The following is a 57,671-nucleotide window of genomic DNA, read 5'->3' as shown; positions in this document are numbered from 1 at the left end:
ATGCTGAAGGGCCCACTCCGGTTTCTGCGGTGCTTTCAGGATTGCTTTTAAATGTAGCACTTTATGCATTACTTCGATTTAAAATGATTATTACTACAAATCCAGAAACAATCCCAGTGGAACCATTCATAATCTCATTTGGTCTTGGATCCCTAATGTTTGCTGCTTTTATGCTCTATCGATGCTACGACATCAAGCGCATGTTCGCTTATTCATCCATCGAACATATGGGGATTATTGTTTTTGCCTTTGGGATAGGTGGTCCATTTAGTAATTTTGCTGGTCTTTTACAGATAGTGATGCACAGCTTGACTAAATCTGCTATTTTTTTCTCAATCGGACATATCACACAAGTAAAAGGTACACAAAAAATTACTGACATCCATGGTTTAACTAGTAGTCACCCTCTCCTAGGCTGGACATTTGTAATTGGGGTGATTGCTATTGCTGGATTACCGCCTTTTGGAATTTTCATGAGCGAGTTCTTATTAATCACTTCAACTTTTACACATGCCCCAATACTTGCTGTACTTATAGCTTTTGGATTGCTACTTGCACTTGGTGCATTATTGTTATGCTTAGGATCTGTTGCTTTTGGTGAACCTAACGGATCTCAGATACCGGTACGTATATCCTATTTACCTATATTTATACATCTTAGTTTGGTTCTGATAAGTGGACTTCATATGCCAAGCATAGTAGTTTCCCTATTCCAGAATGTTGCAGATCTACTCAAATGACAGTATCTGATTTATGTTTACCCGATTCGCTTGGTGATCTGTACGGAGAAATTGTTGCTGAGCATAGTCCGTGGCCTCGAATAAAAGTAAAGCACGATGTTTGGATGGCGACCATTGATCGTCTGAACCATGGTACCCTAGTTCTTATGGGACTTTGGGGGGAACCTCAAACTATCCATTTAGCAGTTGCAGATACCAATAATCTTAGTAAAATTTTGGTGCTAACTTTTTCTTGTCCAGAAGGTCACTACCCATCTGTAGGGTGTATGCATCCACCTGCTATTCGATTAGAACGTGCCGTTACAGACTTATTTGGGCTAATTCCAGTAGGGTTACCTGATACTCGTCCTTGGTTAGATCATGGTAAATGGAGTAAGCAAACTCCTATTGCAACTCAGCAGAGTGATGCTAAGCAAAACGAAGAAGAATATGTTTTTCTTTCTGTTGATGGAGATAACGTGCATCAAGTACCCGTTGGTCCAGTTCATGCGGGTATTATTGAACCAGGCCATTTTCGTATCAGTGCTGATGGCGATACAATTGTTCGTCTTGAAGCGCGCCTTGGCTATACTCATAAAGGGATTGAAAGCCTTCTTCAAGGCGCTGATCTGGAACAGGCAGCACGATTGGCAGCACGCTGTTCTGGCGATTCAACGGTTGCATACGGCCTAGCTTTTGCACATGCGGTGGAATCAGCACTCAATTGGGCACCGCCAGTACGTGCTGTCTGGTTACGTGCACTTATGGCAGAATTGGAGCGGCTTGCAAATCATCTGGGTGATATTGGTGCAATCTGTAACGATGGTGGCTTTGCTATTATGCTTGCTCATTGTTCAGTGCTAAGAGAACAAATTCTTCGTGAATCTTTTTCTTCCTTTGGCCATCGATTAATGATGGATCGCATTTTTCCAGGAGGTGTCGTTACTGATATTGATAGTGCTAGCATTACACGCATCACTGCTCTAATGGCAAGTATCCGTCTTCGCTTTCAGCAACTTGTGGAACTTTACGATACCACAGCATCGCTGCAGGATCGCACCATTGGAACAGGAACTTTGCAAGCAGGATTTGCTCAGCAGTTTGGTGCTGGTGGATTTATTGGTCGTGCCTCTGGTCGCTATTGCGATGCCAGACGCTGGCCTAGCTATCCTCCCTATAACGAATTGGAGTTTGAAATTCCAGTACTGCAGAGTGGTGATGTAAATGCTCGCATTTGGGTACGTATTTATGAAGTAGAGCAATCTATTCATTTGATTGAGCAAATTCTTGCTAAGCTGCCAGAAGGTTCGATACGAGCAGAAAGCAAAAATTCTACAAATAGATCAGGAGAAGGGATGGCGATTATTGAAGGATTTCGTGGTGATATTCTAGCTTGGGTTCGGATTGATGCTGCCAACCGAATTGAACGCTGCCATTTGCGTGATCCTTCTTGGTTCCAGTGGCCACTTTTGGAGTCTGCCATTGACGGCAATATTGTTGCTGATTTTCCAATTTGCAATAAATCTTTTAATTGTTCTTACTCTGGATCCGATCTTTAAGGAAAATCCGTGCATAAGATACTCTTGGAAAGCCTGATACGTGGTCCATTTACTGAAAAGCTAACTACTCCAACTAGTCTAGAAATTACTCGCATGGCTGCAGATTTGGATATTAAGGCTCGCCAACGACTTGGCCGTAGTTTATCCCTACGACTTGTTGACGCAGGTTCATGCAATGGCTGTGAACTTGAACTTAACGCTCTAAATAACCCTTATTATGATCTTGAACGATTTGGATTACGCTTTGTCGCTTCACCACGCCATGCTGATGTATTGCTTATCACTGGACCTATAACAAAAAATATGCGTGAAGCATTACTTCGTACCTATGAAGCGATACCTGAACCAAAGTGGGTAATTGCGGTGGGTGATTGTGCTACCTGTGGTGGATTTTATAAAGATAGCTATGCATGCGAGGGTGGTGCTGATAAAGTACTACCAGTTCATCTTAAGATTGCGGGTTGTCCACCATCACCGATTCAATTGCTAGAAGGCCTACTTGCACTTTTTGACTAGGTACTCATTACCTAACTTTAAAGTATAGAATCAGAATTAATCATTAGCTCCAAGCCCTACAAGATTTCCATTAACTTGAGTGCCATAAAGAGAGTAGGGGGTATTATGATATTTTGCTCTGGTCTCTGCCAAGTTTCCCGTATACCGAGGATCTTGAGGACGTTCATGAGCATTAATAAAAAATGCTACATCCCACGCTTGCTGATCACTTAAGCTATTTTCTTGCCCTAAAGGCATATTTCCTTTAATAAAGCCTGCGGCAGTATCTAATCTACCCATTCCTGCCCCCCAATTATAGGAGTTCTTACCCCATAGAGGAGGGTATAGATAGTCTTTACCCATCTTTTGTCCTTGCCCATCTTGACTATGACAGATGGCACATTGAGCATTAAAGACCGTTTGACCTCTCTGATAATTCGGCTGTTCAGGAGGAGTGAATTTAAGAAAAATTGATCCTTCAGGAGGAATATCGATTTTTACTCCCTTAGATAGCCAATGAGAATACGCTTCTAAAGCCGTTAGAATTTCACTATCAATCGGAGGTTTTTTCCCATTCATACTATATAGAAAACAATCCTGTAATCGCTCTATATAGGTAATAATCCGTTTATTTTTTTCTCGATATTGAGGATATAACCCATAACCTCCCCATAGAGGCATAGCATTGGGTTGGCGACCTCTATCTAAATGACAGTTTTTGCAACTTAGCCCATTGCCTACATAAGCCCCTGCTTTTTCCCGAGTATGGATAAAGATTTCATAACCTTCACGTACTAATGATCCAAAAGTATCATTTGGAATTTGTGAATCAGATGGAGGGATAAAAGATGTATACTCCTCACGATCACCACTTATTATCTTAGCGTGTGTAGCTTCAGTGAGTAGATTTTGATAATGATATTTAGCAGTAGTCCAACCTATAAAAAAAAACAGGCAATAAAAATTACGTTCTTTTTATCTATCAAATACCGCCTCTCTTAATTTATCTGCTGCTTTCATTAATTGTTGATTCCATTCTTGAGCAGAATTATCGCCTGCACTATCCGTAATATATTTAATACAAACAAAAGGGATTTGCTCTTTTTTGGCAATGAAAGCCAATGGATAAGCTTCCATATCTAATACATTATAATCTGACGTATTGTGAGCTGTCTCAAATGAATCACCTGTTCCACAAATACCTAATTTTAATCTATTAATTTGAATACCATGTTCTAATAAGAAAGGTTCATCAGTAAATGGGGTTTGATATTTTTCGATACCAAGAGCAGTGACATCCATATCTCTTTGAATAAATTGAGTACAACACACTACATCTCCTGGTTTAAAAACATTACTTCCTGCTGTACCTAAATTGAGGATAATATCTGGCCTATTTTTCAAAATTATTTTAGTTAATTCATAGGCTGCATTAATTTTTCCTACTCCAGTGAACAACAAAGGGAAATCCTGAAATTTCCCTACCTCTTCATCCTTAATTGCAAAAACAAATAGGGGATTATGATATTCAATATTTTCAATAACTAATTTATTTTTATTCACGCTAAATACTATTGTAGAAATATTAAAAAGTAACTAAAGCATAGCCTTGTTGTTGCAATTCAATACTGGTGGTCATGGCAGATAGAGCTACTTTCACTTGAGGATTAAGCCAATTATTTTGATAACCATGAGTTGCCACTGCTTGACCACAAGCAAGTAACTCCACTCCTGCCTCGATTAGCTTTTTAATAAGTGGTGAGTTTGGATTATCTACCCCATATTTTTCTTTGTAATGAGTATCATTCAACACTGCATCGGTAGTAGAACCCGAAACGACTACAGTAAATTTAAGTTGATTTGAGGATACGCCTGCACTGGCATATAAATTAATTGCTCTGGCTACACTATCCAAGGCAAAATTCATTTTTTTAGGATCATCACTTCCTTTGGTTAGCCAAAATACAACTTTGTAGGTTTGGTTTTTACTTGGTTGGTGAGTAGCATGGGGTAGAGGATGTATTTTACCAACTCCTTCAATAGCAGGAGTTTGCCAAACACTATCCTCTGCAATAGCGTTTTGGTAAGTAAATAACAGGCATAATAGAGCAATAGATAATTTATGGTTCATATTGTTTCTTCCTCATTTAAACTTTCAGCATTAGGCACACTACACATAATAATAAAGCCTATAATAAAGAAAATCACAATGGTACTCATACCAATCCGTTGACTACCAGAAAAATAAGTACTCCAACCTACTAATAAAGGACCTAAAAAAGAGGTGACTTTACCGGAGAGAGCAAATAGACCAAACATCTCATTTCTTAATGTACTTGGTGCTGTTTTTGCCAAAAAAGAACGACTAGCTGCTTGTGCTGGTCCTACAAATACCCCGAGCAATAAGCCAAACAACCAAAAAAGTTTTGCAGTTTTCACCAACAAAACTAAAGTACCAAAGACTATTAACCCAATCAGAGCAATTAAAATTGCTTGTTTACTACCTATCCGATCATCAATCCATGCAAAAATACCTGCACCAAAAGCAGCAGTAATATTTAAGCTAATCCCAAACAGTAGTATATTCTGTTCATCCATATTAAAGGTTCCTGCTGCATATACCCCACCAAAAGTAAATAAGGTTGCTAGTCCTTCAATATAAAATATTCGAGCAATGAAAAAACGAACAATATAGCGATATTGGCGTATATTTTTAATAGAGCTATAAAGTTGTCCTATTCCATCTTTTATTGCTCGAGATATGGGTTTTCCTATTCCTCTAGAATCAGGAGTCATTAGAAATAAAGGGAGCGAGAAAAGAAAATACCATAGGGCTACCAAAAGAAAAGTAGCACGCACTGGTTCGGCAGATTCAGTATGAAGCCCAAACCATTGTTCCCCTTTTTGAATAAAAATTAATAGAGCAATAATTAAGCAAAGCACATTACCCATATAACCAATACCCCAACCCCAACCAGACCACCGTCCAATATGTTTGGATCCGGATAAATCAGGGAGCATCGCATTATAAAAAATAGAGGCAAATTCAGTTCCTAGGGTAGCTAATCCTACTAAGCCTAAAGCCAGCCAAGTATAGCTAGAATCTGGTTTAATAAACCATAAAAAAGCCGTGGAAATAATACATAGGGCAGTAAATCCAAAAATCCAAAATTTGCGCTGTCCAGATTGATCCGCAATAGCTCCTAAGATAGGACCTGCAAACGCAATGATCATACCAGCAATGCCAAGGGTATTTCCCCATTGAGCACTGCCAATCGTTTCATTTTCTGCCACCTTTTTGGTGAAATAAGCAGCAAAAACAAAGGTTGTGATAATCGCAGAAAAAGAGCTACTTGCCCAATCATAAAGTGCCCATGAGAATAAGGCAGCCTTAGATACTGGATAGGTGGTTGTATTTTTTTTCATATATATTGATTATTTCCCACATCCTAAATTAGGATGTTTATGGGATTTAAGAAACTGTATAATTTTTATAAACACTTTTTGATAAGCAGGTAAGGATGCAAAGGCTTCTTGAGCTAATAATTCTAATAACTGATCATAACTTATTTGAGCAGATCGGTATAAAAACCATCCTATGAAAATAAACCACAAACCGCCTATTAATCCAGTACCTAAAAAAGGGATAATAGGAAAATTTAAAATTGTAGCTATTCCTATCCCCATAAATAATCCTGCACAAACTTGACCTACTCGATATGCCCAAAAAGTAGCTCGCCTAATGTCGTAAGTAATTCCCCAAAGTACCGCTCTTAATACTCTCCCTCCATCCATAGGAAACCCTGGAATTAAATTAAATAGCCCTAAGAAAATATTAATAGGGCCTAACCAAAATAATAAAGTAGTAGAAGGGCTTAGAGATTCTAAAACATGTACTGAATCTACAGTTTTTATATAGTCTAGATCCATTGTTAAAATACTTATTATTAAAATAATTACCCCCAGAATTATGCTAGCAATAGGCCCCGCAAATGCCATCCATAGTTCAGCTTGCCAAGTATGAGGCTCGTGTTCTAACTGAGCTACACCTCCAAAGACAAAAAGGGTAATGTTTTTTACTTCTATATTTTTTCCTCGGCCGACTAACGCATGGGAGAGTTCATGAACTAAAATTGATAAGATAAAAAAAAGTGCAGCTAGCGCCGATAATATCCAAAGAGTCCATATACTCCATTCTGGATGCCAACTAGGAAATATACTTGTGGCCATTCCCAGCGTAATTAAAAAGAACATAATGGAGAGACTCCAGTCAAGATAAATTTTAATATAAGCAATCTGACCGCAGTATATTTTAGGAAATAATTTAATTTTCATCTTTACATCTATGATTTTTTTATATATAACTGGAAAAAATATATATTATATAAAAATATAATATAGAGCTTTATTGTATTTCTTATAGGAGCAACTTTAATTATGGAAGCGTTTACTTTAGTCAGAGGCCTTATTGCCCCTCTTCCTTATGCTAATGTGGATACTGATGCAATCATTCCTAAACAGTTTCTAAAATCTATCAAACGTACCGGTTTTGGACCTAATTTATTTGATTCATGGCGCTACCTAGATGAGGGATCGCCAGATAAAGATTGCCATAACCGACCGATTAATTCTGATTTTGTGCTTAATCAGCCTCAATATAAGGATGCTAAAATACTACTTGCACAAAAAAACTTTGGTTGCGGATCAAGTAGAGAGCACGCAGTTTGGGCATTAGTAGATTATGGGTTTCGAGCGGTTATTGCACCTAGTTTTGCTGAGATTTTTTATAACAATGCATTTAAAAATGGGTTACTACCTATTATATTGAATGAAGGTGATATTAATAAGCTTTTTCAATTAACAGAAATGCAGCCTCACTGTGATTTAACGATAGATCTCCCCGCTCAAGAAGTAATTTTACCTACGGGAGAGGCACTATTTTTCGAAGTAGATGAGTTTCGCAAACACTGCTTAAGCAAGGGATTAGATGATATTGGTTTAACATTGCAGTACGTTAATGAAATACGTGCCTATGAAGCTCAAAAGAAGCTTGAAACACCTTGGTTATTTCAAAAACTAGGTTAAAAAATAAATGACTCAGCGAATTTTAATCTTAGCAGGAGATGGGATCGGACCAGAGATTACCGCAGAGGCAGTGAAAATATTAAAGCTATTACAAACCCGTTGGAATCTAGACATTGCTCTAGATTTTGGTTTGATTGGTGGATGTGCCTATGATGCAACGGGCGTCCCTTTACCCAAAGAAACTTTAGAGCTTGCCCAGCATGCAGATGCTATTTTGCTAGGTGCAGTAGGGGGACCCCAATGGGAATCTTTAGATATTAAAGTGCGACCAGAAAAAGGGCTTTTAGGTATTCGTTCTGCTCTTGGACTGTTTGCTAATCTACGTCCAGCAATTCTATATCCCCAACTAGCTGCTGCCTCTACGTTAAAGCCAGAAGTAGTATCCAATCTAGATATTATGATTGTTCGGGAACTGACGGGAGGTATTTATTTTAGTCAACCTAGAGGAATACGGCAAACTGATACGGGTGAACGAGAAGGGTTTAATACCCTTGTCTATCGAGAATCCGAAATTAGACGAATTGCTAAAGTTGCTTTTACCACCGCAATGGAGCGAGATAGTCGTTTATGTTCAGTAGATAAAGCCAATGTATTAGAAGCTACAGAATTTTGGCGTGAAATTATTACTGATGTAGCTAAGGATTTTCCAAAGGTAAAGTTAAGCCATATGTATGTAGATAATGCGGCAATGCAGTTAGTGCGCAATCCAAAACAATTTGATGTAATGGTCACCACGAATATGTTTGGAGATATTCTTTCAGACTGTGCTGCTATGCTTACTGGTTCTATAGGTATGCTCCCTTCAGCTTCTTTAAATGAGCAAGGTAAAGGAATGTACGAACCCATCCATGGATCAGCACCTGATATTGCTGGAAAAGGTATTGCCAATCCTTTAGCCACTATTCTTTCAGTGGCTATGATGCTTCGTTATTCATTAGATATGCCTAAATATGCTCAACGCATTGAAGAAGCGGTAGGTATTGTCCTTGCTCAAGGATTACGCACGTCAGATATTTATGCTCCTAATACGACTGAAGTTAGTACAGATACTATGGGAGACGCAGTTGTTGCAGCACTCACTAATGTAGATTACTCGTCTTGATAAAAAGCGATTACATAATATGTGTAAAATTAATATTTTGGGTACCTAGTAAAATACGTTGTAGATTAATTTGTTGAATGATGTTTTCAGCATCGGGAAGGTTACCTTCAATGACTCGTGTATGATCCCCATCCAACTTAATCTGGGCATGCTGAGTACCACAATAGGCATCAATAATATCTCGCTGATCTCCTTGAGGGCGAAGAATGCACTGTGGAGATTTAGGAGGGATAGTAAATAAATTCCCACGTCCTTGATATTGGCAACTACGATCGGTAAGCAGATAATCCAAAGAAGCAGGCATATCAGCCATTTGGGCTGCAGTAGTGATAGGTTCACCTCCCTTAAGTGATCCTCCTAATATGATAAGAGGTAGTAAGGCCGGTGCAACATCCCCAAAGGCTTGGACTTCAGCTGCACGTAAAGGGGTAAGTGCCCGTTGATCACTCGTTAAGATAAGTAATCCATCTTTAAAAAAATCCTGTTGTTCAAGTTCTTTCACAAAATATGCCACTTGGGTATCGGCAAAACGAAAAGCTGCTTGCTCCCCTTGTTGACCAGTTTCTGGATTCATAAAAGGTGGATGGGTGGTCACCGTTTCTAATACAGCCAAATAAGGGTGTTTCTCTGGTACTTCATGATCCAGCCATGTTAAAAAACGCTGATACAGCCATCCATCGTGGGCAGCGTTGAACGCAAATCTTGGCATACCTTGATAAAAGGGATGATCATCTCCTTCTATATAATGGAATCCTAGCTTTTTTAGCCATATTCCCTTATCCATAAAATTTAAATCGCCCGTAGTAAAAAAATAGCTTTGATAGCCATCAGCTGCAAGACGCTGAGGCAAAGTAGCAGATAGCTTGTCAAAACCCGCATAACCTTCAAGGCTATGGTAGCGATTAACCGCAGGTAGAGGTACAATGCCCCCTAACAAAGCAATTAAACCATGATCAGTAGTAAAGCCATTGGAGAAAAACTGAGTCCATACGGTGCCTTTCTGAACAAGCTGATCAAGATGAGGTGTAGCATCCATAACGCCGAGTCGATCTTTGCTGTGGTACCACGACCAAGATTCGATCAACACAATAATGACATTTTGCCTTAATCCAAGTCCTTGAGTGCATACCCATGGAGGTGGTTTATAGTGAGCTTTCAGCTGTGCCTGATAAGTTTGGCTATAGACTTGATCAACCCCACTAGGAAGATTAATTTCTACCACATTGCGATATAGCCAAGGCAAAGGATGATGTGTCATGGTAGGCAGCATATAGAGCAAAACACAAGCAAAGACGCTCATCATTAGCCATCTAATACCTTGCTGACCTAGATAATTGGCTGCCCTTAGATGGCTTATCCAGCTAATCAATAAAATGGTGTCTCCTATCAGTGTGAGAATCCCAGTTATTGTGGCTAACTTGATCTCTATATAGCTCTTAATAGCTTTGAATTCTCCGCCAAATTTAATGACATCATGCCAACTCAAACGCATGCCAAATTCAGCTAGCATAATAAGATCAGCTGTAATTACAAAAACTAACCCCATCTGTATCAATAAGGCAGCCCATCTCAGGTAGCGAGGTAATTTAATCCATAAAATAGAGGCAATCAAAAATGTAGCTATTAAAATAAGATCATGCTGTAGTGTAGGGAGGATAAGACATCCATGACATCCTACTAAGACTAGGTCACCTTGCTCACTAAGCAATGCCCTACCAATAGATAAAAAAATAAACAATAGGGGTAGGCTTAACAAAGCAGTTATCTCTTTTCTCTTATACATAAATGCCAAATATTATTAGAATAGATTTCATTTAAAATAATTAGAAAATTATCTCTGTATATAATTAGCAGATATTATTTCAAGTTATTTAAAATAGCTGCAAATGCCATAATATTCACTAGAAGGAAATAAATAGTCTTAAAAAACAATTTCTTATTAAGCACCAATTTATATTATGGATACATATATCTAATTTCAAATAAGCAATAATTTTTGTATTATTTAGTTTTACATTATTTAGGCCAATATCTTTAATGAGTAAGACATTTGATGTAGCAGTTGTTGGTGCCACCGGAGCAGTGGGACAATCCATGTTAGAAGTACTAAAACAGCGTAATTTCCCCGTTAGTCAAATTTATCCACTCGCAAGCGAGCGTTCTGCTGGAGAAAAAATTGATTTTGGTAACAAAAAACTCACGGTAGAGAATCTGGCAGACTTTGATTTTTCTAAAGTACAAATTGGGTTATTTTCTGCAGGAGCAGGGATCTCCGCAGAATATGCACCAAAGGCTACTGCTGCAAACTGTATTGTTATCGACAATACTTCCCAATTTCGCTATGACAAAGAGATTCCACTCATTATTCCTGAAGTCAATCCTCAATCCCTTAAGGAATATAAAAATCATGGGATTATTGCTAATCCTAACTGCTCTACCATTCAAATGCTGGTTGCCTTAAAACCTATTCATGATGCAGTAGGAATCAAGCGGATTAATGTAGCCACTTACCAAGCTGTTTCAGGTACAGGCAAAGAGGCCATTGAAGAACTTGCTTTGCAAACTTCTAACTTACTCAATGGTCGTCCAGTTTCCCCAAAAGTTTATCCTAAGCAAATTGCGTTTAACGTACTGCCTCACATTGATTCTTTTCAGGAAAATGGCTATACCAAAGAAGAGATGAAAATGATGTGGGAAACGAGAAAAATTTTAGGAGATGATTCTATTTTAGTCAATCCTACTGCTGTTCGGGTTCCAGTTTTCTATGGTCATTCTGAAGCGGTACATATTGAAACCCATAAGAAAATTACTGCAGCTGAAGTAAGAGAACTATTAGAAAAATCACCTGGTGTTTCCGTGATAGATGAGCGTAAAGATGGTGGCTATCCCACGGCAGTCACTGAAGCTTCAGGCAAAGATGGCGTGTTTGTAGGTAGGATTAGAGAGGATATTTCCCATCCTCAAGGTATAAATTTATGGGTGGTTTCAGATAATATCCGCAAAGGGGCTGCCTTAAATAGTGTGCAAATTGCAGAATTATTGATTAAGGAGCATCTATAAAATGCCTACTCTTTTTAGTCCAATAAAATTAGGTAGCTTAGAGTTACCCAATCGTATTGTGCTTGCCCCTATGACTCGAAGCCGTGCTGTGGCTGGAGATGTACCTGCCTCTATGAGCATTTCCTATTATGGACAACGGGCTTCTGCAGGATTGCTTATTACGGAAGGCACAAGCGTTTCTCCTCGTTCCTGTGCCTTTGAAAAAGCACCAGGAATTTATACTGAAGATCAAATACGAGGCTGGCAAAAAATTACCGATGAAGTGCACCGTAAGGGCGGACGAATTTTTATGCAGCTCTGGCATGGGGGTCGGGCAGGTGCTTATACCATTCTAAATGGATATCCTCCCCTTTCTCCTTCTGGATTAAATGATGATTTAGATTCTCTTAATGTTTACGGACAGTTAGCTAGTGGTTATTATACTAAAATTGTAGCCACTCCATCTCAAGCGATGACTATCGCCGATATTGAACAAACCATTGAAGCTTTTCGGATAGGGGCAATCAATGCAATCAAAGCAGGGATGGATGGGGTAGAGTTTCACGGTGCCAATGGCTATTTAATTCAGCAGTTTTTATCCCCAGTTGTCAATCGCCGTGAAGATGACTATGGAGGGAGCCTAGAAAACCGCCTGCGGTTTTTGAAAAAAATTACTCAAGCAGTGATTGGCGAAGTAGGTGCTCATCGGCTAGGGGTTCGCTTTTCTCCTACCGCTACCTATAATAACGCTTTAGATCCTAACCCAAGTGAAACCTATAGTGCAGTGGCGAAAATGCTAAGTGATCTTGGGGTACTTTATATTCATCTTACTGATACTAATGCTTGGGCGAAAGAATCGAAAGAGATGCCACAGCTCATAGAGATGATTAAGCCTAATTACCAAGGGGTATTAATAGGCAATGGTGGCATCACACCAGAGACAGCAACTAATTATATTACCCGAGGCACGTTTGATCTTATTTCTTTTGGCCGATTATTTATCGCTAACCCGGATTTACCTGAACGGATTAAGCAGGGGGGGATTTATAATGAACTTCGCTCAGTAGGTTGGTGGGGTGGAAATGAAGAAGGTTATATAGATTACCCATCACTACCAGAATAAAGATAAAATAGTGATTATGCTTTGTCTTATTAAAATAAAAAAAGTAAAAAATGAAAACCGCTTACCTATTGGCTCTTGGAATATTATCTATTTTTCTATCATGGAATAGTTATGGCATAAGTCTTGGTGAGATTCAGGTTAAATCAAAATTTGGTCAGTTTTTTGAAGCAGAAATACCACTCTACGATATAGGGCAAATTTCTCCAAAAGAGCTCAAAATAGAGCTTGCCTCAGAGGAGGAGTTTGCCCATGCAGACCTAAGTTACTCCTCTATACTAAGACAGTTAAGTTTTAAGTTAGGGCACAGGGACAAAAAAGTTTTTGTGCACGCTAGCTCCCGAGAACATATTCAAGAGCCTTTTATCAGCTTTTTAGTTGCTGTATCTTGGCCTAAAGGTCAGTTACTAAAACAATATACCGTACTTTTTGACTTACCCCACACTAATAAAAAGCAAGCATCTGTATCTAACACAGTACAAAGTTTTGCCAATACTTACGGACCTACCTCCTCTTCTGATACCCTTTGGATTATTGCCCGAAAATTACTTCCTTCCCATTCACCCATTACTATCCAACAAATGATGCTGGCACTGCAAAAAACTAATCCAGAGGCGTTTTTTCGTGGAAATATTAATAGCTTAAAAGTAGGAGAAATGCTTCAAATTCCTAGTGAAGAAGAAATATTAGCCATTACTTCTGCTAATGAAGCGGCTAATCAAGTACAACAGCAAACGAAGGCTTGGAAAGATCGACACAATCAATATGTCGTGCAAGAAAGTGCAGAAATTCTTGATGATGAAGATGAGTTTATAGAAAATTCCGGCACATTTAACTTTACTCAAAGAGAATTAAGGTTAAATTACATCAATCAAATTGAAATCCTTGAAGATCAAATTATTCAAATTAATAATCGACTCAGGGATCAAGATCAAACCATTCAATCTCTTATTGAGAGCATAGATAAACCAGTACAGAAACAAAATATACAGACCAGTTCAACCTCTATTCCCCACGATCAACCATCAAATCTAGTCACAACCGCTACTTCTGAAAAACCTAAAAGTGAAGCACCGAGTACACAACCTCAAATTAGCCAGCAAAAAAATGTAAAAGCTCCTTCTCCACCGCCCACTCTACCTGTAAATCAAACTACATCCTTTGATTTTAATTCCATTAGAACTCCTCTACTAGGAGGTAGTGGGGTATTATTTGTACTTGCCTTATGGTATCGACGAAGAAAGGCACAATTAAAAGAAGAGGCAGAATTGCTATATGAGGATTCATTTGAAGAAACACCAATAGAAGAATATCCAGCATCTGAAGAAATATTAGATACTAGGGTAAATCAAGATGAAACTAGCAAAATTTCTTATCAAGAATACAAAGAGGAAAAAAGTAAAATCTCTGGAATCATTCATACAATAAAGTCTAAGTGGCAGGATTTACACGATAAATCTAGCCAGCCCTCTTTTAATTTAAGCAACATCAAACTCCCCTTTAAATTAGGCAAAAAGAAAGAAGAAGAGAACGAGGATAACAACTTGCTATGGCAAACCTTAATCAAGAAACAAATAAGTACGCCTACTCTTCTTCACCAAGAACATTCTCAAGAAAACTATAGTGATAGCAGTGATGAGGAGGATATAGAAAACGCTCTTCAGATTAATGATCATGAGGATAGTCAAGAATATAGTTTAGATAATAAAGTGCAACTACTTTTTCCTCCAAAACAGAAATTAGCCTCTATAGAGGTCAGAGAAATTTTTCCTCCAGACTTAAAAAAGATTAGTGGCTACGCAAATATAAATGTAACAGGAACAAATAAAACCACACAAAATAATTTAGATAAAGTTGAAACAATAAGCCTTGAGAAAACAGAAACTATTTATCATTTTGATCCTAGTGATAGTCTTACTCACCCCCATCTTTCCTTAGATAAGGAAGAGAGCGTAGATCATGAAGAAATAAATCTAGCGGGAAATACAAACTACTATTTTGAAGATAATTATGAGCAAGCTACCTTTTCTGTTTATCCCTCTTATGATAAAGAGGATATTGGAGATAGTGATGAAATCAGCTTAGAACTAAATTCTCCACTCTTTATGAAAGCAGATCAAAATCCAGAGCAAAAATTCACTCAAACCTCAATGAATGATAATAAAACAGAAGAATTCAACTATCAGGATTTCGATTTAGACAGTATTAAAATCGTTTCCTACGGAAAGAAATAATAAGCAGTTGCCCTAAAAAGAAATAGCACTATCTCTTAACTTTCTCTTCATTCTTTCATATGCTCATGATAGGGTTGCTGGGCATGGCAGGATCGGCACAATACTTTAAGATTACTAGGACGATTATCGTATTTTTCACTACTAATATGATGGGTATGAAGCCTCATTTTCTCTTTTGAATAATCTTTACCACATTGCTCACAACGCCAGTTTGCTCTTTCTTTGACTTGTCTACTAATTCCAGCAAAATTATTAGGATAAACATTTAGTGGTGCATTATCCGAGTTGTGTTTTGGCGTTTGCGTATGAAGAGATTGGGGATATTTTGCAAAGAAATCAGCAATTTTAAAATCAGCCACAAACTGGGATCGCTGTTTACCCGGTTTTAGAGATTCATAACCATTAAAATTAAGCTTACTTAAGCAGTTTTTACATACGTTTAAAGGGCGTATTTCTGGAAATAATGTATTACCAATTATCATATTAATTTTGAACTGCCCATCAGTATGGGTAGAAACTACATATCGATTAAACCGCCCTGTACTTTGCATCTCGTGAAGTGTTTTACAGTTCGCAAGATGAAATCTAGGGATATATTCTCTGCCAGAATAACTTGGCACATCTCGAATATAGAGCAGTACCCGATTTTCTTTATAAGCTAAAGTACCATCATCAAGAATTTCAATAGCATCGGTAGAGATTTCAATCCCTTCAACTGAGTTTAATTGCTTGAGCTCCGCTTCAGTGAGCTGATTGCTTAAGTTTACTGTCATAGAAAAATCTCCATAGTGATTTTTCTTGATTCCCATTTTCTCTTTCAAATCATTGAGTGGAGCAAATTGATAAAAATCAGGTAATTTCATGATCGCACCATATTTAGAATCTCTGCAATCCGATCATCGGCATTGAGCTTAATTTTAAATTCCACTCGTTGGGAGGAGCGCTTATTTTCAGTGCCATCCTGATGATAAATTAATTTTGAAGAAGAAAGTCCATTGGCAGTTAAATGCTTTTTTAGCCATAATCGCTCATTCTGAATTTGAGGTAATAGAAATACATGGCTTAACACACTTCTGGTGCGAGATTGGGACAGTGCCATATTTAAAAAATAGGCTTTATGCTCCGTAGTATTTTGATTCCAAATACTGGAGGTATGTCCCTCAATCCGAATTTCTTCGATATAATTTCGATATTTGTTTGACCCCAAAATCCTAATATAGCGAGGGAAAAAATCATTTAAAATGGCAGTAAATCTTGGCTTAAGTGCAGCTTGACCTGTATCAAATAACACTTTTGGCTCTTTAAACCGTAAAGTTAAATCTTTTTTTAGCTCTGCTCCCCATAGAGGCAAATCTGGAGCAAATTCTTGATACAAATCACGGTATAATTCTAGCTTTACTTCATTATAAATGAGAGCAATTTTCTTCACTTTAATTGCTTCTTGTTCGGCTTTTAATGCCTCTTGTTTCACTTTAATCATAAAGCTAATAGCTATCAGCATAAAAATGATCATCAATCCTGTCATTAAATCAGCCAGAGGAATCCAATGATCTTCTCGAGGTAAATGGTTTTGGTTATTCTGAATCATGATTATTTTTTATCTATGATTGGCAATATTCACTACTTCATGTAACTTTTTAGTCAATGGTTCATAATCTTCAACAAATTTACTCGACAAACTAGTAAGTTGTCGCCCTAAACTTTCTAAAGATTTAGTAAGTTCCTCAGAAAGTGCTTTATCTAAAGTAGCTACTTGTTTATTGGTACTTGCAATAGACTCTTCGATTTTTCTATTAAACTCTTGGTTTAATTGCTTTAAATCTCGTCCTATCTCTTCTATAGAATTACGGATTTGATTGGTATTGTCAGTCACTGACTTGTTCATTTGTTCACTTACTTTGGAAATAACACTTTCTAAATTTCCAGTGGAATTTTGGATCGAATCTGTGATTTTCTTGCCCATCTCAATGACTAGGTTATTTAATTCTTTGCCTAAATCTTTTGTACTCTGATCTAGTTTTTCCCTAACTTCTTTTACTGATTTTTTATGTAATTCGGTGTTCTCTAATAATGAGTTATTAACTACTCTTTGCTGAGTACTGGACGAATCGATAAACTCACTCACTGACTTGTTCATTTGTTCACTTACTTTAGAAATAGCACTTTCTAAATTTCCAGTGGAATTTTGAATCGAAGCTGTGATTTTCTTGCCTATCTCAATAACTAGGCTATTTAACTCTTTGCCTAAATCTTTTGTACTCTGATCTAGTTTTTCTCCAACTTCTTTTACTGATTTTTTATGTAATTCGGTATTCTTTAATAATGAGTTATTAACTACTCTTTGATTCTCCTCAACGGATTGAGTTAACATCTGCGTTGAATTGGTTAAGTTTTTAGCCGTGTCAGTAGTCAATTCTTCTAATTTTTCTTGTAAACTATGGGTCGTTTGATTGAGATTTTCTCCAACCTGCTCTATGGCTGCTTTATGTAGTGCCGTATTTTCTGATAAGGACTGATTGATGGTATCTTGACTATCTTTTACCGCTCTGGTGAGCTGGCCTGTCAATTCCATCACTTTATTTTCTATTTCAGGCAAGCTACCAGAGGCTTTGGTTAATAATATACCCAAAGATTCTAGCGTACTGATTAAGGTCTTTTTTTGATCTTCTAAGGCGGTTAATAATCCTGAAAGATCCTTGGCAACTTGAGTAAAAATGCTAGATTTATCCACCAGCTGTTGATAATTTTTAGTAGCAGCTTCTGTAGATTTATGGATAGCTTGATATTGTTGGGTAATTTGCTCAATGTGGTTTTTATAGTTTTCTTGCCAATCTAACAGATTACCCACAGCTTTATTGAGTTCTTTAAAATTTTCTCCAAACTGCTCTGTAAGTTTATTATTAAAATCTTGAATTACACTTTGAAGTGCTTCCATCAAAGATTTTGTTCCCATTTCAGAGAGTTTTTTTATTGCCTCATTTTGGGCAATTTCCAGATTGTGCAAGTTTTTATTATTTTCTGCTCTAAATTCGCCTAATTCAGCCTTGAATGAATCTTTAACCTCTTTGGATGAATCCTTAAAATCTTGAATTGCACTTTGAAGTGTTTCTAGCAAAGGTTCTGTTCCCATTTCAGAGAGTTTTTTTATTGTCTCATTTTGGGCGATTTCTAGATTGTGTAAGTTTTTATTATTTTCTGCTCTAAATTCGCTTAATTCAGCTTTGAATGAATCTTTAACTTCCTTGGATGAATCCTTAAAATCTTGTCGTAGGAGCTTAAGTTGAGAGGCAAGGGAAGTCTCTTCATTACCTGTTAGGGCTTGTTGGATACCCTGTAATAAAGGGGCAATGTCTTGTTGATGAGAAATCATCGGACGATCCGTATTATCGCTTTCTTTGTGAGAGAATAAAAAGTAATAACGAAGCTTAATGGTTAATGCCCAGAAAATACCTGCAAAAGAAGCCCAAAAAACGGTTCTTAGTCCAGATAATAATTCAGGAAGGCTTTGTTCAATATTATTGACATCAAAATAATATAGTCCTAAAGCGATACCTAAAAAAGTAGCACAAATACCAAGGGTTGTGAGAATAGCAGGGCCATAAGCAATGGCTTTTTCATTAAATTTAACATGAAAAATAAAACCAATAATGGTAATTGCTGTAATCCAAATCCAAGTTTCAATAGATAGAGAAGAGAGGATATTCATAGGATTCCTAAATAACTTAATAAAATGGTAATAATTTTTATATTCTTTAGCTCCATATTCTAGCTGAAAAAATTTTTAATATGAGAATTGTCTTAGGGATAGAATATGAAGGGACTTATTTCTCTGGCTGGCAACAGCAACAAGGGGTACGTACGGTTCAAAGAGTATTAGAACATGCTATTAGTAAAGTGGCTAATCATCCTGTAAAAGCAATTTGTGCGGGTCGTACTGATGCAGGAGTCCATGCTATGATGCAGGTGATTCATTTTGACACGGAGGTATATCGCCCAGAGCATAGTTGGGTATTTGGTTGTAATGCCAATTTACCTCGGGATGTGGTGGTGCTATGGGCAAAGCCTATAGAGGATACCTTTCATGCTCGGTTTGATGCCCAAGCCCGATATTATCAATATCGAATTTTAACCCGAAGGGTACGATCGGCACTTCATAACAAGCAAATTACTTGGTGCTGTCATTGTCTTGATCTTGCTCAGATGAAAGCAGCGAGCACCTATTTAATTGGAGAACATGATTTTTCCTCTTTTCGTGCTACTGCTTGCCAAGCCAAAAGCCCAATACGAACTATTTATCATTTAGAGCTTATCCAAAGAGCAGATCTTATTTTTATGAATATCTCTGCCAATGGCTTTTTACAACATATGGTGCGCAATATTGCAGGGGTATTAATGACCATTGGTCAAGGAGAGCAACCATCCCAGTGGGCAGAACAAGTACTTCAAGCCCGTTGTCGAGCGTTGGGGGGTGTTACTGCACCGCCTGATGGCTTATACTTGATAGGTGTGGATTATCCAGCACAGTTTGATTTACCGAAGCCCAACTATCCTGCCGTCATCTAATGCACAATGATTTTTAAATGATGAGAACCCGGGTAAAATTTTGTGGTATTACTCGCCGTGAAGATGCTCTTGCTGCCATTGATTATGGGGTAGATGCCCTTGGCTTAGTGTTCTATCCTAAAAGCCCTCGAGCAGTGACTATCTCTCAAGCCATAGAAATTACTCAAAATCTTCCACCTTTTATCACCATCGTAGGGCTATTTGTAAATGCACAGGAGCATGAAATTAAAGATGTGTTAAACGCACTGCCTATTGATACAATCCAATTTCACGGTGATGAATCTCCAGCCCAATGTAACTGTTATAATAAACCCTATATTAAAGCTATTTCCATGAAAGAAGGAATCTCCTTACCACAAGTGGCAGAGATCTATAAACAATCCGCTGCGCTTTTGCTAGATACTTATCAACAAGGCATACCGGGTGGGACAGGACAGACTTTTAATTGGGATAAAATATCAACAGATATAACTAAAGAAATTATCCTTGCTGGCGGACTAACTCCAGTGAATGTAGCCCAAGGTGTTAGGCAAGTTAAGCCTTATGGAGTAGATGTCAGTGGCGGAATTGAACAGAGTAAAGGAATAAAAGATACCATAAAAATGGCAGCGTTTATGAAGGGAGTAGCTAGTGCCGATTCAAGATAATTATCAAATGATGCCTGATGATCAGGGGCATTTTGGCCCTTACGGAGGTTGCTTCATTGCAGAAACCTTAATGGAGCCAGTAGAAGCTCTTCGTCAGGCCTACGAATACTATCGTAAAGATCCAGAATTTCAAGCCGAATTAAAAGCAGATCTTATCCAATATGTGGGTAGGGCTACTCCTTTATATTTTGCTAAGCGATGGAGCAAATCCTTAGGTGGGGCTAACATCTTCCTAAAGCGAGAAGATCTTAATCATACGGGCGCTCATAAAATTAATAATACGGTAGGCCAAGCCTTACTGGCGCAACGAATGGGAAAAACTCGCTTAATTGCAGAAACCGGAGCAGGACAGCATGGAGTAGCCACCGCTACGGTAGCCGCCCGTTTGGGTATGGAATGTACAGTGTATATGGGGGCTCAAGATGTAGAACGGCAAGCCCCTAATGTGTATCGAATGAAACTACTTGGAGCGGAGGTAATTTCTGTTACTTCCGGATCTCGTACTTTAAAAGATGCCTTGAATGAGGCCATGCGGGATTGGGTAACTCGAGTAGATAATACTTTTTACGTAATTGGTACTGTGGCAGGTCCTCATCCTTATCCCACTATGGTACGAGATTTTCAAGCCATTATTGGGCAAGAAGCCCGATCTCAAATTTTAGAACAAACCGGTAAACTTCCTGATGCACTGGTTGCTTGTATTGGTGGTGGTTCTAATGCCATGGGTTTGTTTTATCCCTTTATTCAAGATAAAGAAGTTGCTCTCTATGGGGTAGAGGCTGCAGGGGATGGAATCGAAACAGGTCGTCATGCAGCTTCCTTATGTGCAGGTAGACCTGGGGTACTCCATGGTAATCGCACTTATTTAATTGAAGATAATCATGGTCAGATCATTGATACCCACTCTATTTCCGCAGGGCTAGACTATCCGGGGGTTGGACCAGAGCACGCTTGGCTTAAAGATACAGGGCGAGCCAACTATGTAGCCGTTACGGATACAGAAGCCCTTGCTGGGCTTTATGCCCTGATAAAACACGAAGGTATTATTCCCGCTTTAGAAAGTAGCCATGCACTAGCTTATGCCATAAAATTAGCACCTACCATGTTTCCCGATCAAAGCATTATTGTGAATTTATCTGGTCGGGGGGATAAAGATATGGCTACGGTAGCTAAGGCTCAAGGAGTTTGCCTATGAGTCGGATTGATTGTCGTTTTGATACTTTGAAGCAGCAAGGGAAAAAAGCCCTGATTCCTTACATTACTGCAGGGGATCCTAATCCAGAACTCACGGTTGCTTTAATGTATCGGCTCGTGGCAGCTGGGGCAGATATTTTAGAGCTTGGGGTGCCTTTTTCTGACCCCATGGCAGATGGTCCAGTGATTCAAAAAGCTTGTGAGCGCGCTTTAAAGGCAGGAACTACCTTGCCTAGAGTGCTTGCCATGGTAAAAGAGTTTCGCCAAAAAGATTTAGATACCCCCGTGGTGCTTATGGGTTATCTGAATCCTATTGAAAGTATGGGTTATCAATGCTTTGCTAAAGAAGCAGCTGCTTGTGGGGTAGATGGGGTGCTTACGGTAGATGCCCCTCCAGAAGAAGCAAAATTACTTCTTGAAGCTTATAGTATGCATCAATTAGAACCTATTTTCCTACTTGCGCCCACCAGTACCTCAAAACGGATTGAGCAAGTTTGCAGGTTAGCAAAAGGGTTTATTTATTACGTTTCCCTAAAAGGTGTCACTGGATCTAACACTTTAGATATAAAAGAAGTAGGAGAGAGAGTAGCCTCTATTCGTCACTATACCTCTATTCCTATAGGGGTAGGGTTTGGCATTCATGATCCCCATTCAGCAGCTCAAATTGCCGAAGTAGCCGATGCAGCAGTCGTAGGTACTACATTGATTAAATATATTGAACAATATCAAAATGAGCCTGAAAAAATTTTAGAACAAGTGAGCGCTGTCCTCCACGCAATGAGAGTGGAAATAGATAAAGCAACCCTATGAATTGGTTTAGAAAACTTATTCCATCTAAAGTAACAACTCGAGGTCCTAAACGCAAGTCAGTACCTGAAGGGCTATGGCGAAAATGTAGTACCTGTGATTCGGTGCTATATCACATGGAGTTAGAACGCAATTTAGATGTATGCCCTCGCTGTGACGATCACAAGCGTATTGGTGCTAGACGACGACTTTCATTATTTCTTGATCAAGGGGAGCAAGAGGAAATCGGGATCGATTTACAACCTGTAGATACGCTAAAATTTAAAGACACCAAAAAATATAAAGATCGCATTATTCAGGCACAAAAAACAGCAGGAGAGCATGATGCACTTGTCGTAATAAAAGGTCAGGTACAAGGATTAGCTGTAGTAGCGGCTGCCTTTGAATTTAATTTTATGGGCGGCTCTATGGGATCGGTGGTAGGGGAGCGCTTTGTCCGTGGGGTAGAGGTAGCTATTTCCTACAAAATTCCTATGGTTTGTTTTTCTGCCAGTGGTGGAGCGAGAATGCAAGAAGGGCTACTTTCCCTATTACAAATGAGTAAGACCAGTGCAGCTTTAGCTCGGCTTAATCAACACGGGCTACCTTTTATTTCTGTATTAACTGATCCCACAATGGGAGGTGTCAGTGCTAGTCTTGCCATGCTAGGCAATATTAACATCGCTGAACCCGATGCTTTAATTGGCTTTGCTGGTCCAAGAGTCATTGAGCAAACCGTACGAGAGAAATTACCTAAAGGGTTTCAGCGTAGTGAGTTCTTATTGGAACACGGTGCTATTGATATGATTGTAGATCGCCGTGAGCTACCCAAACGGATTGCCAGCTTGCTGGCAATTCTGACACATCAGCCTGCAACACCTGCTTGAGGATATAGATTTTAATGGCTAGATTCTCCCAACTTCAAGATTGGCTCGACTGGCAAGAAAATGCCCACTGGCCTAGAATTGATCCGGGATTGGTTCGGGCAGGATCTGTGTTACAAAAAATGGAGTTAACCCAACCTCCTTTCCTTGTCATTACGGTGAGCGGTACTAACGGTAAAGGATCTACCGTAGCCATGCTTGAAAACATTTTAGTGATTGCCGGTTATAAAGTAGGAAGTTACACCTCACCCCATCTATTTCGCTATAACGAACGGATTAAACTTCAAGGTATACCTGTCACTGACGAAGTCATTTGTGATTCATTTGATCGGATTGATAAGGCTCGCCAAAATACCTCTCTAAGTTATTTTGAATTTGGTACTGTTGCCGCAATAGATATTTTCCATAGAGAAAAAATAGACATTGCTCTATTAGAAGTAGGACTAGGTGGACGATTAGATGCGGTAAACGCCATAGATCCAGATATTGGGATAGTCACTACCGTGGATTTAGATCATATCCATATTTTAGGTAATACCCGAGAGGAAATTGGTTTAGAAAAAGCAGGGATTTTTCGTCCTAATCAATTTGCAATCTGCGGAGATTTTGATCCTCCTCAATCGTTAATTAAGCGAGCTAAAGAGCTTAATACTTCTTTTTATCAAGCTGGAGAAGATTACCACTATTACATCACCCAGCAGGATTGGTCTTGGGAAAGTAAACATATGCAATATGCACATCTGCCACACCCTAACCTTAAAGGAATATATCAATATCAAAATGCTGCTAGTGTATTAATGGCACTTGAGATCATCAACGATCGGCTACCTACTTCAGAAGAATCTATATCTAAAGGGTTAGAATCCATTGCTCTTTTAGGAAGATTTCAACAGGTTACGGGGGCAGTAGATCAAATCTTTGATGTATCTCACAACCCTCAAGGAGCACAACTACTTGCCCAATCTCTAGATCAATATCCAATACAAGGTAGAACCTATGCGGTATTTAGTATGCTGGCAGATAAAGATATAGAAGGTACGGTGGCGCTTCTTAAAAATCATATTCATACATGGTTTTTAGGTGGATTAATGGAGGAGCGAGGGCTTGCAGAAGAAGCTCTTTTTTGGCGAATTAATTCTATTATTGACCCTCAAAAAATCCGCTTATGCTCAACTATCCCAATGGCTTATTTACAAGCCATAAGACATGCCAGACCCGGTGATCGAATACTTGCTTTTGGGTCTTTTCATACAGTAGAAGAAGCGATGCGAGAAGCAGGACTTGCTACAGATCGTAATTACATAGACAAGATACAGGATTTTTAATTTTAAAAATACAATAACAAAACCTCAAATAAATCACTTATTTGGAGTTTTGTTATATTTGGCTAGGGTAATTTCTAACAATTACCTATCACTCATAGTAATCATATTTTTTTTCGCTCATCCACCCAGAGCTATCCGTATTTCTACCAATGCATCTATAATCAAAGGCAAACTGGAAAATTACTCGCCCTTTTTTTGTACCACTTCGAATATCACTAATACGACCGCCAAGATAGGAAGGATCATCTTCGTTTCTGTGTAAAAGAATATAGCCACCTATGAGATGTTCTATCTGATCTTGCGAGATCTCCCACTCACCACTTTCCCATATATCATTATCCCTATCAACACAGCGATACTCATCAACCTTTTCTATAAAGTGAACACTCTTAATTTTTTTCATTTTTTGTACACCTCGTATTCGGTAAGAATTTTTATATACTGATTAATTTTACATGATAAAAAATAGTTTTATTAATAAGTACAGATTGATGCCATTAATTATTTGATTCAATTTAAAATATAGAGAATAATATTTTGATTATAAAATCAAAATATTAATTTTTTATTAATAAAAGCACTAAATTCGCTTAAACCACAGATCCCAAATTTTATGACCTAACTTTTTCCCCCGATGTTCAAACTTAGTCAGTGGTCGCTGGGGTGCATGTCCCATCTCAGCACAAGAGATAAATCCTGCATATTCTTTAAACACCCTATCTATCTGCAAAGCATAGTCTTCCCAATCGGTAGCTAGATGTACCCAACCTTGAGGCTGTATTTTATCCCAGAGTAATTTTATAAAAGCAGGCTGAATTAATCGCCGTTTATGATGGCGCTTTTTAGGCCAAGGATCAGGAAAAAAAACCTGTACCCCTGTTAACGATTGAGCAGCAAGGTTGGTCAGCACTTTAACCCCATCTTCATTGGTTAATCGTGTATTAGTTAAAGCTAAAGATTCTATTTGGGTAAGTAAATGGCCAATCCCTGGGCGATAGACTTCCACTCCTAGAAAGTTTATCGTAGGATTCTCTAAGGCTTGCTGAGCTAAAGAATCTCCATTACCAAAGCCAATTTCTAGCACTATGGGTGCTTGGGTAGAAAAAATACTGGCTAATTCTAAGTTATCATCTTGTAATGCCAATCCATATTTAGGCCATAGTTGTTCTAAGGCCTTTTTTTGAGCAACCGTGATTCGTCCTTCCCGACGGACAAAGCTACGAATTACAGAATTAGGATGTTGAGGGTGAGACATGAATGAAATCTATTTTAAAAAAAACTGGAATTCTAATGGTTTCTTCTTACAGATACTAGCTAGCTAATATCTCCCCTAGCTATCACCAAAATAACACATTGATCCCTTTTAACGCTTAAAGAGAATTTTTCTCCTCCTTCTGCAAAACCCTTCACAAGCAAACGAAAAGAGGTTGCTTTATCTTATTATCCTAATGATTATAGGAATGTTAATTTTTATTAACAAATTCAATTTGTTATTTATTCTCAGGGAGAATAAAATACTAGTTTTCTATTTCGCCTAATTCAATTAACTAATTGATACATACCAATAATTAACCATTTTACTCAATCTAGAGAGAAACATAACAATTACTACTAGGCATTTTTAAACTCTACTTCAGGAGACTCTAAAACAAGACAAAGGCTAGTCACGGAACATGATTTTAACTATCGCATTGATAGTGGCAGCATTGAAAAAATGCTCCTCAATCTGGAAACCAACATGGAAGCCTACCGAGGAGAATTAATGCTCAAGCTATATTACCACCAGAAAATGGCTGGTATATGGCCGATCAACCCACAGATCAATTACGTATCGCCTACTTGTATGCAATATCAATATTTTAATTGTGATTATAGTGGAGCTGGTAATGACCAGTATGCTGGTAGATCACCTGCTCAATCTTACGAACAGTTGCTACAAGAAGAAAGAGTAAGATAACAAATTCAATTACAGCAATTAGACAGAAAGCAATTAGGAAACGAGTTAAACAGAAATAGAGCTATGATGTGGTACTTGTATAACAACCTTAATCGTTAATTATTTTAGGAGATAAATCATGGATGTTAAATCATTTATAGAATCAATACTTCCTCAAAATATCCTAGAAAGCACTTTAATCAAATATTCGCATGGTTCACATAAAGGTTGCGTAGACGTAGGCGATTTTATGGAAATCATCACTTGTAATGGAGAGGGTATTGAAATACTGTGGCTTTCTCATTTTTGCACAGAGTTTGAAAAGGAGAATATAGCTGAACCTATTATTAGTGCATTGAAATCCAAATTCCCTGAATGCAAGCTGATGGAAGTAAGTGAAACTGTAGAAATTGATTAATCAAAGGGGGTAGCATTTCGCTACCCCCATTTATAGGAGATAACTAATGTCATTTTTCAATTGTGTAAAACTTTGTATGGAATGGATTTGTGCTTATTTAATTTTTTACTTCTCTGCCCTAGGTGTGACTCATCGTTTGATGAGTTCTATTTAGATGTAAAGTCTCTGGCATTGCTAGCCAGAGTAATAGTAAGGCTATGATGCCAATGCCAGAGAGGAATAAAAATGCTGTACTGTAACCCAAATGATCTGCAATATAACCTGCAACTAAATTACTCAGTGCTGCTCCTAACCCCCAACAGGCAGAGGCAGCACCTAGGGTTAAATTATAACGTCCCGTTCCTCGAGTAAGATCAGCAATCATAATGTAGAATAAAGCCCCAAAAATTCCTGCTCCAATCCCATCCAGCAGTTGAACAGAGACCAGATAATAGGAATTATCAGACAGGGTATAAAGAAATCCTCGAATGGGTAATACTAAAAAACCCACTAAAAAAATAGGCTTTCTCCCTATAATGTCTGCTTTGCGACCCACATAGATCGCCATGGGGATCATAATGACTTGGGCAACAATAATACAAGCCCCCATCACTAAGCTTGCTTCATTAGGATGATCTTGTGCTAGTTTTTGCCCTATTAAAGGTAGCATGGCAGCATTAGCAAAATGAAAGAAGGTGATTGCGGTGGTAAAAATCAACAATGGTGGATATTTAAATAGTTCTGTAAAGCTCACAGGGATTTGCTGATTTTCAGTAGCCCCTCTGGCTGCTTTGTAATCAATGGCTTTACTATCAATGCTTAATACGGTACCCATACTAAAAACAGCCATGAAAGCAACAAACCATAATACGGCACCGGGATTGATCCACCATCCAGTCACCCCTGCTAAGAGAGCAGAAATAATATTACCTCCATGATTAAAGGCTTCATTGCGGCTCACTTGTTGGGTAAATCTACTGGTTCCTACCATGCCAAGGGAAATGGCTGCAATGGCAGGAGGAAATACCGCATCAAAAATGCCAATCACTGTTTGAGTAATGGCAATAGACCAAAACCCGGAAAGGTATGTGGTGATTACTGAACAGATGGCAACTATTCCTGCAGAAATAGCAATTAACTCTCGCTTCCAAATAATTTGATCTACAAGCCCCCCCATCGGCGTGCGTGCAAGGACAGTTGCTATCCCTAAAATTGCCATAACAATGCCAATGTTACTGGTACTCCAGTGTTGGCTAGCAAGGTAAATGGCTAAAAAAGGTCCCAGTCCATCTTTTACATCGGCAATGAAGAAATTGAGCCAATCAAGGGCAGGATATGGCTTTATCATTATTTTCTTCTTTAACTTTTGTCTGATGATTAGCGTGGAGGAGGAGGGGGTCTTTTCCCTGGTCTTGGAGGTGTATCTATTGAGATTAACTGATCTTTAGATATACCCATGCTATTTACTTCAATTACCCGGCCCAGAATATTACTAGTTTCATTTCCTTCAATGAACAAATGTTGCCCTTGGTGAGTGAGTTCAGAAAATCGGTGGGATTCTAGGGGTGGAAAATGCAATATAGTACCATCTTGAAGTAATATTCCATTGATTTCTCCTTGAGGTCCATGCAAAGCAGTACGCACTTCTCCTTCTGTTTCTACAAAGTTAAATCTGCCTTTTTTAGGACCAAAATCTGTAATTGTTTTTCCGGTGGCTTGATTAGTGATGGAAAATGCTTCTATCAAAGGAAGATTCATTGCTTTTAATCCGTGAATCGTAACCTTATCACCGGGATGCACAAAATAAGCAAGTACCGCTGAATGATGGGGAGGAGTTTTTATTTCCGTGCCATCGTCCATAAATAGACCGTCAATATCCCCCTTGGAACTGAGAAGGTACTGCTGGATTGTTCCTGAATAAGCAGGTAATTGTTCAGGGTTATACATAGGAGCTACCCTAGGTGGAGCAGGAAGTGTAGTACCAGCAGGTGATTGAGGTGGTGGATTCTGAGAAAAAACATTGCTAGCAAAAGCAATGATTCCCATGACAAAAAGATTCTTGATGATTGTATGACGCATAATTTTCTCCTTAAACTTTTAAGCTTAGTTCGAGAATTTGACTTATCCACTTAGTGTATTTTTTAATTCTTCCACACTAGGGAAAAGAGCAGCTTATCTCTAGTGTGATTGTAAGGAGGCAGTTTAAATCAAAATATGCTATATAAAGAAATTCAATCATTGAGAGAGCATCTTAAATGAAACCCATTATTACCACTGTTGGTTTACTTTGTTTGAGTAATTTATTTATGACCTTTGCCTGGTATGGGCATTTGAAAGGATTAAGTAGCCAGCCTTGGTTTATTGCCGCTTTCATTAGTTGGGGTATTGCTTTATTTGAATATCTGCTTCAAGTCCCTGCTAATCGTATTGGATATACGGTATTAACTGTAGGTCAGCTTAAAATACTACAAGAGGCTATTAGCCTGACTGTATTTGTTCCCTTTGCAGTGATTTATTTTCATGCCCCCTTAAAAATGAATTATCTATGGGCAGGGTTATGTATTTTAGGGGCAGTATATTTTATTTTTAAAGATTAAATTAATTCTATTAGGTCTTTAATAAATAATCTTTCACATCAATCCCACTAAAGTGTAAGTATTTGTCTTTATTTATTTTTTAAAATCTTTTAAAATTTCATTCGGAAATTTTATAGGTTTTATAATTATTTCTTTTTATTTGGTAGTGCCTACTCCGCATGGTATAACCATAAGCAAGCTCATGGGCAGTATAGACATAGACGTTAGATAGTGCCACTTTTGCTTCTCTTTTGCCTCTTGTTGCCCTGTTTTGTTAAAAGCGAGATATAAAATCTTGCTCTCTTTAGGTCAAGATTTTGCGTACTCAATAATAGTGGTTGTTTTCCCAGAACCAGCCACTGCGTTAATTTTAAGATTCCCTTTAGCTTGAATAATTTTTCTTTGTTCCTCAGTAAGACTCATTTATTTTAGTTTTATCTACTTTTTATTCGGTTGGATAATTATTTTTAATCATTGAATAATATAATTAATTTATATAAAAATTAAAAACTGATGAAAATTATTCATACCTCCGATTGGCACCTTGGGCAGCACTTTATGGGCAAAAGTAGGGAGCCTGAGCATCAGGCATTTTTAGCTTGGTTATTGGAGCAAATCAAAATCCATGAAGTAAATGCCTTGATTATAGCTGGTGATGTTTTCGATACTGGCACACCTCCTAGTTATGCACGTAAGTTATATAACGATTTTATCGTAGCTCTACAGCCTTTAAGCTGCCAGCTGGTAGTGATTGGCGGCAACCATGATTCGGTGGCAACCCTCCATGAATCCCGTGAGTTACTTTCCTACCTGAATTGTTTAGTAGTTGGTGGTACAGAAAGGAATCTAAAGGAGCAGGTCCAACTATTACATGACAGAGAGGGCAATCCCGGTGCTATTTTATGTGCGGTACCTTACCTTCGCCCTCAAGAACTGGTGACTAGCCAAGCAGGAGAAAGTAGCGATGATAAAGCACGGACTTTAAGCCAAGCCATTGCACAGCATTACGCTACTCTTTATGATTTTGCTTGCAGAAAACGACAGGAGTTAGGCAAAGCATTGCCCATTATCGGAACAGGTCATTTGATGGTTTTGGGAGGAGAGTCCTCTGAATCGGTGCGAGATATTTACATTGGTACTTTAGCGGGATTTCCTGCTCAATTCTTTCCTCCCATGGATTATTTAGCCTTAGGTCATCTTCATCGAGGACAAACCGCAGGAGGGCAAGATCATTTTCGTTATTCTGGATCGCCTATCCCGTTAAGTTTTGATGAAGTTAAGCAAACCAAGCAAGTATTATTGTTAGATGTAGATCTTGATCAGCCGATTCAAATTCATTCCCTAAGTATTCCTGTATTTCGAAAACTAGCTACTTTAAAAGGTAAAGTTTCTGAAATTGCAAGCCAGTTCAATGCTCTGATTCAATCAGAGGTTTCAGATTTTTCTGTACAGCCTTGTTGGTTAGAGGTAGAAATTCAGGATAATGATTATTTGAATAATATCCAAAGCCAGTTACAAACACTATGTGAAGATCATTCCATTGAGGTATTACGAATAAAACGACAGCAGCAAAATATACCAGAGCTAAGTAGTGGAGTAGTTAAAGAATCTTTAACGGAACTTACCGTGGAAGAAGTATTTCAACGCCGAATTCAGTTAGAAAATTTTGAAGATGAAACAGAGAAAGAACAGCTAACTCAGTTATTTAAAGAAATCATTACCACCTTATCAGCAGAAACATGAAAATTCTTAGTCTTCGGCTAAAAAATCTTAACTCCCTTAAGGGAGAATGGAGAATTGATTTTAGGGATCCTAAATTTAATGGCCTGTTTGCGATTACAGGTGCTACGGGTGCTGGGAAATCCACTTTGCTGGATGGGATTTGTTTAGCACTTTATCATCAAACGCCACGATTATCCGATACTTATAAGATCATGACTCGCTATACCAGCGAATCTTTAGCAGAGGTAGAATTTCAAGTCAGTAATAAGGTTTATCGGGCTTTTTGGTCTCAAAAACTTGCCCGTAATAAAGCTAGTGGTAAGCCACAATCGCCTAAGGTGGAATTAGCAGAGAGTAATGGGAAAGTTATTGCAAACCAACTTAGAGATAAGCTTAATCAAGTAGAACAAATTACCGGGCTAGATTTTGCCCGGTTTACTAAAGCGATGTTGCTTGCCCAAGGGGGATTTGCTGCTTTTCTAAATGCTAATGCCAATGAAAAGGCAGCACTGTTAGAGGAGCTGACTGGTACTGAAATTTATGGAGCAATTTCTCGAAGAGTATTTGAGTCCTATCGTCAACATGAGGCAGATTTAAATCTTCGGAAAGTCAGTACAGAAAATATACAGTTGTTGACGCAAGAAGAGATAAATTCATTAACTCAAAAACAAAAGTGCTTAAAAGAGCAACAAGCTCAATATGATGCCAAGCTAAAAGCTTTAACTCAGCAACAACAAATTTACAAGGAAATTCAAGATTATGAAAAGCAATATCAGGTTAAAGCTCAAGAAATTTTGGAGAGTCAGAATAATCAAAAGCAGCTTGAAGCTATCTTAAGCGGTATTGAAGGTGATTTAAAACTTTATAAAGATAAGGAAAATTTAGGGGAATATCTACCTAAATGGGAAGTGCAGTTTATGCAACGAGCACAGCTCCATGATCAGCAACAAAAAATAGTAAAAGAAATTAATCAGCTTCAACAAAAAATAGCTCTAAGTGTTGTGCAAATTGCAGAACAAGATAAAGCCATTGCGGGTTTAGGGCAAACCTCAAGATCCTATCAAGAACAACAAATTAAACTTTCTCAAGAAAAAGAAAGTTTACTGGCTGGGGTATCAGAGTCTGAGTGGAGATTAAATCGAGATCAACATTTCAAGCAGATTGGAGATTATGAGCGATTAGCTGACTGGCAGCACGCATTTCAAGCAAATCAAACCCAGCAACAAGACAATAAACGAGATCTTAAAGTATGCCAAGCTGATTTAAAGCAAACACAACAAGATATAAAAGATATTAAACAGCAATTTGACCAAGCTCAAGAACACTTAAAAACCCTGTCTCAATTACAGGAGCGGGAGCGGGAAATTTCCGATCTTGCGCAGTATCGAGCAAAACTCCAACAGAATATGCCTTGCCCTTTATGTGGTGCTACGGAGCATCCTAAAATTACTGAATATAAAGAAATAAACATTTCAGAAACGGAGCAACGTTTTCAGGATCAAACAGAAAAGCTAAGACATCTACAAGAAGAATATAAAAAGCAACAAATTGCTTTAGCTAAATTGGAAGGTCAATATGATCAGAATCAAAAACACCTATTAGAAAATATTAAAGCTCAGCAGGAGCTAAATGATAAGTGGAATCAAATAACTAAAGAACTAGGGCTCTCTTTAAAAATTGAGCAAGCACAAGCATTTAATGATTTATTGAAAGCAAGCCAGCAAAAAAACCTTGATCTTGAGCAATTTAGCCAGCAGCTAGATCAACTTAATCATACACTAGAACTGCAAAAGAAACGGGAAGAAAAAATAGCAGAACAAATGAGAGAGATAAAGCACCAGCAGGATCTCGCCATACAGAATAATAACTATGACTACCAGTCTTCCATCCATCTGCAAAACCAGCAGTCAGAAATGAAGCACGAATATGAAAACCTAGAGCAGCAACTGATTGAGCTTTTAAAAGGGTTTTCTTTAGATCTTCCTTTGATAGATCAACAAAATGATTGGCTGGCAACACAACAATCTCTATGGCAAGCTTATCAAGCTAAAAAAAATGAATATGAATTAAAGAAAAATGAATTGAAGCAAACACAAGAAAAACAAAACTGGCTCGTAGAGGGGAAACAAAAAATTGTCCAAGAAAAAAAGAAGCTAGAAGAGAACAATCCTCAACTTAAAGAAATAGAGACGATTAATGCAATCAACAATCAAGTGATAGATTATCAAGTAGAGCGAGATAAAGTGCTTCAGCAACAAGGAAAAATTCAGCAAGAACTAGCAAGTAATGAGGTTAAACAGAAAAAGCAACAGGATAGTTTGCTTATTATTCAAACACAAGAAAAAAATTATAAACTTTGGGCACAGTTAAATGGTCTAATCGGTTCCAAAGAGGGGGATAGATTTCGTCGCTTTGCCCAAGGTCTCACTTTAGATTATCTAATTGAGTTAGCAAATCAACAATTAAAAAAGCTCCATAACCGCTATCAACTCTACCGATCATCAGGAGATCAGGAATTAGGATTAGGGATCATAGATACTTGGCAAGGAGATAGCTTTCGGGATACTCGAACTTTATCTGGAGGAGAGGCTTTTATTGTGAGTCTTGCTCTAGCCCTAGCATTATCAGATTTGGTTAGTCATAAAATAAGTATTGATTCCCTATTTTTAGATGAGGGCTTTGGTACGTTAGATGAGGAAAGTTTGGAAGTGGTATTAAGTGCTTTAGATAGTTTACATACTAGAGGAAAAACCATTGGGGTGATTTCCCATATTGAAGCCCTAAAGGGACGAATTCCTACTCAAATCCATATTAAAAAGAGAGAGGGATTAGGATATAGTCGGATGGATCAACGTTTTGTTTTCAGTGCTTAGTGTGACAAACACCTACAAAGTAGGTGGCGTCCCCAAGGGGATTCGAACCCCTGTTACCGCCGTGAAAGGGCGATGTCCTAGGCCGACTAGACGATGGGGACAGGACGTTTTTATTTGGTGGAGCCAGGCGGGATCGAACCGCCGACCCCTTGCATGCCATGCAAGTGCTCTCCCAGCTGAGCTATGGCCCCGCAAAAAATAAGCATTTTACGTAATTCCTATCAATATATCAAGAATTTATTTTTTTGTCATTGAATGAATGTTAAGAACATATAAATTCTATTCATTTTTTGGTGCTGTTTATTTCAAAACTGGGTGAAACTGAAAAAAAATACTGCCTTTCTTGCTTGGGTTTTTTTGTGGTTAGGAGTAAACAATTTAGCTTTAGGTGCTCAAGGGCAACTATATCAGTGGGAAAAATGTGGTCCTATGATTGAACCTGCCTCACAAGATGTGCTTGCCCCACCAAGTGGTCCTGCTGATATTACCGCTGAGAGTGCCCAGTTAGAAAGGGAAGGGGTTTCTACTTTTCTTGGAGATGTTCGATTAAGGCGAATGGGGCAGTGGTTAGATGCAGATGAGGTATTCTATGACAAGCCGGGAAGGACAATAAAAGCTTTTGGAGATGTACGTTATCAAGATTCAGGGATAGATATTATCGGAGATGATACTACTATGGATCTAGAAATTGATCATAAAGAAATGCATAACGCCCGCTATTTTTTAAGAGATACCCATGGTCGGGGCACTGCTTATAGAATTAGACGTGAGGGCACAGCTAAAACCTTTTTGAGAAATGCTACTTTTACCACCTGCGATGTAGGGAGTAATGCATGGGAACTTAAGGCAAAAAAGATAGATTTAGATCATGAACAAGGGGTAGGTTGGGCAACGGGGGTAAATCTTCGAGTTAAGGACTTTCCTATTTTATATCTTCCTAGGGTACGTTTTCCAATAGATGATCGGCGTAAATCTGGGTTTTTAAGACCTTCTGGGGGAAGCTCTACTAATACAGGTGCTAATTTTTATATTCCTTATTATTGGAATATTGCACCTAATCGGGATGCCACTCTTATTCCCCATTACTATGCCCAACGTGGATTAATGCTTGAAGGAGAATTTCGTTATTTAAATCCTACCAATCAAGGTAAGGTACGGGCTGCTTTTTTACCCGATGATCCAAAACATGGGGGTAGCTCTCGGGGAGCATTTTTTTATCAGCATTTTGGTACCTTAGCTCCCCGGTTAGTTACAAATATTGATGTGAATTATGTTTCTGATAAAACCTACTTTGAAAATTTTAGTAATACATTAAGCGTTGCTAGTACTTCCATACTGAATAATGAGTTTGATCTTATTTATGTTGGTAATGGTTGGAATGCAACTGGGCGAGTACAAGCCTTTAAAAATATTGATCCTGCTATCCCAAATGACGCCTTACCCGCCCGAAGATTACCTCAATTATTAGTGGATGGATTTTTACCTAATCGTTTTATGGGATTAGATTTTAAGTTCCATGGAGAGGCAGTAAATTTTCAACGTACTTTTTCATCTAGTGCGGTACGATTAGATTTTTGGCCTACGGTAAGTTTACCTTTTGAACGCCATAAGGTTCATTTTACTCCGAGTGTTGGGGTGCGAGATACTCAATATTGGGTAAGAAATGCTCAATCTATTCCTGGAGTAGGAGGTGTACCTAATGCTAATGTAATACAGAATCCAGACTTGCTTGGATTAGGATCCCCAGGGTTAGCTCAGTTTGGAGGTAGTCCCAATAGTCCTTTTCTAAGCCGAATACTTCCAGTAATTAGTTTTGATATGAGCACTACCTTTGATCGGGAAATCAGTTTATTTAAGCACGGATTTCGACAAACTTTAGAGCCTCGTGCTTATTATCTCTATGTTCCTTACCAAGATCAAAGTGACTTTCCCATCTTTGATAGTGCCCCTTTAGATTTTTATTTTGCTCGACTGTTTCAACCTAATCAATTTACGGGTGCCGATCGAATGAGTAATGCCAATCAAATCACTTTTGCTTTAACCAGTCGCTTACTGAGTTCTACTACAGGTAATGAAGTGATGCGAGCCTCTATCGGGCAAATTGAGTTTTTTCAAGATCCAAGAGTCACTATGCCTGGTATTGCCGCACAGACAGGGTATGGATCTCAGATTGTTTCAGAATTCGCTGCTCAACTCTCTGAAAATTGGTCCACTCAAGAAGAGTTTCGCTATGATCCAGTCCATGATCAAATTGATCTTGGATCTGTTGGTGTTCGATATCATAGTAAAAAAAGCGGCATTATATTTAATGCTGATTATCGTTTTCGTCGCCAAGTATTAGAACAAATGGATTTTTCTGGCGTACTTCCTATAGGGAAAAGATGGAATCTTATTGGACGTTGGTATCATGATATTCAAAATGCTAGAACGCTTGAAGTGCTAGGTGGATTTGAGTATGACAGTTGTTGTTGGACGATTAGGGTATTGGGGCGTAATTATGTCACTAACTTCCAAGGGGATATGAATAAATCTATTATGGTCCAAATGGAATTAAAAGGATTAGGTAGTGTAGGACAAAAAATAGATACTTTGCTTGAGCGAAGTATTGCTGGCTATAGTTCTCAGTTTTGACTTGATGGTAGCTAATTTTATGAGAACAGTTCTTATTTTTTTTACCCTATTTTGGACTATCCATAGCTATGGTGCAGATCCTCTGTTTTTAGATCGGATTGTGGCTGTAGTCAATGATGAGGCGATTTTAGAAAGTGAGTTAGAGCAAACCAGTCAAAATATTGAATCACAATTAGAGGCTAAAGGTGCTCCTATGCCTCCGGCAGATATTTTAGAAAAGCAAGTATTAGAGCGACTTGTGATGCAACATTTGCAGTTACAGCTTGCTGAACGGGTAGGTATTAGAGTCAGTGATGATATGCTCAACGAAGCCTTGAAAAATATTGCCCAAAACAACAACTTAACCTTAAGCGAGTTTCGAGATAAATTAAAAGAAAGTAATATTCCTTTTTCAGCATTTCGAGAGAACGTTCGAGAAGAAATTATTATCTCCCAGCTTCACAAGAGGGAAATAGAAGATAGAATCACTATTAGTGATGCTGAGCTAGACAATTTTATTGCTACTCAAAAAAAACAAGGTAACCAAGATGCTCAATATCACATTGCTCATATTTTAGTTGCAATACCAGAGGCTTCCTCTCCTGAAGAAATTCAAAAAGCAAAAAAACAGGCACAACAAATCATAAAAAAATTGCGTAGCGGCATAGATTTTCAAAAAGTAGCGATGAGTTATTCCGATGGTCATCAAGCTTTAGAAGGAGGAGATTTAGGCTGGCGTAAATTATCCCAATTGCCTACTTTATTTGTAGATGAGGTGCCTAAACTCACAGTAGGAGAGCTAAGCAATCCTATTCGTAGCCCAAATGGCTTTCATATTGTGAAGCTATTAGAAGTTAAAGGCGATGATGTAGGAGAAAAACTAGTACCTCAAGTCCATGCCCGTCATATTCTCATTCGAACTGATGAATTAAAGGGAGATGAAGAAATAGAATTACGCCTCAATGAGCTTAGGCAACGGGTTTTATTAGGAGAGAAATTCACAGAGCTAGCCCGTGCTCACTCAGAAGATAAGGGCAGTGCAATTAAAGGAGGGGATTTAGGCTGGGTTAGCCCCGGTGAGATGGTGCCTCAATTTGAGCGGGTGATTTATTCCCTAAATCCAGATGAAATTAGCACCCCTTTTAAAACCCAATTCGGTTGGCATATTGCTCAGGTGGTGGCTAAAAGAGAAAAAAATATGACCGATTCCTATAGTCGCAATAAAGCAAGGCAAGAACTCCATGCTAGAAAAGCGGAGGAGAGCTTAGAAGATTGGATGCGTCAACTTCGAGACGAAGCCTATGTGGAATACCGCTTAGATACCTTTAGTGGGGAAATTTAGTGTCCACATCAATACGTATTGCATTAACTCCCGGAGAACCTGCTGGTATTGGCCCAGATATAGTAGTTGAATTTGCTCAACAATATAGAGAATATGATCTAGTAGTAATTGCTGATCCTAAGGTTCTTCTAAGTCGATCTAAACAACGAAAATTAGCTTTACAAATTATCCCTTATGATTCTGCACACTCTATGGAGTCTGGTGAAATAGGTACCTTAAAAGTGTTGCCTTTATCAGTGGCTACTTCAGTAATACCTGGGCAATTAAACCCAAATAATACTACTTATGTACTGAATTGCTTGCGACAAGGAATTACTGGATGCTTAAATAAAGAATTTTCAGCTCTAGTGACTGGGCCTGTTCATAAAGAAGTGATTAACCAAGCAGGGACTGCTTTTACTGGACATACAGAGTTTTTAGCTCAAGTCTGTGATACCCCACAAGTAGTCATGATGCTAGCTACCTCTGAACTTAGAGTAGCACTGGCAACTACCCATTTACCTTTGAGTCAGGTTAGTCAAGCTATTACTTATCAGGGATTAATAAATACCATAGAAATTTTATATGATAGCTTGCAGCAAGATTTTGGTATCAGCCATCCTAAAATTTTAGTATGTGGTCTTAATCCCCATGCGGGAGAAGGGGGGTACTTAGGAGATGAAGAAATAAAAACTATTATTCCTGTTTTAGAGCAATTGCGGGCTAGGGGAATGGATTTAATTGGCCCTCTACCTGCTGATACCTTATTTGTACCTAAATATTTAGCTCAAGCCGATGCGGTACTTGCTATGTACCACGATCAAGGGTTACCTGTACTCAAACACTTAGGTTTTGGGCAGGCAGTGAATATTACGCTAGGATTACCCATAATTCGCACTTCAGTAGATCATGGTACGGCCTTAGAGTTAGCAGGTACAGGAAAAGTGGATATAGGGAGTTTAGATACAGCAATCAAAACTGCTCTTGATATGGCTAAGAATCGCCAGCAGTATAAAAATATTAATTAAAATGCAGCCTAAAAAGCGTTTTGGTCAACACTTTCTCCATGATCCTTATATTATTAGCCAAATTATAGAGGCTATTCAGCCACAACCTAATGATACTATTGTGGAGATTGGTCCTGGACAAGGGGCACTTACGTTCCCGTTGTTAAGGAAGATACCCCAACTTCATGCTATTGAATTAGATCGAGATCTTGCTAGTCATCTTACTCAGGCATGTTCCTCTGATTCTACTAAAGGCAAGCTTATTTTATATAATCAAGATGCATTACGCTTTGATTTTAGCAATTTAGGAAATCAGCAACCTTTAAGGATTGTAGGTAATCTACCTTATAATATCTCTACTGCCTTACTATTTCACCTATTTACTCAAGCAGATAGCATTAAAGATTACCACTTTATGCTCCAACGGGAAATTGTACTTAGAATGGGCGCAACACCTAATAGTAAGGATTATGGTCGGTTAAGTGTAATGACCCAATTTTATTGCACGGTAATCCGATTATTTACTGTAAAACCTGGTGCTTTTCTGCCGCCACCTAAAGTAGACTCTATGGTAGTTCGTCTTATCCCTAGAAAAATTCCTTTAGCTTCTAATTTTTTCCATAAAGTACTCAACCAAATAGTTACCCAAGCTTTTTCGCAACGTCGTAAAACTCTAGCTAATAGTTTAAAAGGATGGATAAGTGCTGAGGAGCTTAAAGAATTAAATATCGATTCTAGGCTGCGGCCTGAGGCACTTTCTTTAACAGAATACCTTACTTTAGCTCACTATTGGCAGAAAAAAACAACTGATCTATAAAATTGAATAACCTATTTTATTTAGCAATGTAACCAATTGAATTAGAGGCAATCCGATTAAAGCATTAGGATCAGATCCCTCAAGTTGCTCAAATAAAACAATCCCTAATCCCTCTGCTTTAAAACTTCCTGCACAATCATAGGGTTGTTCCTGTTGAAGATAGTTTTCTATTTGCTCTTGAGTAAGCGAGCGAAAATATACATAAAATGGCTCTACGATAAGTTCCATCTGATCGGTTTTCCCATCAAGTACGCATAATCCCGTATAGAAAATCATTTTTTTTCCAGAAGCTACTTTTAGTTGAGTAACTGCCCGCTCGTGGGTTTCTGGTTTATCTAATATTTTTTCATCTATACTAGCTACTTGATCAGATCCAATAATCAGTCCTTGTGGAAATTGCTCTCTAACTGCTTGAGCTTTTTGCTGAGCAAGTCTGCTTGCCAGATGTTGTGGCGTTTCCTCAAATAAGGGTGCTTCATCGATATGTGGTGAGCAACATTTAAAGGGAATATTTAGACGTTTTAGTAATGCTGCTCGATAGGGAGAACTAGAAGCTAATATTAACGGAGGATAAGCATTAAAAATTGCCATAAAATAATTTTTACGATCATTATACCTAGCAACAAGCTAAAGAATTATTTATATTTACATCATCTATGTAAGCTAAGCTATATGATACCTATGAAACAATTTATGTTAATCCTTAGATTTTATTTTTTTATCGTTATTTTTTTAGGATCTATTCAATTAGGATGGGCAAAAACTGAAAGCGTTTTCCCTCCTACTCCTGAAGAGCGGTTAGCACAAATGACCCAAGCTGCCCAAGGGGGTAATAAAGATGCTCAGTATATGTTAGGACTCACCTATGCCCAAGGTGTTTTAGTACCTCGAGATTTTACTAAAGCAGCCCTATGGTATGAAAAAGCAGCCAAGCAGGGAGATTCCTATGCTCAATATAATTTAGGCTTACTTTATGCTAATGGACAAGGGGTAGCTCAAGATTTTAGAGAGGCAATTAAATGGCTTTATCGGGCAGCAGATCAAGGAGATCCAGATGCTCAGTATGGCCTTGGGATGATGTATCAAAAAGGAAAGGGGGTTAATCAAAACTATGTTATTGCTTATGCTTTTTGGAATACGGCAGCAACTACCCTTCCAGGGGCAAGATATCTAAGAACAGAGATCACTAAACTCATGACTAATGAAGAAATCACAACGGCTCAGACTCTAAGCCAGCAAATGAGTCAGCCCGGAAATTTACTTAAAGCTTTAGATATTTATTTTCAAAGTGAAACTGAAAGTAAAAAAGGATAATGCTATCAAAATAAATATAATATTATTAATATTTATTAAATTCATGCTTGCTTTTTTCATTATTTGTTCTATCTTTATCCTTGTAAAATGGTTATTCGCAGAGGAAAGTTTGAGATGGGTTCCTCTGCGTTTTTTTTGGCAATAAATAATCACCATTTTGTTACCCCTTAACACACACTATCTGTTTTAAGATATGTAGTGTTTCAATTAAATCTGATTGAGCTGCCATTACTGCATCAATATTTTTATAAGCATCAGGAGTCTCATCAATCACTTCTACGTCTTTTCGGTACTCCACTCCTTGAGCGGCTATTTCATGCTCAGTAACAGTAAAGCACTTTTTAGCAGCTGGCTAGCCTCTGAACGACTCATGGCACGCCTAGCCCCATGAGGACAAGAGCAAAAAGAGTCTTTATTCCCTTATGAATTACTCAAACATTTGCTCCAAAGTGATTTTCTTGAGCCACATAGTTATGGTAGCATCTGTAACAATTGTTTTACTTTGCCTTCAACGAAGGCCTCTTTTGTCCATTGATAGGGTACTTCTTCCCCATGATCACTCCATAGGGTATAACCTTATAATTCCATCTATTAATTAATAATTATATGAAAAAATATATATAAAATACTGTTTTTAATATATTAAATATTAATTTATAATTATACCCACATTAACTAAATACCTTTAAGTATAATAAGATATTTTAACTATCTAGACTAAGTTCGTTTACTGCCAATATGATGTTGGTAGCTGGTGTCCTTTTTTGTCGTTCGCTTTGTTTCATCTTTTATTGTCAGCCGAATAAGTTTGTTTGAGATGGTGTCGTGTTTTTAATCGGTGGTTGTTTAGACATTATCATCTCTACTTTCTCAGTAATATTGTTCTGCTTTATAATTGTAATATTCCTTTGTTCTTTGATTAGATCTCTATTCAAGTCAAACATTGGATTGTTCTCGTCAATATGTTGGTCATACATTACTGCTCGTGGAATATCGTATTCTCTTGCGTAATCCATCGCTAAACGTGCTCCGCTGTCAAGTTTTTGTCCAAACATTTTCCAACGTTCAGCAGAATTTTTAGCATAACTTGCGGCTAAAACAATAGTGTCACAAAATAATGCCTGTAAGCGGTCTCGTGCTTTATAACGACTACTTAATTCCATTTGGCTTTTAAAAGTAGTTCCATATTCAGTAACAAGTAGTCCACCTTCTTCTACAATTTGAAATGCTAACTCTTTGTTTTTTATTGGCAGAATATTGTTTAATGGGCTTGGTAAAATTGCAACTGTATTGCCGTTAGAATCTAATGCCTGTTGATGAGAAATACTATCACAACCAAACGCTAAACCACTTACTATTGTCGCACCGTTTTTTACAAATTGAGCAACAATATTTCGTTCTCTTTCTTCTATGGTTCCTACTGGGTTTAAAAGTCCAATTATTGAAATGTTTTTATTTTCAATGCTCAACAAGTCGATATTGCCTTTGTAAAAAAGAAAAACAGGTCGCTCACTTTCTTTTACATTTCCACGATGCTGTGGAAAATTGTTATCTCCCAAAGCAACAAAACCATCGCAACATTCTTCAAATTTTTGAGTAAGTTTTGTTTCATAATGATTTTTTAAGTGTTCAAATTCATCTATGCTTGTAGATTCTCCTTTGATTATTTTGTTTAGCAATGAAACAATAGTTTCAACACTTTCGTTGCCTTTCAAGTTTTTCACTATCCACGCATTACCAATTCCTTTGTAAGATTTGGTAGTTAAAATATTTAGTGAATTATCTGTATATTTCATTTCTACAAAGTTATTTAATTTCTTAATACAGTTTTCCCAATAGAGTAAAAAGTAACTGAATTAGCACCATTGTCAAGCAATGCTTGGATAGCATCTTCATCAATATTTACGCTTTTTGTGTATAAATCGTCTATAAGTAAAATATCTTTTCCCTGTATCTCAGTTAAAATTGTGCAAGTATTTTTTGTAATTCCTGGATATGGTAAATTTCCGTCCCCACCTTGACCATTTCTATCTAAATGCGTTGTTCTCGTGTTTGTATGGCGAATAATGTATTTTGTCCCATTGCTAAAATCGGGCAACACATCGACAACTAAACTAATAATTTCCCTAAACAGTAGTTGGTCTTTTCTGTAATGATTTTCTGCTTTTGAACGTGGAACAACACAAACGGTTAGGTTATTGAAATTTGTTTTGTTTCTAATTTTAGGTAAGTCTGTTAATAAAAGATGTTCTAATCGCTGTTTTGTTCTAGGCAAACGATAAGGAAATGGGCTTACATCATTTTTTATAGTCCAAATCATATTTTCAATTGTTCCGTCTATACGCCAATTTCCGCCACTATGATAGTCAGCGTGATAAAAAGCTGTCACATCTCTTGTTAGATAATTATTAGCGTAAATTGTAAATTTATTTTTAAATTCAAGCTCTGCTTGTTGTTCTTTAAGCTGCCTTTGTTCTAGTTCTTGTTTTCCTTTTAGTACTTTTTCAAGCCTCGCTTGTCGTTCTTTACGTTGCTTTTGATCTAGCTCTTGTTTTCTTTTAGTTAGTACTTTTTCAAACAACTCTGTAAGCTCTGCTTGTCGTTCTTTAGGTTGCTTTTGTTCTAGTTCTTGTTTTCCCTTTAGTACTTTTTGCTTTTCTGTGGCAGATGAGTTATTAAAATAGGAAGAGCGATTAGACCGGTTTTTGCTGCTATTAGAATAGTCGTATAGATATACAACTAAAACAATAGCAATAAAAAAGAGTGTAGCCATATTGAATTTAAATAGTTTTAATTTTTATGATTTTTTGAATACCCGCATTTTTAGCGTTTTCAATTTCTACTTGTTCATTTTCAAAAGCAATAACTAGATTAGGCGATACACCTAATTTGGAAATTGCGTTTTGAAATTTGTTTATCTTTTTGTCGTTATTGCTAAATTCTCTGCAAAAGATGTTGTTAAACTTATCTTCAAGCCCAAAGTGTTTTAATGTTACCATTGCTCTGTTTTTGTAGGAATTTGTAACTAAAACAGTTTGATTTGTATTTGAACATTTGAAAAGAATGTTAACAATTTCAGTATTCAGCTTGGTTTCGTGTAAAAAATCATTGTAGTATTCTTCTTTTTCTTGGATTATTTTTTCGTAATCACTTTCTGTCAAATTAGGAACAGTATTTTTGAGATTACTACGATTAAAACGTTTGCTAGGATTGTATATCAGACTATGGTCTGATTTTGTTACTGAGAGTATTGCTTTCTTATAAGAAAGAAAATTAACAAGATTTGTATCAATTAACGTTCCATCCAGATCAAAGAATAAAACTGTATTAGCCGTGATCTTATTACCAATATTTTGCGCTACTTTGTCTGTTTGCTTCATTTTGCTGTTCGTTTTCGGCTCGGTAGTTGTCTCAAGGACGGTTACTACACTTGCTGCCAATGTTTGGGCAGCTTGACGCAGGGCAGATTTTACCGACAAATGTTTGATGCAAAAATAATTTTCTTATCAAAAAAATTTAATCGAAACGATTTGTTTGCCTTGCGACCTGCCTGTTATGGGCAGGTTTTCTTTTTATTCGTCTGAAAAGTTAAATACTTACGTGACTGCTTTTGATAATTTGTTGTAGCCCGCAAGTTTACTCCATGTGTTGCCGAGGGGGGTGCATTGCAAAATTCAGAATTTCTAGAGTATTTAGTAAAAATCATTAAGATGGTTCTCTGTTATTATAAGTACAATAAGATATTATCTGATTGAATACAAAAAAGAAATAGATGATTGCTATACTAATAAGAAGTATCTAATTATCTAGACTAAATCTGCCTAGACTTAAAGAAGAGAAAGGAGATTTTACAGAAGAGCAGGATTTATTTATTGTTTGTTAATGATGAAATTTTCGTTACATTACCCATGGTTTTATTACTGCTAAAACACTCATTATTAAAGTTATACCCCCAATAACCCAAACAGAAACTTTAATTGTATTTTGATTGTCGGTAAATAACTGTATTTGCGTATCGGCTTCTGTTTCTATAACTTGTTTCAATTCCTTTGTATTTTTAGAAACTCAATTTCAAAAATCTCCTTGATTTGGTTTTTTTTCGTTCTCTATTAATTTTTTGATTTTCGATTGATCGTCATCAAGTTTTATTTAAATCATTCTTTCAAGTTCTTTGTAAAAGCCATTATTTTCTTTTCGTATATGGTCTGTTTTTTCTTTGATAAGCTTGTTAAATTCAATTTTGGTTTGTTTGTTAGCGATTTCAATTTCTACTAAACTACTTGTAACTTTTTCTTGCTGAGCCTTTTGTAACTCATTTATTCGGTCAAGTATTTTGTTGTTTTCTTCAAACCGATCGATTATGGATTATGTCATTATAGATTTCCGTGAGTTGCTGTAGTTTTTTGTAAGCACTCGAAGCATATTTGAGTTGTTCAACTTCTTGGTTGAAACTTTCAAGCGTTTGATTAGATTTTTGCGAGCTGCTCATATAACTTTCTATTAAGGTTTTTCAATATATTTGTAAAAGTTTCATAGTTTAGTTGAACCGAAACCAACACCTCAAATTTTGCTTTAAGAAGATTTCAAACTGCTCTGACATATTCTTTTTCTTTGCTGCTTACTTGATTTGTAATTAGCAACTCCGTTAATTTACCTCTTTTATTAGGATTTGCGTTTATGCTTCTTTTCGCTTCAACTCTTTGAATGTTGAAACCTGAATACAAATCATCAAAAAAATTATCGTTTTTATCTTTTCCTTTTATGTCTGAATTACTTAAAATCCAACTGTGATTTAAAACGTCAAGTTTATTGCAAAATTCCTTTAAACGAATTTGTTCATCATCGTTAAATTCGTCTTTTGCGTAAGAATTAAAGCTGGAAGTTTCATTCAATGGTTTGTATGGCGGATCAAAATAAAAAAGTGTCTTTTGTTCAGAAAAATTAATGGTTCGTTCAAAATCTCCGCACAAAATTTCTACTTTATGTAATGCTTCGCTAACTGCTAAAATATTTTCTTTGTCGCAAATCATCGGCTTCTTGTAACTGCCCATAGGCACGTTATATTCATTCTTGCGATTTACTCGATACAAGCCATTGAAGCAAGTGCGATTAAGGAAAATAAACAAAGCAACTTGCCCGCTTATTGTTTCTTTTCTGGTGTTATATAAAATCCTTTTTTCGTAATAATAAGCCTTTTTATTGTCTTCGTTTCCTTCCAAAGCGTGAAATTCGCTTTGCAAAATCTCAAGAATTGAAATCAATTCTTTTGGGCTTGAAGCGATTTTTTTATAGGTGTTTATTAAGTCCTCATTGATGTCATTAATCACAGCTCTCTTCAAGTTTGGAAAGTTATTCAACATCCAAAAAAGCACCGCACCGCTTCCCACAAAAGGTTCGATGTAAGTAAAATTTGATTTTACTATGCCTTTGGGCAAAACCTTTTCAATGTCGTTAATGAGCTGAGTTTTTCCACCTGCCCACTTCAAAAAAGGTTTTGCTATTTTATTTTCAGCCATTTTAATTTCTAATTTCGTTGTATGTTTCAAGTTTATAATTTCAATTTTTGCTTGAAGTCAGTTCGAAATAGAAACTTATCGGAATGTTGATTTTTGCCCGGTCGCGGTCGTTCTGTCTACTAAGGTCTCCGCCACTCTAAGCCGTAGATAGCGTAGGTAGCCATTTTTACGATGATGTTAAGCTCGACTCTGCATGATTTGTCCGTTCATTTGATTTTTCGTGGTGCATTAACTGGTAGCTCTTTTGCATTTTTATTTGGTTTTTGTAGCGTTGGCTAATATTTCATTTGTTTTAAAAAGTCTTTCAGTTTAATTGTCGCTATACCGAATCCTTTTGATTTGAGCTGGAATCTATTGTCAGATGTTAGTATGATATGACTATCAATATAAAATTGTCTAGCAATTTCTTATTCTTATCAAAGTTGTTTGATAGCAAAGATAAATTGGCTGTATCCATTTTGATATTATGGTTGTCAAAATTTTCATTGATTTGTTTAATGACTTTTTAAACATTAGTTAAGGCCGCTTCGATTTTTTGCATTATCATCTTGAATGGAAGAAACAAAACATTGTAGATTTTCATTTTTGCGAGGTGGAGAACATATTTTAATGAGCTCGTCTTGAATTGAATCTATATGCTTGGTGTTATTGATAATTATCTTCAATATTTAATAATTTTAATAATGCTCTTGATTTTTCTCCTGAATTATTTTTATCAATAACTAAAAGGTGTTTATTCGCATCTCTATTCGCTTGACAAAAGCTAAATAATTCTTCCATTGTTTTTTTGTTTTGATAAGCTAAAATGTGATTTGTGTTCAGTTGAAGGATTTCTTCGGCTGTATGGTAAATTTTAATTCTTGATTTTGTGCTAAAATCTAATGCCATTTTATAACCTTCATTTTTCATTTTCAAAATCTCATTCGGGTGTATGTATGCAAATGCACCTCTCGCACTATGAACAAAGTATTTTTCATTGTCATTTTCCAAATGGTTGTAATCTTTATTCGCTACCTCAAAATATATGTTCAACTCCTTAGCTAACTTGATTTTTGCAATCAAATTAAAGAGCTTTTGCCACTTTTTCGGTTGAGAATCTGACAATTCTAATATGTTTTTTAATTCGGGAACAAAGCTATTCCACTCTGTTCCTTCAAGTTCGGAAATGAAATAATTTACATCATCTAAAGAAGAATTGTTTATTTCTGGTTTATCTTGTTTTTTATCGCCCTTTAATTGTTTTTTAAGTACTTCATTTTCTTTTTTAAGTTTTTCTGTTTCGTCCGTATGCTCTCCAAATAATTGCCACAAATCTTCAAATGAGAAATCATTTTCATCATCGGAAGCTATTTTTTGAAGTGTTTTCTTTTTGTCTTCTTTGTTGTTCAGATAAATTATGTTATCGTTTACAGCATAATTATCTTTATAGTAATGGTAAAACACATAGTCGTCTATTTCATTAAGATCAACAGCAATAGGCATTTCGCCATCGTACAGATAAATTGTATAGCGCTCTGTTTTTTTCCACTCTGTTGATTTTTCTTCCAAGCTTTCAAAGTTATATTCGTCTTGAATTATCAATTTTCGTCCTTTTGCTCTACTGGAATTGATTACTCTGACAATTTCTTTGAAAATAGAAAATTCATTTTCTTTCCTTAATTCAATTCTTTTTTCTTTCAGCAATTCCAATGTATTAAAAAGCATTTTCCCGTCTGCAAGTTTTTTGTCCTGTGCAATCGTATTTTCATTAAAATCCGTTTTTGATAGGAAAAACTTACGCAAGGAAACCAATGTTGAGTTTTCAGTAAAAATACCTATTTCTTCAAGTTCAGATAATTTTATCTCTTTTTTTGTTATCCAATCTTGTAAGTATTCGGGTAATTTTTCTTTTTCTGATGCAAATTCAGAAGGGAAAACTGCACTATTCAAATCAAAACCTAATTTGGATAAATCAACTTTTGACTTTTGCTGGTGGTAGAATATTAGAAAGAAAAATTGTTCTGGATTAGCGAATGTCTGAACTTGCTCTAAAAACTTTTTGAAAACATCTTCAATTTTAAGTTCTTCATTAACGCCAAACAAAGCATTTAGTTTTTCGTTTGATATTCCTTGTTTTGAAAACAAGGATATTAAATCACCTACCAAATTGCTGTTTTGATGTGTTGAAGGCAAGATTTTAGACAAGCTAAATTCCTTGTTTGAAATTTTTATCTTGTCGTTAAACAATGAAATCTCTGAGAGTGTGAAGTTTCGTTGTCTTGTTTCAATTATTACTTTGTTTTTAAATTCTTTATAATCGCTTTTTTTCAATTCATTACAAGCCAAATCCAAAATTTTGAACTCGTAATCTTCTTTTGTATAAGTTGTTTCTGAATTAAATCTAAACTCAGTAAGTTTTTGTAGGAATTTATATTTTGCTTTGTATTTTACAATATCAACAAGAGTTTTCTTATGTTCGTCTATATCAACAAAATCCAAAAGTAAACCATGTAAATCGTCTGCTTTTACAATTCCATCATCTTCTTTATAGTTCAAAAATTCGTATGGCAATATGAATAGATTATTTGCACAATTTGCATCAATAAAACTTCTTGCTTCTTGGTCAACAGATTGAACTTGATAGGTGTTATTAGTTTTTCTTACTATCAAAAATCCGCTTTCATTTTTCTTTATGATGAACTCTCTAAAAAATTGTCTTTGATTATCTTGATAAAGTTCAATTAGTGATTTGATTTCGTTTGCTTCGGTTAATTCTGAAAGAATTACATCTTGTTTAGGAAGATATATTTCCGTAAACAAAGACTTTTTTTCAGAAACTAAAAACGGCTTAAGTTCGGTAAAAAACTCATCGCTTTTTATTTTGTAAGCGTTTAGCCAACTTAGTGTATTGGAATCTAAATCAACAAGTTTGTTTAATGGTTTAATTTCTGAATTGCTGTCGCAAAACAAACACAAATCTTTTAATGTGCTTTCAGCTACATTATCAAACTTCGTAGTTTCATTTATGAAATTAAGAAACAGTTTTTTCTTTTCTTTGGCTGAAAGTTTATTCGCATTTTCTATGCACCATTTAGCAATTAAGTCATAATGTTTTTTATCATCGGGTATAACAACAGAAGAAAATATTTTAGGGAAATCTTCTATCAATAATTCAGAAACTACTAATCCTAATTTGATAAGTTCGTTTTTTATCTCTTTAGTTTTTATGTTACTGAAAAAACAGTTTGGGAAACCATAAATTGCTTTTCCGTAAGGGTCTTTTTTTACTACTTCACTAAAAGAAAGAAATTTGTCGTTTGAAAACTTAAAAAGTTTTATATCAAGAAGTTTCTTTTTAGTTGTATCTCGTAAATAAGTATAATTTTCTAATTCTTTTAAAAATGCTTCATATTGTTGTGTGTCGCAATTAGCAATCCAATTATTTATGCTTTCAAGAGTTGCGTTTTCTACAACATCTCTAATATCCCATTCTTTAATACCTAATTTTTCAGATTTAGTTGCTTCGTCAATCAATAATTTATCTGCTTCATTATCCCATTCAAACCATTGAATATGACTTAATCCAAAATCGGATAAATTGACATTGATTTTTAATTTATTGATCTTTACATTTCGGAAATTACTAGAATAACTACCACCTTTGGTGGGAATATTCTCTCTGAGAAAATACAAAATTCTGTTATAGAATATTGGCCGCAACCAAACATTATTTTGCTTGTCGGGGATATCTGAAAGTAACAGAACAGCATAAAGATTTAAAAATCCATCTCGATTGTAGTTTTTATCAATGTTCTGTCTGTGTTTTTTTAATCTGTTAATTATAAATTTAGCAAACTCTGGGAATAGATTATTGTTTATTTTATCTTGCTGTAATTTACGGCGATTTACTTCGTTGCTAAAACCATCACAATGAACAATAAATCCAAAGCCATTATTTTCATCTCCCATTGGAAAATATTTATAGAAATTAGGCGATTTTTTAATTTCTTTGATATTGTCAAAAGCATTTATATTGCCGAAATCAATCTCAGGGTATCCAATACAAAATTTAATATCAAACTCTTTGTATTCGGGTGAAATTTTTTGAAAAGTTTCTGATTCTTTTGGTATTCTACCTTCGTTAAGTTTTAATTTAATTTTGTCAATGTGATTTTCATTTATATAAACCTCTTTCAAATTTTTCAACATGTTCATGGAATACTGAATCCCATTCACAAGCTCGCCGTAATCTCTGTCTAAAACAGCCTTTTTACCTTCGCCTAACTTGATAAAAAATAAGCTCCCTTTTTCTAAAGTACGAAAATTTAGGCTCTCCGAATGTTTTTCAAAGTTTTCTTTGAGAAAATCGACAAGTTCGTCTAATTCCTCTTGAGGAAATAAAACTCTATCTTTGTACTCTAAGTCTTTTACAATTTCATTTGGCTCTGTCGGAAAGTTTGTTAGAATAATTTTGAGCAAATATGAATCAGAGGAGGATATAGATTCAATTTTTTCTTTATTCATCAAGCCTCGTAAGTCTTCAAATTTTGCCCAACTGAATAGAATCGGACCTTTGTATTGATTTACAAGTTCATATGTTCCCTCGTTTTTCCCCACTAATCTATGAGCCAATTTAAAGCCAATCCCAAACCGTCCAATTTTGTCAGGGTCTTTTTTGGTAGTTTGAGCTATGTTTAAAATAGATTGTAAGCCTTCAATATCAAACGGACTTCCGTTGTTTATGGCTAAGAAATATTTTTCGTTGTAGAAAATGTAAAAATGAGCAGAACCACAGTCAACAGCGTTTTGCAAAAACTCATAAATAGCTTGTCCATCTTCTGCAATTTTTAAAATTGAGGGTAAATAGCTTGCAATGTCAGGCTTATCTCCATGATACATTTCAAAAAAACCCTTAACTTTCGGTTGCCCAACTTGTTCGTAGTAAGTGCCTACAAAATTTTCATTGTAGCTTTTATTGTCTCTGTCATGTTCTTTGATTTTGGTCTTGTACCAAAAACGAAATGATTTTGCACTTTTTATTTTCATTACAATATTGTAGGTATGAGTTTATAAAATTTTATTCTTGTCGTTAGCTGCAATTGAGATAAAAACAAATGTGCTGCAGCATTGGTTTTATGCAGTTGTGTAAAATTTCAGTACGGTTGTTCAATAGGATGACCGATAACAAGCAGTAGATTAGCGTTTGGGACGGCAATCTAGCACAAAAACCCAATAGAAGCACATTAGAGATATTTCTCCCTTAAGCTGACAATCTCCGGTAGAAATAACTATGGAATGCATAACATTTAGCTTGGTTTCAATATCTCTGCCAATGCTTTTTGATGGCAATAGTTTTACCGTAAGAGGTTTTGGTTTAAGTCTAATTTTTTTTCAAAACCTAGCTTTTTATGGGCTTAGTTTTGATGACAAATAAGCCGTAGGAAGAAATAATGAGATGAGCAGTCTGCACAGATCTATAGCTCTCTTTAGTATAGAGAGTTGAGCATAGATCTTCTGGTAGCTGCTGATAAGCAGGTATCTATTAATATTTTTGGTGATATTAAACATAAATTTATTAAGTAAAATGGTTATTGTTGAATAATATATTGCTTTTTATTATCCGTTATTTTCTCCTGATTTAAAATAGTGAAAGATAAGCAGATCAAGTAATGATTGAAGGTTGGCTGCGACCTGTTTTTTCTTGAGTTTGAGCAATATTTTGGGCTAGGGTAGCAAGGGTACTTAAGACTTGTTGGGAATTTTGATTGTGTTGATTAATATCTTGAGCGAAGGATTCTAAATATACCCGTAAAGTGGCTCCTTGCGTCCCCGTTCCTGAAAGACGATAAATAATCCGCGATCCATCTTCAAAACATAGCCGAATTCCTTGATGCGCAGTGATTGTATGATCCACTGGATCTTGGTAAGAAAAATCATCAGCGATATATATTTTATAGCTGCCAAACTGCTTACCCACTAAAGTAGAAAGCTGCTTATTTAAATCTTCCATAAGCGTTTGGGCAGTTTCTAGCGGTAAATCGTCATAATCATAACGACTATAAAAGTGGCGACCATATTCTGCCCAGTGATTTTTCACCATAGCAGCGACCGATTGCTTTTTCACTGCCAATAAATTAAGCCAAAATAACACTGCCCACAGCCCATCTTTTTCACGGATATGATTAGCCCCCGTGCCAAAACTCTCTTCACCACATAAGGTAATTTTCCCAGCATCTAGTAAGTTACCAAAAAACTTCCAACCCGTAGGCGTTTCATAGCAAGGAATACCTAACTTTTCTGCCACCTGATCGGGAGCTTGGCTGGTAGGCATAGATCGAGCGATTCCAACTAATCCCCCTTGATAACCGGGCACAAGATGAGCATTAGCAGCTAGCACAGCTAGACTATCGGCAGGCGTTACAAAAAAATGCTGACCTAAAATCATATTCCGATCCCCATCTCCATCAGAAGCTGCTCCAAAGTCTGGAGGAGCTTCCCCATACATTTTCTCTACTAAGGTTTTTGCATAGACTAAATTAGGATCTGGATGGCCGCCACCAAAATCAGGAAGCGGAATATGGTTGAATAACGCACTTGGCTGAACGCCTAACCGATGTTGGAAAATAGCCTGAGCGTAAGGGCCAGTAATTGCGTGCATAGCATCAAAACACATTTGAAATTTTTGCTGCTTAAAGTGATCTTTAATTTGATCAAAATCAAATAAAGCTTCCATTAAAGCAAGGTAATCGGCAATAGGGTCAATAATCTCTACTGTCATTTCTCCTAAGATATAAGTGCCTAACTGATCTAAAGGTAGATCTTCACCTTGACAGATAAAATAGCGATTAATTTGCTGGCTTTTCTGATAAATAGCTTCAGTGAGAAATTCAGGAGCAGGTCCTCCATTACTGGTATTGTACTTTACTCCAAAATCCCCATCTATTCCTGCTGGGTTATGGCTTGCTGAAAGGATAATCCCGCCCAAAGCTTGGTGTTTACGAATTACGCAGGAAATTGCTGGGGTAGAAAATAATCCATCCCGACCCACAATTATTTTGCCAATCTGATTAGCAGCCGCTATTTTTAAGATAATCTGAATGGCTTCTTGGTTATAGTAACGACCATCACCTCCCAAAACTAAGGTTTTAACTGCTGGGGAGTCTAAAGCATCAAAGATAGATTGAATAAAATTCGCTAAATAATTGAGCTGTTGAAAGTGCTTAACTTTTTTTCTTAGCCCAGAAGTACCCGGGCGTTGATCTAAATAGGGGGTAGTGGAGATTTTTTTAATGAGCATATTATTCTGTTTGAGTAAAACATAGCTTGTTCAGCTTAAGGATAACAGAATCTAATTTTCTAAAAACTAATAGGCATTATTAGTGGGCAAACCACACACAGTTTATAACCTGAAGTGATAGGAGAATACCATCTCCAACGACTAGCTAAAATAGCTACTGCCATATAGTTTAGTATCGAAAAATTTACAGTAAATTACCCCCTTGATTATTTAAAAAATGCCCTTATGTTAGGGTAAGTAATTTTATTGATTATAAAAAAAGGAGATTTTAGTACATGACCACCCCTAGTCCTAAGGAAACCCTAGGCTTTCAAACAGAGGTGAAGCAACTGCTTCATTTGATGATTAATTCTTTATACAGCAATAAGGAAATTTTTCTGCGGGAGCTGATTTCCAATGCCGCTGATGCTTCAGATAAGTTTCGCTTTGAGGCTCTCACTAATAATGCTTTATTTGAAGAGGATAGTCATCTAAAAATTCAGATTGCTTTTGATAAGAATCAACGGACTATTACTATTGCTGATAATGGGATTGGGATGGAGCGGCAAGAGGTAATTGATAATATTGGTACCATTGCAAAATCAGGGACTCGTGCCTTTTTAGAAAATCTCTCTGGGGATAAGAAAAAGGATATGCACTTAATTGGGCAATTTGGGGTAGGGTTTTATTCTGCCTTTATTGTGGCTGATAAAGTGACCTTAGAAACGCGCAAAGCCGGTTTAGGTGCTGATCAAGGAATTCGCTGGGAATCGGAAGGAGCGGGGGAGTTCACCGTTGAATCTATCGATAAACCCACCCGAGGCACTACGATTACTTTGCATCTAAAAGAAGGAGAAGATGAGTTTTTAAATAGCTGGCGATTAAGAACCATTATTACCAACTACTCTGATCATATCGATGTCCCCATTGAAATGATTAAGGAAGTTCACGATCATGACCATAGTCATGATCACGGGGATGAGAACAAAAAAGAAGAAGAGGAAGAAATTAAAGAGATTAAAGAAGAGTGGGAGCAGGTTAATAAAGCCACTGCACTTTGGACTTTATCTAAAAATGAAATTAAAGAAGACGAATATAAAGCTTTTTATAAACATATCTCCCATGATTTTGAAGATCCTATGGGTTGGACTCATAATCGAGTAGAAGGCAAGTTAGAATATACTTCATTGTTATTTATTCCTGCCCGTGCCCCCTTTGATCTCTGGGATCGAGATCAACGCCATGGTATTAAGCTTTATGTCCAACGTACCTTTATCATGGATGATGCAGAGCAACTGATGCCCCGTTATTTACGGTTTATTAAAGGGGTGGTGGATTCTAATGATTTACCTTTGAATATCTCTCGAGAAATTCTTCAGAATAATAAAATTATTGATACCATCCGAGGCGGATCGGTGAAGAAAATCCTGGGTATGCTAGAAGATATGGCAGAAAAAGAGCCAGAAAAATATCAAACCTTCTGGAAAGCATTTGGACAGGTGATTAAAGAAGGCCCCGGCGAAGATTATGCCAATCGGGAACAATTAGGTAAATTACTGCGGTTTGCTTCTACCCATAATGATAGTGATGCACAAGAGGTCTCTTTAACCGATTATATTGCTCGGATGAAGGAAAAACAGGAGAAGATTTACTACATTACTGCCGATAGCTTCCTTGCAGCGAAAAGTAGCCCTCACTTAGAAGTATTTGCTAAAAAAGGGGTAGAAGTACTTGTTCTCTTTGATCGGGTAGATGAATGGTTGATTGCTTCCTTGCCAGAGTTTGATGGCAAACCCTTACAATCAGTGACCAAAGGAGAGCTTGATCTGGGGGATATGGAAGATGAACAAGAAAAACAACAACAAAAAGAATCAGAAGAGAAATTCAAGGATTTAACCGTACGAGTTAAAGAAACCCTTGGAGATAAAGTCAAAGAAGTCAGGCTCACCCATCGACTCACCGATTCTCCTTCCTGTCTTGTGGTAGGGGAGCATGATATGAGCAGCTATCTTGGACGACTCCTTAAAGAAGCAGGACAACAAGCCCCTGAAGTACAACCTACTCTGGAGCTAAATCCAACTCATCCCATTGTGATTCGGTTAAAATCAGAGGAATCTAAAGAAAAATTTGATGACTGGGCTAATTTACTATTTGAGCAAGCTTTAATCACCGAAGGTGGGAAGTTAGAAGAACCGGCTGCTTTTGCTAAACGGCTTAACCGCTTACTTTCTTCCTATGCTTTTCAGATATAGGCAAGTTTAGCTTAAGTTGATTTAAAATCTGCCCCTACTATTTAGTGGGGGTAGATGATTTTTCATAATTTATAAAAATAATTTTAATTTCTTTTTATCCTCTTTTTTTCTCTTGCTTACCATATTTTTTATCAAGATTAAATTTGCTATTCTCAAATACTTTTAAAGATATATTTAATATAAACCTTTAATAACATTAAATTTATTTTTTTGATCCTATAGATAATTGAGAATCTTGAACTATGTTTAATAACAGAATAAGGAAATTCTTTAATAAAAGTAGGATAACTACCTAAGTAGAGAACTTACTTGTAGATGCAGGTATTAGGAGGATATAAAAATGAAAAGGCTTTATTTTTTAATCCAAGATATTGAAGATACTAAGAGAGTTGTTAATGAGCTTTTGCTTTCTCATGTAGAGGAGCGTCACATTCATGTTATGGCCAAGGAAGGGATTGTCTTAGAAGGATTGCCGGTAGCAGGATTTCTAGAGAAAAGTGATTTTATCCCATCGCTTGAAAAAGGTGTCGTCATTGGAGGATCTGTAGGCATTATTGCTGGGATAATCGCCTCTCATTTTATGGCAGATACAGGTATTATTGCAGGAGGAGCAATACTTGTCACTGCACTTGCAGGGGTAGGCATTGGAAGCTGGGCTTCATCTATGATAGGTGTAGGTGTACCTAATACTCAAGTAAAAAAATTTGAAGAAGCAGTCAATCAGGGAAATATTTTAATGATGGTGGATATTCCAGCCAAGGATGTAGAAAGGGTAACCCATCTTGTAGGAAAGGATCATCCCAAAGTAAAGGCTCATGGTGCTGAACCTGCGGTTCCTTGTTTTCCGTGAAAAAATCTTAGTAATAGGGTTTTGATTAAAGTTTATTGATTTCTCCGTACTGTCCCTAGTTAGGTCTATTTAAGTGGGCTTAACTAGGGATTAGTTTATTTGTATTTTTTAATGGTATTGTTGTACCCAAATGATATTGGTAATTCGTAATCCTCTACTCTGTGGAATCTAAATTAAAAATAGATTCTGTAACTTTATACATTAAAAATTTCTTTCGCTTTTTTTCAATGTTTCTTAAGAATTGGCTTACTTACATTGGTTTGCCCATTAGAAGGTTCGCCAGAGAAATGATAAAATTTTTCAGGATACTCAGGGTTACTAAACTCACTCCATTTTTTATAAGAGTCGTAACTTAATGGCTTTTCAAGGTTAAAGGGAATTGGTGTACCTGTTCGAATGCAAAAACCATTTTATTTTAAATCTGCTATTTTTGTTTCATTTTTTGAAGACTGCTTTTCTCGAGTGGATGTTTT

General features: G+C 36.8%; 48 protein-coding genes, 2 tRNA genes and 1 riboswitch (2 of these 51 running past the window's edge). Of the genes, 25 read left to right on the top strand and 25 right to left on the bottom strand.

Features of this window, described 5'->3' with window-relative positions:
• The 3 genes in view from NSCAC_RS05315 to NSCAC_RS05305 are tightly spaced (at most 9 nt apart) and all read left to right on the top strand, a layout consistent with a single transcriptional unit that may run on beyond the window.
• On the top strand, positions 1 to 740 hold the 3' portion of the coding sequence (locus tag NSCAC_RS05315) for a hydrogenase 4 subunit F (RefSeq protein ID WP_197743816.1). The gene continues 709 nt to the left of window position 1, outside the view; the window shows 740 of its 1,449 coding nt (coding positions 710-1,449); its start codon lies beyond the left edge, outside the window; it ends in the stop codon at positions 738 to 740.
• On the top strand, positions 737 to 2,278 hold the full coding sequence (locus tag NSCAC_RS05310; protein ID WP_197743815.1) for a hydrogenase large subunit: 1,542 nt from the start codon (positions 737 to 739) through the stop codon (positions 2,276 to 2,278). Before NSCAC_RS05315 ends, NSCAC_RS05310 begins: the two co-directional genes overlap by 4 nt.
• A 9-nt stretch (positions 2,279 to 2,287) precedes the next feature.
• Positions 2,288 to 2,794: an NADH-quinone oxidoreductase subunit B family protein gene (locus NSCAC_RS05305; protein WP_232085890.1), complete on the top strand. Its 507-nt coding sequence runs from the start codon at positions 2,288 to 2,290 to the stop codon at positions 2,792 to 2,794.
• A gap of 36 nt (positions 2,795 to 2,830) precedes the next feature.
• Here NSCAC_RS05305 and NSCAC_RS05300 read toward each other — a convergent pair whose 3' ends face one another.
• The 5 genes from NSCAC_RS05300 to NSCAC_RS05280 form a co-directional block, all read right to left on the bottom strand.
• Positions 2,831 to 3,544: a c-type cytochrome gene (locus NSCAC_RS05300; RefSeq protein WP_456298418.1), complete on the bottom strand. Its 714-nt coding sequence runs from the start codon at positions 3,542 to 3,544 to the stop codon at positions 2,831 to 2,833.
• Between the two features lie 204 nt (positions 3,545 to 3,748).
• Positions 3,749 to 4,336, bottom strand: coding sequence for a 5'-methylthioadenosine/S-adenosylhomocysteine nucleosidase family protein (locus tag NSCAC_RS05295; protein ID WP_197743814.1), 588 nt, complete (start codon positions 4,334 to 4,336; stop codon positions 3,749 to 3,751).
• 22 nt (positions 4,337 to 4,358) lie between these two features.
• Positions 4,359 to 4,904 carry a DsrE family protein gene (locus tag NSCAC_RS05290; RefSeq protein ID WP_197743813.1) on the bottom strand — a complete coding sequence of 182 codons (546 nt, stop codon included), beginning with the start codon at positions 4,902 to 4,904 and terminating at the stop codon, positions 4,359 to 4,361.
• Positions 4,901 to 6,199, bottom strand: a complete 1,299-nt coding sequence (locus NSCAC_RS05285) for an MFS transporter (protein WP_197743812.1) — start codon at positions 6,197 to 6,199, stop codon at positions 4,901 to 4,903. The genes NSCAC_RS05290 and NSCAC_RS05285 overlap by 4 nt, the downstream gene beginning before the upstream one ends.
• A gap of 9 nt (positions 6,200 to 6,208) precedes the next feature.
• The gene (locus tag NSCAC_RS05280) at positions 6,209 to 7,108 is read right to left on the bottom strand and encodes a site-2 protease family protein (protein WP_197743811.1); all 900 of its coding nucleotides are present in this window, start codon (positions 7,106 to 7,108) and stop codon (positions 6,209 to 6,211) included.
• A 102-nt stretch (positions 7,109 to 7,210) separates the two neighbouring features.
• Between NSCAC_RS05280 and leuD the strand changes: the two genes are divergently transcribed.
• Complete coding sequence (leuD, locus tag NSCAC_RS05275) at positions 7,211 to 7,858, top strand: 3-isopropylmalate dehydratase small subunit (protein WP_197743810.1); 648 nt, start codon at positions 7,211 to 7,213, stop codon at positions 7,856 to 7,858.
• 7 nt (positions 7,859 to 7,865) lie between these two features.
• Positions 7,866 to 8,960 carry a 3-isopropylmalate dehydrogenase gene (gene leuB / locus NSCAC_RS05270; RefSeq protein ID WP_197743809.1) on the top strand — a complete coding sequence of 365 codons (1,095 nt, stop codon included), beginning with the start codon at positions 7,866 to 7,868 and terminating at the stop codon, positions 8,958 to 8,960.
• Between the two features lie 10 nt (positions 8,961 to 8,970).
• Here leuB and NSCAC_RS05265 read toward each other — a convergent pair whose 3' ends face one another.
• Positions 8,971 to 10,743, bottom strand: a complete 1,773-nt coding sequence (locus NSCAC_RS05265) for an LTA synthase family protein (RefSeq protein WP_197743808.1) — start codon at positions 10,741 to 10,743, stop codon at positions 8,971 to 8,973.
• Positions 10,744 to 10,997: 254 nt separating this feature from the next.
• Between NSCAC_RS05265 and NSCAC_RS05260 the strand changes: the two genes are divergently transcribed.
• From NSCAC_RS05260 to NSCAC_RS05250, 3 genes are read left to right on the top strand one after another with little or no spacing between them, the layout of a single operon-like run.
• Complete coding sequence (locus tag NSCAC_RS05260) at positions 10,998 to 12,020, top strand: aspartate-semialdehyde dehydrogenase (protein ID WP_197743807.1); 1,023 nt, start codon at positions 10,998 to 11,000, stop codon at positions 12,018 to 12,020.
• Between the two features lies 1 nt (position 12,021).
• Positions 12,022 to 13,122: an alkene reductase gene (locus NSCAC_RS05255; RefSeq protein WP_197743806.1), complete on the top strand. Its 1,101-nt coding sequence runs from the start codon at positions 12,022 to 12,024 to the stop codon at positions 13,120 to 13,122.
• Positions 13,123 to 13,172: 50 nt separating this feature from the next.
• The gene (locus NSCAC_RS05250) at positions 13,173 to 15,353 is read left to right on the top strand and encodes a type IV pilus assembly protein FimV (RefSeq protein ID WP_197743805.1); all 2,181 of its coding nucleotides are present in this window, start codon (positions 13,173 to 13,175) and stop codon (positions 15,351 to 15,353) included.
• A gap of 47 nt (positions 15,354 to 15,400) precedes the next feature.
• On the opposite strand, the gene NSCAC_RS05245 is transcribed toward NSCAC_RS05250, so the two are convergent.
• Genes NSCAC_RS05245 through NSCAC_RS05235 form a run of 3 tightly spaced genes read right to left on the bottom strand, consistent with a single transcriptional unit; the run spans position 15,401 to position 19,059 of the window.
• Positions 15,401 to 16,216: an HNH endonuclease gene (locus NSCAC_RS05245; protein ID WP_197743804.1), complete on the bottom strand. Its 816-nt coding sequence runs from the start codon at positions 16,214 to 16,216 to the stop codon at positions 15,401 to 15,403.
• The gene (locus tag NSCAC_RS05240; protein ID WP_197743803.1) at positions 16,213 to 16,941 is read right to left on the bottom strand and encodes an OmpA/MotB family protein; all 729 of its coding nucleotides are present in this window, start codon (positions 16,939 to 16,941) and stop codon (positions 16,213 to 16,215) included. Before NSCAC_RS05240 ends, NSCAC_RS05245 begins: the two co-directional genes overlap by 4 nt.
• A gap of 9 nt (positions 16,942 to 16,950) precedes the next feature.
• Complete coding sequence (locus NSCAC_RS05235; RefSeq protein WP_197743802.1) at positions 16,951 to 19,059, bottom strand: hypothetical protein; 2,109 nt, start codon at positions 19,057 to 19,059, stop codon at positions 16,951 to 16,953.
• Between the two features lie 80 nt (positions 19,060 to 19,139).
• On the opposite strand from NSCAC_RS05235, the gene truA reads away from it, so the two are divergent.
• The 6 genes from truA to folC are packed head-to-tail and all read left to right on the top strand — an operon-like array spanning position 19,140 to position 24,752.
• Positions 19,140 to 19,916, top strand: a complete 777-nt coding sequence (gene truA, locus NSCAC_RS05230) for a tRNA pseudouridine(38-40) synthase TruA (RefSeq protein ID WP_197743801.1) — start codon at positions 19,140 to 19,142, stop codon at positions 19,914 to 19,916.
• A gap of 20 nt (positions 19,917 to 19,936) precedes the next feature.
• Positions 19,937 to 20,563 (top strand): phosphoribosylanthranilate isomerase, encoded by a 627-nt coding sequence (locus NSCAC_RS05225; protein ID WP_197745308.1) that lies wholly within the window; start codon positions 19,937 to 19,939, stop codon positions 20,561 to 20,563.
• Between the two features lie 10 nt (positions 20,564 to 20,573).
• The gene (trpB, locus tag NSCAC_RS05220) at positions 20,574 to 21,758 is read left to right on the top strand and encodes a tryptophan synthase subunit beta (RefSeq protein ID WP_197745309.1); all 1,185 of its coding nucleotides are present in this window, start codon (positions 20,574 to 20,576) and stop codon (positions 21,756 to 21,758) included.
• Entirely contained in the window at positions 21,755 to 22,567 is an 813-nt protein-coding gene (gene trpA / locus NSCAC_RS05215) for a tryptophan synthase subunit alpha (RefSeq protein ID WP_197743800.1), read from the top strand. Before trpB ends, trpA begins: the two co-directional genes overlap by 4 nt.
• Positions 22,564 to 23,430 carry an acetyl-CoA carboxylase, carboxyltransferase subunit beta gene (gene accD, locus NSCAC_RS05210; protein WP_197743799.1) on the top strand — a complete coding sequence of 289 codons (867 nt, stop codon included), beginning with the start codon at positions 22,564 to 22,566 and terminating at the stop codon, positions 23,428 to 23,430. The genes trpA and accD overlap by 4 nt, the downstream gene beginning before the upstream one ends.
• A gap of 14 nt (positions 23,431 to 23,444) precedes the next feature.
• On the top strand, positions 23,445 to 24,752 hold the full coding sequence (folC, locus tag NSCAC_RS05205; protein ID WP_197743798.1) for a bifunctional tetrahydrofolate synthase/dihydrofolate synthase: 1,308 nt from the start codon (positions 23,445 to 23,447) through the stop codon (positions 24,750 to 24,752).
• Between the two features lie 88 nt (positions 24,753 to 24,840).
• Here folC and NSCAC_RS05200 read toward each other — a convergent pair whose 3' ends face one another.
• Positions 24,841 to 25,155, bottom strand: coding sequence for a hypothetical protein (locus NSCAC_RS05200; RefSeq protein ID WP_197743797.1), 315 nt, complete (start codon positions 25,153 to 25,155; stop codon positions 24,841 to 24,843).
• 177 nt (positions 25,156 to 25,332) lie between these two features.
• Entirely contained in the window at positions 25,333 to 26,007 is a 675-nt protein-coding gene (gene trmB / locus NSCAC_RS05195) for a tRNA (guanosine(46)-N7)-methyltransferase TrmB (RefSeq protein WP_197743796.1), read from the bottom strand.
• Between the two features lie 820 nt (positions 26,008 to 26,827).
• On the opposite strand from trmB, the gene NSCAC_RS05190 reads away from it, so the two are divergent.
• Positions 26,828 to 27,106, top strand: coding sequence for a hypothetical protein (locus NSCAC_RS05190; RefSeq protein ID WP_197743795.1), 279 nt, complete (start codon positions 26,828 to 26,830; stop codon positions 27,104 to 27,106).
• Positions 27,107 to 27,224: 118 nt separating this feature from the next.
• On the opposite strand, the gene NSCAC_RS05185 is transcribed toward NSCAC_RS05190, so the two are convergent.
• Together NSCAC_RS05185 and NSCAC_RS05180 are read right to left on the bottom strand one after the other, a co-directional pair.
• Positions 27,225 to 28,433 carry an MFS transporter gene (locus tag NSCAC_RS05185; RefSeq protein WP_197743794.1) on the bottom strand — a complete coding sequence of 403 codons (1,209 nt, stop codon included), beginning with the start codon at positions 28,431 to 28,433 and terminating at the stop codon, positions 27,225 to 27,227.
• A gap of 29 nt (positions 28,434 to 28,462) precedes the next feature.
• Positions 28,463 to 29,164 (bottom strand): hypothetical protein, encoded by a 702-nt coding sequence (locus NSCAC_RS05180; RefSeq protein ID WP_197743793.1) that lies wholly within the window; start codon positions 29,162 to 29,164, stop codon positions 28,463 to 28,465.
• A 176-nt stretch (positions 29,165 to 29,340) separates the two neighbouring features.
• Here NSCAC_RS05180 and NSCAC_RS05175 point away from each other — a divergent pair, with 176 nt between their 5' ends.
• Positions 29,341 to 29,682, top strand: a complete 342-nt coding sequence (locus NSCAC_RS05175) for a DMT family protein (RefSeq protein ID WP_197743792.1) — start codon at positions 29,341 to 29,343, stop codon at positions 29,680 to 29,682.
• 288 nt (positions 29,683 to 29,970) lie between these two features.
• Here NSCAC_RS05175 and NSCAC_RS05170 read toward each other — a convergent pair whose 3' ends face one another.
• Positions 29,971 to 30,084 (bottom strand): UvrD-helicase domain-containing protein, encoded by a 114-nt coding sequence (locus NSCAC_RS05170; RefSeq protein ID WP_197743791.1) that lies wholly within the window; start codon positions 30,082 to 30,084, stop codon positions 29,971 to 29,973.
• Between the two features lie 90 nt (positions 30,085 to 30,174).
• On the opposite strand from NSCAC_RS05170, the gene sbcD reads away from it, so the two are divergent.
• Together sbcD and NSCAC_RS05160 are read left to right on the top strand one after the other, a co-directional pair.
• Positions 30,175 to 31,404 carry an exonuclease subunit SbcD gene (gene sbcD / locus NSCAC_RS05165; protein ID WP_197743790.1) on the top strand — a complete coding sequence of 410 codons (1,230 nt, stop codon included), beginning with the start codon at positions 30,175 to 30,177 and terminating at the stop codon, positions 31,402 to 31,404.
• The gene (locus NSCAC_RS05160) at positions 31,401 to 34,256 is read left to right on the top strand and encodes an AAA family ATPase (RefSeq protein WP_197743789.1); all 2,856 of its coding nucleotides are present in this window, start codon (positions 31,401 to 31,403) and stop codon (positions 34,254 to 34,256) included. The genes sbcD and NSCAC_RS05160 overlap by 4 nt, the downstream gene beginning before the upstream one ends.
• A 24-nt stretch (positions 34,257 to 34,280) precedes the next feature.
• Here the strand turns inward: NSCAC_RS05160 and NSCAC_RS05155 are convergent.
• Together NSCAC_RS05155 and NSCAC_RS05150 are read right to left on the bottom strand one after the other, a co-directional pair.
• A tRNA-Glu gene (locus tag NSCAC_RS05155) sits at positions 34,281 to 34,357 on the bottom strand.
• A 14-nt stretch (positions 34,358 to 34,371) separates the two neighbouring features.
• Positions 34,372 to 34,447, bottom strand: a tRNA-Ala gene (locus NSCAC_RS05150).
• A 124-nt stretch (positions 34,448 to 34,571) separates the two neighbouring features.
• On the opposite strand from NSCAC_RS05150, the gene NSCAC_RS05145 reads away from it, so the two are divergent.
• From NSCAC_RS05145 to rsmA, 4 genes are read left to right on the top strand one after another with little or no spacing between them, the layout of a single operon-like run.
• Complete coding sequence (locus tag NSCAC_RS05145; protein ID WP_197743788.1) at positions 34,572 to 36,887, top strand: LPS-assembly protein LptD; 2,316 nt, start codon at positions 34,572 to 34,574, stop codon at positions 36,885 to 36,887.
• 19 nt (positions 36,888 to 36,906) lie between these two features.
• The gene (locus tag NSCAC_RS05140) at positions 36,907 to 38,208 is read left to right on the top strand and encodes a peptidylprolyl isomerase (RefSeq protein ID WP_197743787.1); all 1,302 of its coding nucleotides are present in this window, start codon (positions 36,907 to 36,909) and stop codon (positions 38,206 to 38,208) included.
• A complete protein-coding gene (pdxA, locus tag NSCAC_RS05135) occupies positions 38,208 to 39,215 on the top strand; it encodes a 4-hydroxythreonine-4-phosphate dehydrogenase PdxA (RefSeq protein WP_197743786.1) in 1,008 nt (335 codons plus the stop codon). The genes NSCAC_RS05140 and pdxA overlap by 1 nt, the downstream gene beginning before the upstream one ends.
• Before the next feature lies 1 nt (position 39,216).
• The gene (gene rsmA, locus NSCAC_RS05130) at positions 39,217 to 40,011 is read left to right on the top strand and encodes a 16S rRNA (adenine(1518)-N(6)/adenine(1519)-N(6))-dimethyltransferase RsmA (protein WP_197743785.1); all 795 of its coding nucleotides are present in this window, start codon (positions 39,217 to 39,219) and stop codon (positions 40,009 to 40,011) included.
• Here the strand turns inward: rsmA and NSCAC_RS05125 are convergent.
• Complete coding sequence (locus NSCAC_RS05125) at positions 40,006 to 40,602, bottom strand: Maf family protein (protein ID WP_197743784.1); 597 nt, start codon at positions 40,600 to 40,602, stop codon at positions 40,006 to 40,008. The two genes, rsmA and NSCAC_RS05125, sit on opposite strands and share 6 nt — an antisense overlap.
• An 81-nt stretch (positions 40,603 to 40,683) precedes the next feature.
• On the opposite strand from NSCAC_RS05125, the gene NSCAC_RS05120 reads away from it, so the two are divergent.
• Positions 40,684 to 41,325, top strand: a complete 642-nt coding sequence (locus NSCAC_RS05120; protein ID WP_197743783.1) for a tetratricopeptide repeat protein — start codon at positions 40,684 to 40,686, stop codon at positions 41,323 to 41,325.
• 160 nt (positions 41,326 to 41,485) lie between these two features.
• Here the strand turns inward: NSCAC_RS05120 and NSCAC_RS08895 are convergent, their stop codons facing one another.
• From NSCAC_RS08895 to NSCAC_RS05085, 7 genes are all read right to left on the bottom strand, one after another.
• The gene (locus NSCAC_RS08895; protein ID WP_269474118.1) at positions 41,486 to 41,623 is read right to left on the bottom strand and encodes an RtcB family protein; all 138 of its coding nucleotides are present in this window, start codon (positions 41,621 to 41,623) and stop codon (positions 41,486 to 41,488) included.
• A 496-nt stretch (positions 41,624 to 42,119) separates the two neighbouring features.
• On the bottom strand, positions 42,120 to 43,121 hold the full coding sequence (locus NSCAC_RS05110) for a DNA-processing protein DprA (RefSeq protein ID WP_197743782.1): 1,002 nt from the start codon (positions 43,119 to 43,121) through the stop codon (positions 42,120 to 42,122).
• A 14-nt stretch (positions 43,122 to 43,135) separates the two neighbouring features.
• Positions 43,136 to 44,098, bottom strand: a complete 963-nt coding sequence (locus NSCAC_RS05105; protein ID WP_197743781.1) for a hypothetical protein — start codon at positions 44,096 to 44,098, stop codon at positions 43,136 to 43,138.
• 7 nt (positions 44,099 to 44,105) lie between these two features.
• The gene (locus NSCAC_RS05100) at positions 44,106 to 44,804 is read right to left on the bottom strand and encodes an HAD hydrolase-like protein (RefSeq protein ID WP_197743780.1); all 699 of its coding nucleotides are present in this window, start codon (positions 44,802 to 44,804) and stop codon (positions 44,106 to 44,108) included.
• Positions 44,805 to 45,908: 1,104 nt separating this feature from the next.
• Positions 45,909 to 46,841 carry a DNA adenine methylase gene (locus NSCAC_RS05095; protein ID WP_197743779.1) on the bottom strand — a complete coding sequence of 311 codons (933 nt, stop codon included), beginning with the start codon at positions 46,839 to 46,841 and terminating at the stop codon, positions 45,909 to 45,911.
• A 645-nt stretch (positions 46,842 to 47,486) separates the two neighbouring features.
• Positions 47,487 to 51,866 (bottom strand): ATP-binding protein, encoded by a 4,380-nt coding sequence (locus NSCAC_RS05090; protein ID WP_197743778.1) that lies wholly within the window; start codon positions 51,864 to 51,866, stop codon positions 47,487 to 47,489.
• Positions 51,867 to 52,482: 616 nt separating this feature from the next.
• On the bottom strand, positions 52,483 to 54,117 hold the full coding sequence (locus NSCAC_RS05085; protein WP_197743777.1) for an alpha-D-glucose phosphate-specific phosphoglucomutase: 1,635 nt from the start codon (positions 54,115 to 54,117) through the stop codon (positions 52,483 to 52,485).
• 63 nt (positions 54,118 to 54,180) lie between these two features.
• Positions 54,181 to 54,262: riboswitch (Fluoride riboswitch) on the bottom strand.
• Positions 54,263 to 54,392: 130 nt separating this feature from the next.
• Here NSCAC_RS05085 and htpG point away from each other — a divergent pair.
• Both htpG and NSCAC_RS05075 read left to right on the top strand, forming a co-directional pair.
• A complete protein-coding gene (htpG, locus tag NSCAC_RS05080; RefSeq protein ID WP_197743776.1) occupies positions 54,393 to 56,348 on the top strand; it encodes a molecular chaperone HtpG in 1,956 nt (651 codons plus the stop codon).
• 340 nt (positions 56,349 to 56,688) lie between these two features.
• Positions 56,689 to 57,198, top strand: coding sequence for a DUF1269 domain-containing protein (locus NSCAC_RS05075; protein WP_197743775.1), 510 nt, complete (start codon positions 56,689 to 56,691; stop codon positions 57,196 to 57,198).
• A 410-nt stretch (positions 57,199 to 57,608) separates the two neighbouring features.
• Here the strand turns inward: NSCAC_RS05075 and NSCAC_RS05070 are convergent, their stop codons facing one another.
• On the bottom strand, positions 57,609 to 57,671 hold the 3' end of the coding sequence (locus NSCAC_RS05070; protein ID WP_197743774.1) for a hypothetical protein. 117 nt of this gene lie beyond the right edge of the window; the window shows 63 of its 180 coding nt (coding positions 118-180); its start codon lies off the right edge, out of view — the gene reads right to left on this strand; its stop codon occupies positions 57,609 to 57,611.

This window comes from Candidatus Nitrosacidococcus tergens, from assembly GCF_902810445.1.
In the GTDB taxonomy this organism is placed as follows: Bacteria; Pseudomonadota; Gammaproteobacteria; order Nitrosococcales; family Nitrosococcaceae; genus Nitrosacidococcus; species Nitrosacidococcus tergens.
The sequence above is the reverse complement of the archived record's forward strand: the minus strand, read 5'-3'. Positions and strand labels throughout refer to the sequence as shown.

Coding starts and splice junctions, on each gene's coding strand:
- NSCAC_RS05310 (WP_197743815.1), top strand. CDS start 737: ATGACAGTATCTGATTTATGTTTACCCGATTCGCTTGGTGATCTGTAC.
- NSCAC_RS05290 (WP_197743813.1), bottom strand. CDS start 4,904: ATGAACCATAAATTATCTATTGCTCTATTATGCCTGTTATTTACTTAC.
- NSCAC_RS05285 (WP_197743812.1), bottom strand. CDS start 6,199: ATGAAAAAAAATACAACCACCTATCCAGTATCTAAGGCTGCCTTATTC.
- NSCAC_RS05280 (WP_197743811.1), bottom strand. CDS start 7,108: ATGAAAATTAAATTATTTCCTAAAATATACTGCGGTCAGATTGCTTAT.
- leuD (WP_197743810.1), top strand. CDS start 7,211: ATGGAAGCGTTTACTTTAGTCAGAGGCCTTATTGCCCCTCTTCCTTAT.
- leuB (WP_197743809.1), top strand. CDS start 7,866: ATGACTCAGCGAATTTTAATCTTAGCAGGAGATGGGATCGGACCAGAG.
- NSCAC_RS05265 (WP_197743808.1), bottom strand. CDS start 10,743: ATGTATAAGAGAAAAGAGATAACTGCTTTGTTAAGCCTACCCCTATTG.
- NSCAC_RS05260 (WP_197743807.1), top strand. CDS start 10,998: ATGAGTAAGACATTTGATGTAGCAGTTGTTGGTGCCACCGGAGCAGTG.
- NSCAC_RS05255 (WP_197743806.1), top strand. CDS start 12,022: ATGCCTACTCTTTTTAGTCCAATAAAATTAGGTAGCTTAGAGTTACCC.
- NSCAC_RS05250 (WP_197743805.1), top strand. CDS start 13,173: ATGAAAACCGCTTACCTATTGGCTCTTGGAATATTATCTATTTTTCTA.
- NSCAC_RS05245 (WP_197743804.1), bottom strand. CDS start 16,216: ATGAAATTACCTGATTTTTATCAATTTGCTCCACTCAATGATTTGAAA.
- NSCAC_RS05240 (WP_197743803.1), bottom strand. CDS start 16,941: ATGATTCAGAATAACCAAAACCATTTACCTCGAGAAGATCATTGGATT.
- NSCAC_RS05235 (WP_197743802.1), bottom strand. CDS start 19,059: ATGAATATCCTCTCTTCTCTATCTATTGAAACTTGGATTTGGATTACA.
- truA (WP_197743801.1), top strand. CDS start 19,140: ATGAGAATTGTCTTAGGGATAGAATATGAAGGGACTTATTTCTCTGGC.
- NSCAC_RS05225 (WP_197745308.1), top strand. CDS start 19,937: ATGAGAACCCGGGTAAAATTTTGTGGTATTACTCGCCGTGAAGATGCT.
- trpB (WP_197745309.1), top strand. CDS start 20,574: ATGCCTGATGATCAGGGGCATTTTGGCCCTTACGGAGGTTGCTTCATT.
- trpA (WP_197743800.1), top strand. CDS start 21,755: ATGAGTCGGATTGATTGTCGTTTTGATACTTTGAAGCAGCAAGGGAAA.
- accD (WP_197743799.1), top strand. CDS start 22,564: ATGAATTGGTTTAGAAAACTTATTCCATCTAAAGTAACAACTCGAGGT.
- folC (WP_197743798.1), top strand. CDS start 23,445: ATGGCTAGATTCTCCCAACTTCAAGATTGGCTCGACTGGCAAGAAAAT.
- NSCAC_RS05200 (WP_197743797.1), bottom strand. CDS start 25,155: ATGAAAAAAATTAAGAGTGTTCACTTTATAGAAAAGGTTGATGAGTAT.
- trmB (WP_197743796.1), bottom strand. CDS start 26,007: ATGTCTCACCCTCAACATCCTAATTCTGTAATTCGTAGCTTTGTCCGT.
- NSCAC_RS05190 (WP_197743795.1), top strand. CDS start 26,828: ATGGATGTTAAATCATTTATAGAATCAATACTTCCTCAAAATATCCTA.
- NSCAC_RS05185 (WP_197743794.1), bottom strand. CDS start 28,433: ATGATAAAGCCATATCCTGCCCTTGATTGGCTCAATTTCTTCATTGCC.
- NSCAC_RS05180 (WP_197743793.1), bottom strand. CDS start 29,164: ATGCGTCATACAATCATCAAGAATCTTTTTGTCATGGGAATCATTGCT.
- NSCAC_RS05175 (WP_197743792.1), top strand. CDS start 29,341: ATGAAACCCATTATTACCACTGTTGGTTTACTTTGTTTGAGTAATTTA.
- NSCAC_RS05170 (WP_197743791.1), bottom strand. CDS start 30,084: ATGAGTCTTACTGAGGAACAAAGAAAAATTATTCAAGCTAAAGGGAAT.
- sbcD (WP_197743790.1), top strand. CDS start 30,175: ATGAAAATTATTCATACCTCCGATTGGCACCTTGGGCAGCACTTTATG.
- NSCAC_RS05160 (WP_197743789.1), top strand. CDS start 31,401: ATGAAAATTCTTAGTCTTCGGCTAAAAAATCTTAACTCCCTTAAGGGA.
- NSCAC_RS05140 (WP_197743787.1), top strand. CDS start 36,907: ATGAGAACAGTTCTTATTTTTTTTACCCTATTTTGGACTATCCATAGC.
- rsmA (WP_197743785.1), top strand. CDS start 39,217: ATGCAGCCTAAAAAGCGTTTTGGTCAACACTTTCTCCATGATCCTTAT.
- NSCAC_RS05125 (WP_197743784.1), bottom strand. CDS start 40,602: ATGGCAATTTTTAATGCTTATCCTCCGTTAATATTAGCTTCTAGTTCT.
- NSCAC_RS05120 (WP_197743783.1), top strand. CDS start 40,684: ATGATACCTATGAAACAATTTATGTTAATCCTTAGATTTTATTTTTTT.
- NSCAC_RS05110 (WP_197743782.1), bottom strand. CDS start 43,121: ATGAAATATACAGATAATTCACTAAATATTTTAACTACCAAATCTTAC.
- NSCAC_RS05105 (WP_197743781.1), bottom strand. CDS start 44,098: ATGGCTACACTCTTTTTTATTGCTATTGTTTTAGTTGTATATCTATAC.
- NSCAC_RS05095 (WP_197743779.1), bottom strand. CDS start 46,841: ATGGCTGAAAATAAAATAGCAAAACCTTTTTTGAAGTGGGCAGGTGGA.
- NSCAC_RS05090 (WP_197743778.1), bottom strand. CDS start 51,866: ATGAAAATAAAAAGTGCAAAATCATTTCGTTTTTGGTACAAGACCAAA.
- NSCAC_RS05085 (WP_197743777.1), bottom strand. CDS start 54,117: ATGCTCATTAAAAAAATCTCCACTACCCCCTATTTAGATCAACGCCCG.
- htpG (WP_197743776.1), top strand. CDS start 54,393: ATGACCACCCCTAGTCCTAAGGAAACCCTAGGCTTTCAAACAGAGGTG.
- NSCAC_RS05075 (WP_197743775.1), top strand. CDS start 56,689: ATGAAAAGGCTTTATTTTTTAATCCAAGATATTGAAGATACTAAGAGA.